The organism is Amycolatopsis sp. NPDC088138, assembly GCF_044741685.1.
In the GTDB taxonomy this organism is placed as follows: Bacteria; Actinomycetota; Actinomycetes; order Mycobacteriales; family Pseudonocardiaceae; genus Amycolatopsis.
The window spans coordinates 792,335-850,005 of the sequence record NZ_JBIUTB010000006.1; the positions used below are offsets into that span (position 1 = coordinate 792,335).

Genomic DNA, 57,671 nt, shown 5'->3' on the forward strand with positions numbered 1-57,671 from the left:
TCGTTGTTGTGGTGGTCGGATTGAGCTGGCGCTGTCGGTCGGGTGTGCGCCGCTTCGATTCACTCCGCGCGAGGGGGTGCTGGGTAGTTGTCGCGGCCGGGTGCGGTGAGCGAGTTGCTGTTCGAGTGCTGTTGCCGATCGCGGGTGCAGTCTGGGGTGCTCGCTCGTCGCCGCGGCGGTCGGATCGAGCTGGCGCTGTCGGTCGGGTGTGCGCCGCTTTCATTCACTCCGGGCGAAGGCGGCTGCCCGGGCGCTCGGTCGTTGACACGGTGCTGTGAGCGCCGACCCGGTTTTGTGCCCCTCAGGCACGCACGGCTTCGGCCCTCTCCGGGCGCGGGCGGCAGCGTTTGCGTGGCCGGGGCTGTGAGCGTCGACCCGGCCGCTGGTCAGGCGTGTACCTCTTCGAGGTGCTCCGGCTGCAGCCGGTTGAGGTCCGGGCGGGTCAGGCGGGGCCGGCCGCCCGCGTGCTCGGTGGTCGCCGCTGCTGCCGCTACCGCCAAGCGCGCCGCCGTCTCGAAGGGGCGCCTGCGGGTCAGGGCCGCGGTGAGGGTCGCGACCAGGGCGTCGCCGGCGCCGGTGGTGTCGACGACCTCGGTCGCCACGTTCGGGACGAACCAGGTGCCGTCCGGTCCGGCGAAGAGGTTGCCGCGGCCCGACACCTCGAGCACGACCAGGGACGGCCCGCGCCGGCGCAGGTCGGCTGCCGCGTCGGCGGCCGTTTCGATGTCCGCCACCGGCTGGCCGGCCAGCAGGTCGGCGCGGACGACGTCGGCGAGGGCGAGCAGCTCCGGGTCCTCCGGGGCGCCGTCCAGCACGACGCGGGTGCCCGCGGTGTGCGCCAGCCGCGCGGCCAGCAACACCGCCGGTGCGGGCTGCTGCAGCTGGACGATCAGGGAGCAGGCGGCCGAGATCGGCGCGGCGGCGGCGAAGACGTCGGTCTCGGTCACCAGCGTCGCCGCCGGGATGTGCTCTAGGTAGCGGCGGCGGCCGTGCTCGTCGACGACGTCGACGATCAGCGCCGTCTCGGCGCCGCGCCGGCGGACCACGTGCGTGGTGCCGATGCGGTCGGCCCGCGCCCGCGCTCGCAGGGCGTCGCCGACGAGGTCCTCGCCGACCACGCCGACCAGCGACACCGACGTGCCCAGCTGGCTCAGGGCCACCGCCTGGTTGCCGCCCTTCCCGCCGAGCACCTCCTGCCGCTGCTGCACTTCGGCCGACGCCCCCGCGTCGGGCGCGTCCGGGACTTCGACCACCAGGTCGCGTGCGACCTGGCCGACGACCACGACTTCGCTGGGCATGAACGGCCTCCTCGGCTCGGAGGTCGGCTACCCCGCGCCGCGAGCAAGGCAAACCGCACGTTCGGGTAGGTGAACCCCGGCTCAGCCGGCCTCGAGCAGCTTCACCGCGACGTCCCGTGCCTGGGCGTAGGGGTTCTCGAAGACGTGCATCCCGTCGCTGACGAGCGCGCCTTCGTGCAGCAGCATTAGGGCACGGGCGGTCGAGACGGAGCCGGCGGCGATCGTCGTGAACAGGTCGAGCATCCACGCCTTCTGCGCCACGATCACCCGGTAGGCGGGGTGTGCCGGGTCGCTGATCTCGGCGTGGGCGTTGATCATGCTGCAGCCCTTCCCGCTGTTCGCGGCGGACCACTGGGCCGAAGCCTCGAACACCGCGCGGAGCCGGGCGGCGGGGTCGTCACCCGCCGCGTCCAGCAGCGGGGCGAGGAACGCGCGCCACCGGGCGTCCCGCTCGCGGAGGTACTCGACGACGAGCCGCTCCTTCGAGCCGAACCGGTCGTAGAGGGTCTTCTTCGTGACGCCGGCGCGTTCGGCGATCAGGTCGACGCCGACCGCGTGGATGCCGCGCGCGTAGAAGAGCTCCTCCGCCGCCGCCAGCACCGCGCGTGCCTTGGGGGTCCACTCGATCACCGCGTCCATGCCGCCGACTATACCGATCGGTGTAGTCTCGGGCCAATGAGTAAACAGATCGGTATACCGTCGGCGACGCTCGGGCTGAGCGCCCTGTTCGTCCTGTGCTGGTCCTCCGGCTTCATCGGGGCGAAGCTCGGGGCCGCGGACGCGCCGGTCGCGACCGTCCTGATGTGGCGGTTCGTGCCGCTGGCGCTGCTGCTCCTGCCGGCGCTGCGCCGGGCGGGCACCGCCGGGCTCGGGCGGCAGATCGCGGTCGGGCTGCTCTCGCAGTCGGGGTACCTGCTGACCGTCTACTGGGCCATCGGCCTGGGGGTCAGCACCGGCACGACGGCGCTGGTCGACGGCATCCAGCCGCTCGTCGTCGCGGCGCTCGCCGGCCCGCTGCTGGGGGTCGCCGTCAGCGGACGGCAATGGCTCGGCCTGGGCCTCGGCCTGTCCGGCGTCGTGCTGGTGACCTGGTCGGACGCGACGTCCGGCCGCGACACCCCGCTGTGGGCCTACCTGGTGCCGTTCGCCGGGATGTGCTGCCTGGTCGCGGCGACCTTCCTCGACCGGCGCACCCGGGTTCGCCCGTCACCGTGGCAGGCCGTCGCGATCCACTGCGCCACGTCGGCCGTCGTCTTCACGGTCCTGGCGGTGGCCACCGGCGCCGCGCTCCCGCCGGCGTCCGGCCGGTTCTGGCTCGCGATGGCGTGGCTGATCGTCTTCTCCACCCTCGGCGGGTACGGGCTGTACTGGCTCCTCCTGGACCGCGCCGGAGTCACCGGCGTGAACACGCTGATGTTCCTGGTCCCGTCGGCCACCACGATCTGGGGTGCGCTGATGTTCGGGGAACCGTTCGGCCCCTGGACGGTCACCGGGCTCGCGCTGGCGCTCGCCGCCACCTGGCTCGTCGCCCGGACGCCGAAGCGGGCCGGCCTCAGGGACGTGACCACGCGGAGTTCGGGGGACGGGACCACCTCGACGGCGCCGGCGCGCTCCGGCGCGGCCGCCGTTTCGCCGCCGGTTCGGCGTAGCGGTCCAGCAGGGCGCTGAGCCGGTCGCCGTCACACTGGCGGCGGATGAGCCGCTCGCCGCGGTCCGCCAGGGCTTCGAGGGTGAAGTCCGCGACCGCGCGCGGCGACGGCCGGATCTCCCCGGCCAGCGTCGCGACCACGTGCAGGGACCCGGATCCGCCGCCGGCCGCGTTCAGCTGCCAGCCGTCGCGGCGGTCCCAGGTCAGGAGCAGGTGCTTCGCGGGACCGTCGGCCGGGCGGCCGGCGAAGCGGATCTGCCCGTACAGCGGGTCGGCGGGCTCGACGGCGGCGTCTTCGGCGAGCAGCCCGAGTTCGGTCGCGACGGCGCGCAGATACGGGATGAGGGCGTTTTCGTTCGGCGGTTCGGTGGTCACGGTTCACCTGCCTGGTTTTCGACGACGTCCCTCGGTTACCCGATTTTCGCGCGGTCACGCCTGATCCGGTCATTTCCCCCAAGTCCATGCCTCTGTTCGTGCGATTATCACGGTGGCGAGTGTGAAGGGCCGCGGGGCTGGGAAATCCATGACGTCCACTCGAACCTGGGGGTTGAGAACGTGATACTCGAAAGCTTCGAATTCGACGCGAGCCCGTTGAAGATCAGACAGGTGCGATCGTGGGCGCGCGAGCAGCTGGCCGCGGCCGGTGATTTGCCGGAAGAAGCGATCACGGACATCGTGCTGATCGTGAACGAACTGGCCACCAACGCCGTCCGGCACGCCGCGGGGCCGGTGCGGGCCCGCCTGGTGCGGTCCGACGCCACGATCTGGGTCGGCGTCGAAGACGCGGGCGGGGCCGCCTGGTTCGACCCGGCCGCACCCGTCTCCGCCCCGCTGGGCACCGGGCTGACGCTGGTCGCGGCGTGCTCCCGCCGCCGTGGCCACTTCCACCGGGGCGACGGCGGCCGGACGGTGTGGGCTGAGATCCCCGTCGGGACGCGCTGACCTAAAGGTAGGAACTCTGCGCTGTCAAGAGTGGCGACGAATCCTGTCTCACGATGGTCCTGTTTGACGTATCCACCCCGTTCAGGAGCCTGAACTGGGGGTGCTTCGGGTATCCCGCCGCGAGGTGGTCCGGGCTATATTCATCAGATGTCTGCCCGCTGACCCTGCCGGAGAACCCCGATGCGAATCGCCACCGTCGTCGCGCACCTGGTCACCGCCACCGCCGTTGTCGCGGCTGTCGGCGCCACCCCCGGAAGACCCCCGGACGTCCTGTACGCCGCCCCTTCCGGGCACGGCTCCGCCTGCAGCTCCTCCGCCCCCTGCGACCTGTCCACGGCCCGTGACCGGGTCCGCGGGCTCGTCGCGCACGCCCGCGGCGACGTCGTGGTCGAGCTGCGCGGCGGCACCTACTCGCTGACCACGCCGTTGCGCCTCGGCGTGCGGGACTCCGGCTCGCCGGGCCACCGCGTCGTCTACCGGGCGGCCCCCGGGCAGACCCCGGTCTTCAGCGGCGCGCGGAAGATCACCGGCTTCCGCAAGACGGACGCCGCCAAGAACATCTACCGCGCCCCGGTGCCGAAGGGGACCGCGAGCCGCGAGCTGTTCGTCGACGGCTTCCGCGCGCAACGGGCCCGCACCGCCCAGGACCCGGGCGGGTTCTCGGTGTCCGCCACCGGGTTCACCACCGCCGACGCGTCCTACACGTCCTGGACGAACGCGCCCGGCGTCGAGGTCGTGGCCAACAACGGCTGGAAGCAGCTGCGCTGCCCGCTGGCCTCGATCACGCCCGGCGCCTCGGGCGGGTCGGCGCTGACCGTCGACCCCGGGTGCTGGAACAACAACCACGACTCGGTCCCCAACCCGAGCTTTCCCTTCAACGGCGCGGGCCTGCCGTCGCTCGACCGCGTGACCTGGCTCGAGAACGCCTACCAGCTGCTCGGCACGCCCGGCCAGTTCTACCTCGACAGTGCGGCCGGCTACCTCTACTACGTGCCCCGGCCCGGCGAGGACCTGGCCAAGGCCGACGTCGAACTGCCCGTCGCGCCGGAGCTGCTCGACCTCGCCGGCACCCCCGGGCACCTCGCGCCGCTCAACGACACCGACTGGCGCGCGACCTACACCGGCACCTGGAACTACTCGAGCGGCCGGCACCTGGGTGACCTCGGCGCCGACGTGCACTACACCCAGAACAACGGGGACGCTTTCGGTTACACCTTCACCGGCACCGGAATCCAGGTGCTGACCGAAACGAACGCGGACGAAGGCGACATGGACGTCTACGTCGACGGCGTCAAAAAGCAGACGGTGTCGGCGAAGAGCACCGAACGGCTCGCGCAGCAGGCCGTCGTCTCGGTCACCGGGCTCACCAAGGGGAAGCACACGGTCCGCGTGGTCAAGGCCGGCGGCGACTACCTGCTGATCGACGCCTTCACCGTCATTCCCGACGTCGTCGCGCCGGTGCACGACATCGCCTTCGAGGGCATCACCTTCGCCTACACGACCTGGACCGCGCCGAGCACCGCCGGCTACATCGACAACCAGGCCGGGATCCTCTGGGACCCGGCCACCCGCACCCCGACCCGGATCCCGGCCGCCGTGCAGGTGCACCGCGGCGCGCGGATCGCCTTCACCGGCGTCACCGTGCAGCACACCGGGACCAGCGGCATCGACCTCGCCGACCAGACCCACGACGCCACCGTCTCCGGCAGCTCGATCACCGACATCGGCGGCAGCGGGGTCGCCGTGGGCGAGGTCGACGACTACTACCAGACCCAGCCCGCGCTGATGACCAGCGGCAACACCGTCTCCGGCAACGTCGTGCAGCGGCCGGGGCAGGAGTACCAGGACGCGGTCGGCGTCTGGGTGGGCCACAGCCGCGGGACCACGTTGTCCCACAACGACATCGGCTACACGCCGTACTCGGGTGTGTCGATCGGGTGGGGCTGGGGCTGGGCGTCGAGCTGCGCGCTGCAAGCCAAGCAGGGCCTCGACGACCCGTGCCTGCACGGCACGACCTACACCGGGGACAACCACGTCGTCGGCAACCACGTGCACAGCGTGATGGGCGTGCTCTTCGACGGCGGCCCGGTCTACACGCTCGGCGGCCAGGCGTCGCCGTCCGAGTTCGTCGGCAACGTGCTCGGCGAGTGCATCAACGGCTGCAACATGATCTACCACGACGAGGGCAGCTCGCTCTGGAACACCCACGACAACGTGGTGGAGTTCAGCAACGGCTCGCTGTGGCTGAACCTGTGGACACCGACCATCCACGACGACTCGATCCACGGGAACTTCACCGACACCGACCGCTACAACAACAGCGGCACGGACATCGACCTCACGCCGTCCACTGTGGTCACCGACGGCCGCTGGCCGCCCGCGGCCCAGGCGATCATCGACGCGGCCGGGCCGCACCTCCCGCCCGCCCGGGTGCTCGACGACGACGACCTGCGGATCTCCTACACCGGGAGCTGGTCCTCGAGCGGCTCGCGCACCTACGGCGACCTCGAAAACGGGGTGCACTACACCCAGCAGGACGGTGCCTCCGCGTCGATCACCTTCACCGGGACCGGGATCAGCCTCCTCACCGAGACGAATTCCGACGAAGGGGATATCGGCGTCACGCTCGACGGTGCCGACAAGGGAACCGTCAGCGCGAACACCGCCCAGCGGCAGGCCCAGTACCCCGTTTATGCGGTGACCGGGCTCGCCGCCGGGCGGCACACGCTGACCGTTTCCAAGAAGAGCGGAACCTATTTCCTGGTGGACGGCTTCCGCGTCAAATAGCGGTTCAGCGGTTCAGCAGCCGCAGGTCGACCGCGTCGGCCATGGCCTGCATGCCGGCTTCGTTCGGGTGGAGGTGATCCCCCGAGTCGAAGCCGGCTCGCAGGGCCGCCGGATCGGAGGGGTCTTGCAGCGCCTGGTCGAAGTCGGCGACGCCGTCGAACTGCCCGCCGGTGCGGATCCAGGCGTTCGCCGCCTGGCGGATCGCTTCGGCGGAATCGCTGTAGTAGCCGGCACCCTTGTCCGGCAACAGGGTTCCGCCGAGGATCCGCACCCCGGCGGCGTGCGCCTGGCGGATCAGCTCGCGGTAACCGTCGATCAGCTGCTGCGCGGTCAGCGGGACACCGCCGGGGCCGGCGTTGTTGCCGATGTCGTTGATGCCCTCCATGAGGATCACCGTCCGCACGCCGGGCTGCGCCAGCGCGTCGTGGGCGAACCGCTTGAGGGCGCTGACGCCCTGCCAGATGTTCGGCACGTCGGTCAGCACCCGGTTGCCGCCGATCCCGGCGTCGACCACGGCGCTCGGGTGCGGTCCGGCGAGCCGGCGGGCGAGGTCGTCGGGCCAGCGGTGGTACACACTCGCCGGGGTGTTGTAACCGTCGGTGATGGAGTCGCCGAACGCGACGACGGTGCCGCGGGCGGCGGGGGCGACGACGTCCAAACCGGACAGGTAGTACCAGGAAGTCGTGGCGGCGACGTAGTTCCCGTCTTCGGCGTCGGCAGTGTGGTCGCCCGGCTTCGACAGGTAGGAGACGTCGAACGCGTCGGAGTGCCAGGTCGCCGAACTGGTCGCCTGGGGCAGGTACAGGCTCACGAGCAGGTTCTGCTCGGCGCGCACGGACAGCGGCACCGGATCGCTGACGACCTCCTGGCCCGCCGGGATCGTAAGCGCTTTCTTGTGCGAGAACGTCACCGTGCGCTGGGAGCCGTCGGTAGCGGTCGCTCGGTCGGCCTGCAGCGCGACGCTCACCGCGCCGACGGCGAGGGGAGTGGTGCCGCGCAGGTTGGACAGGTGCACGCGTAGTCCGTCACCGCCGACGCTGGGGTGGGCGACCATCCGCAGCGTCTGGTCGGTGAAGTTCGGGCCGCCGATCGTCATGCTCGGCGACCAGGCGGAAACCCGCTGAGCTGCCGAGGAATCCGGTGCGGCAACAGCGGTGTTCGTGCTGCCCGAAATCAGGGAAACGATTGTCGCGGCGGCCAGCAATGCCTTTTGTGGAATCACGGGAATCACCTTCTTCGGTGGGGAGGAAAACAGTATTGCCTCAGGTTGCCGGAAATAGCCAGAGTGCGTTGGGCGGGACCGGTTCGTGCCCGGCTCGGCCGCGACGTAGAGTTCCGGGAGACGGCCGGGAACCGGCCCACGGTGCAGGGTGACGGAGGGCTCGTGGCCGGTTCCGACGACGACGCGTTCTTCGCCGACGGCGACGTCGGTGAAGACCTGGCCGCGGTCGACTGGGCGGCGACCCCGCTCGGGCCGCCGTCGGAGTGGCCGCAGAGCCTCCAGACCGCGGTGGACATCCTCGTGTCGTCCCGGTTCTCGATGTGGATGGCCTGGGGCCCGGAGCTGACGTTCTTCTGCAACGCCGCCTACCGCCGCGACACCCTGGGCCGCAAGTACCCGTGGGCCCTCGGGCGGCCGGCGAGCGAGGTGTGGGCCGAGATCTGGGACGACATCGGCCCGCGGATCGCCACCGTGCTCTCCACCGCGCGGGCGACCTGGGACGAAGGCCTGCTGCTCTACCTGGAGCGCTCCGGCTACCCGGAGGAGTCGTACCACACGTTCTCCTACAGCCCGCTGCGCGACGACGACGGCGTCGTCGTCGGGATGCTGTGCGTGGTCCGCGAGGACACCGACCGGGTCATCGCGGACCGCCGGATGACCACCCTGCGCGACCTGGGCTCGGACCCGACCGTCGTGCGCACCGAGCGGCAGATGCTGGCCTTCGCCGGCCGCCAGCTCGCCCGCAACCTGCGGGACCTGCCCTTCACGGTCACCTACCTCTTCGGCGAGGACGGGCTCGCCCGGCGGGCGGGGTCCACCGGGATCGCCGCCGGGCACCCGGCCGCCCCGGCCACGCTCGCCGCCGGTGACGCCGACGCGGTGTGGCCCGCGGCGGGACCGGCCGCCGGCGAGTCCGTGCTCGTCGACCTCGGCGGCGCGGCGTTCGCGGACCTGCCGGCCGGGGACTGGCCGGAGCCGCCGACCCAGGCGCTGCTGGTGCCGCTGGTGCAGCAGGGTGGCGCGCCCTACGGGTTCCTGGTGGCCGGGCTGAACCGCTACCGCACGCTGGACGAGGCCTACCGCGGGTTCGTGGACCTGGTCGCCGGGCACCTCGCGGCCGGGATCGGCGGGGCCCGCAGCTTCCACGCCCAGCAACGGCGCGCCGAGGAGCTGGCCGAGCTCGACCGCGCCAAGACGGCGTTCTTCTCCAACATCAGCCACGAGTTCCGCACCCCGCTGACCCTGATCATGGGACCGCTGGACGAGCTGCGTTCCCGCGTCGGGGCCGCCGACGAGCGCACCGGCCGGGAGCTGGAAGTCATCCACCGCAACGGGTTGCGGCTGGGCAAGCTGGTCAACACCCTGCTCGACGTCTCCCGCCTCGAGGCCGGGCGCATGCAGGCCCGGTTCGAGCCGGTGGACCTGGCCGAGGTCACCGCCGAGCTCGCCGGGGTGTTCCGCTCCGCCATCGACAAGGCCGGGCTGCGGCTCGACGTCGAGTGCCCGCCGCTGGGCGGGCCCGTGCACCTCGACCGGGGCCTGTGGGAGAAGGTGATCTTCAACCTGCTGTCCAACGCGCTGAAGTTCACCTTCGAGGGCGCCATCACCGTCACCACCCGGGCGGACGGCGACCAGGCGGCCGTCACCGTCGCGGACACCGGCATCGGCGTGCCCGAAGGGGAGCTGCCCCGGCTGTTCCAGCGGTTCCACCGCATCGAGAACGCCCGCGCCCGCTCCACCGAAGGCAGCGGCATCGGGCTGGCGCTGGCCCAGGAGATCGTCGACCTGCACGGCGGCACGATCACCGCGCACAGCGTCGAGGGTGAGGGCACCACCTTCACCATCCGGCTGCCCTTCGGCTCCGCCCACCTGCCCGCGGAGTCGCTGATCCCGGCCGGCGGCCACGCCACGGCCCCGGACGCCGCCGCCTACGTGCAGGAAGCCCTGCGCTGGCTGCCCAGCGCGCCGAGCACCCCCGGCGCCGGTCCCGAGCCGGCCCCCTCGGCGCCGACGCGCGTGCTCGTCGCCGACGACAACGCCGACATGCGCGAGTACCTGACCCGGCTGCTGAGCGACGCCGGCTACCAGGTCGACGCGGTCACCGACGGCCAGGAGGCACTGGAAGCCGCGCGGACGACGGCGTTCGACCTCGTCGTCAGCGACGTCATGATGCCCCGGCTGGGCGGGCTCGAGCTGGTCGCGGCGCTGCGCGAGGACCCGCGCACGGCGTCCGTGCCCGCCTTACTGCTGTCCGCGCGGGCCGGGGAGGAAGCCTCGATCGAGGGCCTGCGCGCCGGCGCCGACGACTACCTGATCAAGCCGTTCGCCGCGGCCGAGCTCCTCGCGCGGGTCCGGGCGAACGTCGAGCTGGCGCGGCTGCGCACGCACCAGGCCCGCTGGCGCAGCGCGCTGGTCGACTCGCTGCAGGAGGCGTTCTTCGTCTGCGACGCCGACGGCGCGGTCATCGAGATCAACGCCGCCTTCACCGACATCCTCGGCTACCGCACCGACGGGCTGCCGTACCACCCGGTCCACCCCTGGTGGCCGGACCCCGCCGCCGATCCCGAGGGCTACCGGGCGGTCGACGAGGCGTTCGCCACCCTGCTCGGGCGGAGCCACGGCACCTACACGATCCCCGTCACCCACCTCGACGGCCACCGGCTGTGGGTCCGGGCCGCCTTCAGCCAGGCCCAGGACCCGGACACCGGCAACGCCGTGATCGTCGGCACCTTCCGCGACGTGACCGCCGAGCACTACGCGATCCAGCGGGACGGCGCCCTGGCGTCGATGAGCACCCGGCTGGCCCAGGCGACCACGCTGACGGACGCGATGACCAGCGCGCTGAGCGAGCTGAAGGACCTCTGGCGGGCCGAAGCCGTCACCGCCGCGGTGTTCGGCACCGGCGACGAGCCCACGCGGACCTACGGCGACGCGCCCGTCACCGACGAGCAGCGCCGCGTCCTCGGCGAGCTGCGGCACGGACCGCTGCTGGCCCCGGTCTCCGGGCACACGTGGTCCGGGACCGTGCTCGAACACCCCCACGGGCGGCTGGCGCTGCTGATCACCCTCGGCGACCGGCGCCCGTTCACCGACGAGGACGGGCTGCTCCTGTCGCTGCTCGCCGGCCACATCGGGCCGAGCCTGAGCCGCGCCCACCAGATCGACCAGCAGCGCGAGACCGCCGTCGCCCTGCAGCGGGCCATCCTCGGCCCCGCCGACCTGCCCACCGGGTTCGCCGTCCGCTACGAGCCCGCCACCCGGCCCCTGGAGGTCGGCGGCGACTGGTACGACACCGTGACGCTGGCCGACGGGCGCATCGGCATCGTGGTCGGCGACTGCGTCGGCCGCGGCCTGAACGCGGCCGCCGTGATGGGGCAGCTGCGCAGTGCGTGCCGCGCGCTCCTGCTGCAGGACCCGCGCCCGGCCCAGACCCTGATGGCCCTCGACCGGTTCGCGGCCAAGCTCGACGGCGCGCTCTGCACCACCGTCTTCTGCGGTGTGCTCGACCCGGGGACCGGGCAGCTGACCTACAGCACCGCCGGGCACCCGCCGGGGATCCTGGCCCTCTCGGACGGGACGACGCTCCTGCTCGAAGGCGGCCGGTCGGTGCCGCTCGGCGTCCGCCCCGGGCGCCCGCGCCCCGAAGCGGAGCACACCATCCCCGCCCGCGCGACCCTGCTGCTGTACACCGACGGACTGGTCGAGCGCCGAAGACGCTCGCTGGACGAAGGCATCGAACGGGCCGGGCGCGTCCTGCACGACGGCCGGGTGGACCCGGTCGAAGACCTGGCGGGCCAGCTGATGAGCAGCCTGAGCCCGGCCGCGGGGTACGACGACGACGTCGCCCTGCTGCTCTACCGCCACCCCGGGCCGCTGGAGGTGAGCTTCCCGGCCGAGGCGGGCGAGCTCGGCCACGTCCGGCGGACGCTGCGCACCTGGCTCGGCCAGTGCCAGCTGGACGCCCAGCAGGCCCAGAACATCCTGGTCGCGGCGGGCGAGGCCTGCGCCAACGCCGTCGAGCACGGCCACCGCGACACCCCGGGCGACCTCGTCCGCCTCCGCGCCGAAGCCTTCGCCGACCGCCTGCGCCTCACGGTCGCGGACACCGGCCGGTGGAAGAACGCCGACGTGGTCCCGGATTCCCACCGCGGCCACGGGATCACGTTCATGCGGGCGATGATGCAGGAGGTCACCATCAACACCGGCGCCGCCGGGACCACCGTCGACATGCAGACCAGGATCGTGTGATGACCACTGCGCTTTCCCTTGTCCACCAGGAACGTCCCGACGGCACGAGGCTGCTGGCGGCGAGCGGTGAGATCGACATCAGCAACGCGGCCGACCTCGCGAAGGCGCTCCAGGGGGCCCTCGAAAGGACGACTGCCCGGCTCACGCTCGACCTGACGGCGGTCGAATACCTGGACAGCGCGGGCATCGCGGTGCTGTTCGACCACGCCGACCACCTCGAGCTGGTGGCGACGCCGTTGCTGATGCCGGTCCTGACGGTGTCCGGCCTCGGCGACCTGACGACGATCCGCGAAGGCGGCGCCTGAGCGACGGCCGGGCCGACCCCCACGTCCGGCCCGGCCGCGCGATCCTCAGTTGCGTAGCGTGCAGTTGATCTCGGGACGGTTGTTGGCCCGCCCGCAGGCCCGCCACGGACCGCCGTGCTGGTTCACCGTGCCGGTGTTCATCGACGTGGAGCCGGACGGGATGGTCCGGTAGCCCGTCACCGTGCCGGCCGCGCTGTCCAGCCAGACCGGATCGCCGGTGGCCCCGTTCGTGATCTGCTCGTGCCACCCGTCGTCGCACACCCAGAGGTGGATGACGCGGCCGTTCACCGAAACCGGGTCCGCCGCCGGCCGGCACGCCGCCGCGGTGGCCGGGCACTCGCGGTCGCCGCCGTCCCGAGCAGTCCGAGCACGGTCGGCATCCTCTTGACCTGCATGATGGTTCCACCCTTCCCCTGGCACCCGATACGTGCGGGGAATCCCCTTGCGGCACAAGCGTTCCCTACTGCCGCTCACTCCCGGACCCCCCGTGCCGGGGAGTCTGGCCGGAGTCGCGCCGGAGCGGGCCGGGCATGTCCGCGATCCTGCGAAGCCTGTCCCCGGTGATCCCGTAGTGGTCGAGGAACGCCTGCCTCAGGACCTCCGCGGAGCCGAACCCGCACCGCCGGGCGACCGCGGCCAGCGACAGCTCGCTGCCCCGCACCAGGTGGGCGGCGGCCTCGGTCCGCGCGGTGCGCACCGCCCGGGCCGGCGTCGTGCCGGTGTGGGTGGTGAACAGCCTGGTCAGGTGCCGCGTGCTGACCTGGGCCCGCGCCGCCAGCGCGGCCGGGCTCAGGTCCTCGCCGGGGTGGGCGGCGATGTACCCGAGCAGGTCGCGCACCAGCCGGTCACCCGGCGGCGACGGGGCCAGGAACATGCTGATCTGCGCCTGGTCGGCCGGGCGCTGCAGGTAGGTCACCAGCTCGCGGGCGACCTCGCGGGCCACCGTCGGACCGTGGTCGTCCTCGACGAGCGCCAGGGTCAGGTCCAAGGCGCTGGTGACCCCGGCCGAGGTGTAGACGTTGCCGTCGCGGACGTAGAGCGGCGCCAGATCCACCGTCACCGCCGGGAAGTGCTCGGCCAGCAGCGCGCCGTACGCCCAGTGCGTGGTGGCCCGCCGCCCGTCCAGCAGCCCGGCGGCGGCCAGCACGAACGCGCCGGTGCAGACCGACGCGATCCGCCTGCTGCGCCGGGCGAGCCGCCGCACCTGGGTCAGCATCCCCTCGTCGGCCATCGCGGCCCGGGTCCCGTGCCCGCCGACGACCAGCATCGTGTCGATCCGCCCGGTCACCGACGCCAGCCGCCGCGCCCCGGTGAGCGCGATCCCCGACGAGCTGCGCACGCCCAGGCCGGTCACCGTCGCCAGCTCGATCGTGTAAGGCGGCACCGCCCCGTGGCCGTTCGCGATCTCCAGGGCACCGCTCGGGCACGCGACGTCCAGGATCTGCGCGTCGTTGTAGGCGATGATGACCACCCGCCGAGCCGCCTCGACCCGCGTCACAACCGCCCCCGCCCGCCGTGCCCCCGCCCGATTCTGCCACCCGCGGGGGTGGTCGCGCGGTTGAGCGTGGCAGGTCCGGGAACCCCCGCCCCGTGACGGAGGGAGGCCACCGTGGCCGGAACAGCCGGGGTAGTGATCGTCGGCGGTGGACTGGCGGGCCTGAGTGCCGCGGCGCGGCTGCACCGGGCGGGGTTCGGCACCACCGTCCTGGAGGCGGGGGACGACGTCGGCGGCCGGGTCCGCACGGACGTCGTCGACGGGTTCCGCCTCGATCGCGGGTTCCAGGTCCTGCTGCCCGCGTACCCGGCGCTGCGGCGGCTGGTCGACGTCAAGGCGTTGAAGCCGCGGCCGTTCACGCGCGGCACGATCGCGGTGACCGCCACCGGCCGCCGCTGGCTGGCGGGTCCGTGGCACGGCCTGCCCGCAGTGGGCGGAGTCGCCGCGTTCGCGGCGGGCCATCCCGGCGACGCCGCGCGGATGGCGGCGCTGGCGGCCCGGGACCTGCTGGCACCGGACGCGGCCGTGCGCGCCGACCACGGGCGCGGCACGGCCGAGGAGCTGCGGCGCTGGGGGTTGAGCGCCGACACGATCGACCAGGTGCTGCGGCCGTTCCTCGCCGGGGTGTTCCTCGATCCGACGCTGGCGACCTCGGGGCGGCTGTTCCACCTGCTGTGGCGCAGTTTCCTGCGCGGCGGCGGCGTGCTGCCGGCCGAAGGCATGCAGGCGTTGCCGCGTCAGCTGGCCGACGGCCTGCCGCCCGGCACGATCCGCACCGGTGTCGAGGTCGCCGAGGTCACCGCCGACGGCGTGCGCACGGCCGGCGGCGAGGACCTGCCCGCGCGGGCGGTGATCGTCGCGACCGACGGGGACACCGCCGCGCGGCTCCTGCCCGGCGTCGAGGCGCCGGCCTGGCACGCGGTGACCACGTTCTACTACCGCGCCGCGACCAGCCCGCTGCGCTCGCCGACGCTGCTGGTCGACGGCCTCGACGAGCTGCTGCTCAACACTGCCGTGCTCAGCGAGGTCGCGCCGGGGTACGCGCCGAACGGGACGGCGCTGATCTCGGCGTCCGTGCCCGACCGGGCCGATCCGGGCCTGGAGCCGCAGGTGCGGCGCCGGCTGGCCCGGGTCTACGGCACCGACACCGGTGACTGGGACCTGCTGGCCACCTACGCGCTGCCCAAGGCGTTGCCGGTGTTCGGACCCGGCGCGCCGCTGCGCCGCCCGGTGCGGATCGCGCCCGGCCGGTACGTCTGCGGCGACCACCGGGACACGCCCTCGGTGCAGGGGGCACTGGTTTCGGGGCAGCGCGCGGCGGCCGCGGCGGTCGCCGACCTCACGCGGTGACGCTCAGCTGGGCGGCTCCGTCGTCCCGGCGTCCTTGTCGACGTCCTGGTTGCCGGGTTCTTCGCGCTCGGCCGCCGGTACCTCGATGTCCAGGTCGACGTCCGGGGTGCCGGGGGTGCGGGGCACGTCGGGGTTCAGGGGGCGGTCCTCGGTTTCGCTCATGATCGGGGTTACCCGGTTCGCGCGGGATTAGCCATCCACCAGGAGGCCCCGCAACGGTCCCTGGAGGCGCCCGGCCCGGCGGGAGACGCCCGGGAGCAGCACCAGCCGGTGCTCACCGTGGTTTCCCGGACGAGCTTTTCCTGTGCAAGGGGCCGCCGGAGCCCGTCGACGACGTCCGCGGGGTCGGCGTCCACTTCGGTCATCGGGCGGGATCAGCCATCCACCAGGAGGCCCCGCAACGGCCCCTGGAGCCGCCCGGCCCGGCGGGAGACGCCCGGGAGCAGCACCAGCCGGTGGGTCCGGCGTTCACCGCGGTTCTCCCGGTCGAGCTGTTCCTGCGCGAGGGGCCGCCAGAGCCCGTCGACGACGTCCGCGGGATCGGCGTCCACTTCGGTCATCGGGCGGCCGAGGTGCTCGGCCCACAGGCGCAGCCGGGTGGTGCGGACCAGCTCGCGGTCGTCGGTCGCGATGTTGACCTCGGTGTCGTTGAACAGCGAGTGCTCGTTGAGGTTCGCGGACCCGATGGTCAGCCACTCGTCGTCCACGATGCCGACCTTCGCGTGGACGTACACGGGGGAGGCGGTCTCCCCTTCGTGCGCGCTGACGGTCGCCGCGAGCAGCCGGCCGGCCCCGTCGTCGGCGTCGAGCAGCCGGCCGAGCTGGCCGCGGGTGGTGTCGGCGCCGTTGCTGGGCTTGCGGGGCAGCAGCAGGACGATCCGGAAACGGTCGTCCGGCGGGTTCCGCAGCTTGTCGAGCAGCACCTCGGCGATCTCGGGGGACCACAGGAACTGGTTCTCCAGGTAGATCAGCCGCCGCGCGGACCGCAGGGCCCGCAGGTAGCCGTCGAGGATGGTGAACTCGCCCTTCGGGGCGAAGTCGTACGTGCTGTCCGGCACGGTCCGCAGCAGCTGCACGCGGGTCTCGCCGGCCGGGCCGGACCGCTTCGGTTCCGGCAGGTCCTCGCCCGCGACCTCGGTCCACCGGTGCCGGAAGTGCTCGGCGACGTCGGCAACCACCGGCCCTTCGAGCCGCGTCACCAGGTCGTGCCAGCCCATGTCGCGCGGCGGGTGGTCGGGGCTGTCGTGCCGGTCGCCCTGGAGCGCGGTGAAGTCCACCCCGCCGACGAACGCGACCTCGTCGTCGACCACGACGATCTTTTCGTGGTGGCAGTGCATGGTCCGCTCGCGGGAGTCCAGGACGCACTGCACGCCGGTGCCCTCGGTGAGCTTGCGCTGTTGCTCCTTCGCCAGGCCCCGCGACGGCTGGAACGCCGGGACGGGCGGCCCCGCCCACATCAGGACCCGCACGCCGATCCCGCGCCCGGCGGTCTCGGCCAGCAGCTCCCGCAGCGTCGGCGCGCCGGGCTCGCGGGTCAGCCGGAAGTCGGCGCTCGCGTGCCAGTTGGCGATGTGGACGTGCGACTTCGCCCGCCGGATGGCGTCCGCGATGACCGGCAGCGACTCCTCGCCGTCGATCAGCACCTCGACCCGGTTGCCGTCCCGGACCGCGGCCCGCCCGCCGAACGGGTCGACCGCGCCACCGCGGCCGAGGACGTCACCCCAGCCGAGCCCGCGCAGCCGCCGCCGGTGGTGGGCGCACAGGACGTGCTCGAGCCCGTCACCCAGCCGCTCGTCCGCCTTGTCCAGGAAGGTGCGAAATGTGGTCACGCTCCCATGGCACTACAGATCGGCCCGCTCCGCCGCGTGGGGCCTTATCGTGGTGCTCAGGGCATCGGCGGTTGCGGGGGGAGTACATGACATCCGGAGCGGGCCACCGGCTCCTCGAGTTCCTCGGCGAGCTGCGGTCGACCACCAGGTGGACGGTGGCGGTCACCGACGAGATCGGCGCCCTGTCGCGGTGGCGGCTGAGCGGATCGACGTGGCAGGCCGTCGTGACCGTGGAGCCGGAGCGCTGGCTCGGACTGGAGTTCGAAGCGCGGGATCCGGTGACCGGCAAGCGCGCCGGTTACGACATCGACACCGACCTGTACGACATCGCGCGGGACGAGCAGCGCGAATTCGCCGAAGAGATCGAACGCGACATCATCGAATTCCTCGACAACTTGACGAGCGGAGTCGTGCTGCGGGGGAACGACGGGTCGAAGTTCGTTCTCGTCTTTTCCTTGAACGGTTCCCACGTCCGCGTCGTCCAGGGCCGTTTCCTGACCAGCGCGTCCACCCATACCGATCTCGCCGCGGCCCGGCGCGGCGGCGACTACGTACCGCTGGAATGACGGGGGAGCGCGGATGACCGAATGGGACGGCGAACGAATCCGGCTGCTGACGGCGGGTGCCGATGAGCTGGCCGGGATCGCGCTGGCGAACGTCGTGCGCGAATACCCGCACTACGAAGGCCATTGGCACGTCGAGGGCGTACCCATCACCACGCCGCGTGAGCTGCACCCCTGCTTCTACGGCAGTTTCGACTGGCATTCCTGCGTCGAGATGTTCTGGGTGCTGGCGCGGCTGCTGCGTCACCACAGCGATCTCGTCCCGGCCGCGGAGATCCGCCGCATCCTCGACGAGCACCTGACCACCGAGGCGCTGACCGCCGAAGCCGCCTACTTCGCCCGCGACGAACACCGCACCACACAGCGTCCCTACGGCTGGTCGGCCCTGCTGGAACTCACCGTCGAGCTCGCCACTTGGGACGATCCGGACGCCTCGCGCTGGTCGGCGGCTCTGCGTGAGCTGAGCGAGGTCTTCGTGGCCCGCTACCTCGACTGGCTGCCGCGGGCCACGTACCCGATCCGGGGCGGGATGCACGACAACGGCGCGTTCGGGCTTTCGCGCGCGCTGGCGTACGCCGACCACGCCGATCCGCGGCTGCGGCAGATCATCGCCGAGACGGCCTGGCGGTGGTTCGGAGCCGACCACGACTACCCCGGTTCCTGGGAACCCTCCGGGGCCGATTTCCTGTCCCCGGCGCTGGCCGAGGCCGAACTGATGTCCCACCTGCTGCCCGGGGGCGATTTCGCCGTCTGGCTGGACGGGTTCCTGCCCGGCATCGCCGACCGGACACCGGCGGCCTTGTTCACCCCGGCGACCGTCACCGACACCTCCGACGGCCTGATCGCCCACCTGCACGGGCTCAACCTGCACCGCGCCTGGTGCTGGCGCCGCCTCGCGGAGGCCCTCCCGGCCGGTGACGACCGGATCCCCGTCATGCTCGACGCCACCCGCGCCCACGCCCAGGCCTCGCTGCCCCAGGTCACCGGCGGCCCGTACGCCGTCGAACACTGGCTGGCCTACTACGCCCTTCTCCTGCTCGGGTGAGGACACGCCTCCTCACCGGCTCTTGCGGCCGGTGAGGAGGCGTGTCTTCCGCTCAGAAGTACGGGCTCCAGCCGGCCCCGTGGACGACGGCCGCGCCGAACTTGTTCGCGCCGAGGCCGTTCCACGTGTAGAGGGTGCCGCTGCCGATGCCGCCGAGGTCGGTGTGGCCGTCACCGTTGATGTCGCCCAGGTCCATCAGGCTGGCGGCGTACGGGCTCCAGCCCGGTCCGGTGACGACGTCGGCGGCGAAGTTGTTGCTGCCCTTGCCGTTCCAGATGTGCAGTTCGCCGTCGGCGACGGCCGCGATGTCGCCGATGCCGTCGCCGTTGAAGTCGCCGCCGACGGGCCGGGTGTACGGGCTCCAGCCGGCGCCGTGGACGACCGCCGCGCCGAACTTGTTGTTGCCGAGGCCGTTCCACGTGTACAGGGTGCCGTCGCTGACCGCGCCGATGTCGGTGTGACCGTCACCGTTGATGTCCCCGACGGTGAACAGCGTTGCCGCGTAGGGGCTCCAGCCGGGGCCGGTCACGACGTCGGCCGTGAAGTCGTTGTCACCGCGCCCGTTCCAGATGTGCAGCTGGCCGTTGCTGGTGGCGGCGAGGTCGCTAACGCCGTCGTCGTTGAAGTCACCGGAGATCGGCCTACTGTAGGCGTCCCAGCCGCGGCCGTAGGTCACCGCACCGTTGAAGTTGTTGCTGCCCTTGCCGTTCCAGATGGTGATGACGCCGGTGGCGGTCGAGAAGATGTCGCCGACGCCGTCGTCGTTGAAGTCCGCGCCGTCGGCGGCTCTGGTGGTCCACAGGGCGTTGACGATCTTCTGCGCGTCGCCGGCCTGGGGCTGGTAGCGGTCGGGGAACGCCGAGACCTGGACGGCCTGGCAGACGTCGCCGATCACCGCGGTCTTCCAGGAGTCGTTCGGGTACTCGCGGAGCATCTTGTCGAGGAACGCGTTCGTCGCCGTCCGGGGGTTGAGGCGCTGGGCGACCGTGCCCCAGCCGGCCCGCTGCTGGAACAGGCCGAGGCTGTCGTGGTCGACCTCCTCGTCGATGTTCTGCAGGCCCGTCTCCACGATCACGGTGGTGATCGCGATGACCGCGGCCCGGGAAGCGAGGCCGCGATCGCGGACGGCGTCGACGACCTCACGGGCGCACGAGACGCGGTACGCCGACATCGAGCCCTTCATCTTCGCCGACAGGCTGCTGTTGAGCTGGGTGGCCAGCGAGGCGTCCCGGCCGGTGGTGCCCGCGCTGTCGCACGCGGCGGTGGTGGCGGCCGCGACGAACTGCGGTCCGGAGTAGACGTTCGGGATCGAAGCGTACGCGGGCGAAGCCACGGTGAGGATCGCGGCGAACGTCGCGGCTGCCGTCGCGGCGCGACGGACGAAGGTGGTGGACACGATGGAAACACTCCCGGGGAGAAGGGGCCGGGGCGCCGGACGGCGCCCCGGCGGGGGTGATCAGAAGTAGGGGGACCAGCCGGCGCCGTGCACGACGGCCGCGGCGAACTTGTCGGCGCCCTGGCCGTTCCAGGTGTAGAGGACGCCGCCGCTGGTGGCGCCGAGGTCGCTGTGGCCGTCACCGTTGATGTCGCCCAGGTCCATCAGGGTGGTGGCGTACGGGCTCCAGCCGGGGCCGGTGACGATGTCGTCGGCGAAGTTGTTGCTGCCCTTGCCGTTCCAGATGTGGAGCTGACCGCCGGTGACGGCGGCGATGTCACCGATGCCGTCGGCGTTGAAGTCGCCGCCGATCGGGCGGCTGTAGGAGCTCCAGCCCGCGCCGTGGGCGACGGCCGCGGAGAACTTGTTGTTCCCCAGCCCGTTCCAGGTGTAGAGCGTGCCGCCGCTGATGGCGCCGATGTCGGTGTGGTTGTCCCCGTTGATGTCGCCGACGGTGAACAGCGTTGCGGCGTAGGGTGACCAGCCTGGCCCGGTGACGGTGTCGGCGGTGAAGTCGTTGTTGCCGCGGCCGTTCCAGATGTGCAGCTCACCGTTGCTGGTGGCGGCCAGGTCGCTGACGCCGTCGTCGTTGAAGTCGCCGGCGATGGGCCTGCTGTAGGCGTCCCAGCCGCGGCCGTAGGTCAGCGCGCCGTCGAAGTTGTTGCTGCCCTTGCCGTTCCAGATGGTGATGACACCGGTGGCGGTGGAGAAGATGTCGCCGTCGCCGTCACCGTTGAAGTCCGCGCCGTCGCCGGCGTTCGAGGCCCCGCCGGTGATCTTGTTGTAGCGGATGCCGCGGTAGCTCGACAGCTCGGACCAGTAGTCGATGTTGTGGTTGGTCTTCTGGCCGTAGGTGTTCTCCGAGTAGACCCAGGCGCCTTCGTGGTGGTCACTGGCGTCGACCCACTTTTCGAAAAGCTCGATGTGGCCGCTGCGCAGCAGCGCGTCGCCCGGCTGCAGGTCGTCCAGGCTCACCGAGGACTTGCCGGAGTAGTCGGCGAAGCCGTCGGTGTTGAGGTCCCAGCCGTCGGACTTCTTCGGCAGGTGCCAGGCCATCGCGACCAGGCCCGAGCAGTCCGGGCGGTAGGTGTGGCCGTCGCCGTCGGGTTTGGCGTCGCTCTGGTCCTGGCTGTACCAGGTGTCGCCCCGGTTGTACCAGTACTTGGCGCGGGCGATGACCTCGGCGCGGGAGATCGACCCGCCCACCGCGGACGCCGCGGCGGCCTCCGGCTGCTGCGCCACCGTGGTCTGCAGCGCGACCATGCCGGTGGTGAGGGCGACGACGGCCGCGAACGCGGAGACCAGCCGATGCGTCCGCGACTTCGGGAGCGCGGAACCGGATCTGTTCATGATGGCCTTTCCTGAGGATGATGTCCGTTGACCACACCGAGACTCCTGGGGACGGCTGTAGCCACGGTTCAGCGCCGGTTACAGCGAATCGGTGCGGTCCACGGACTTTCCGTGTCTGGGTGGAGGACGGATGAGGTTTTTCCTGCTCGGGCCGATGGAGACCACCGGTCCGTCCGGCGCGGTGGCGCTTCCGGGCATGAAGCCACGGGCGTTGCTGGCCGCGCTGCTGCTGGAGCACGGCCGGACGGTGCCCGCCGAACGGCTGATCGCAGTGGTCTGGGGGGAGGACCCGCCGCCCACCGCCCGCGCGGTGGTCCAGACCTACGTGGCGACGCTGCGCCGCGCGTTCGACGCCGCGGGCCTGCCGGCGGTCATCACGTCCGATCGCCACGGCTACCGCGCCGACGTCCCGGCGGACGCCCTGGACGTGCGCGAATTCGAAAACCTGGTGGATCAAGGGCGGCAAGCCGCGCGGGCCGGCGACCACCCCGGCGCGGCCCGGCTCCTCCGGGCCGCGCTGACCCTGTGGCGCGGCCCGGCGTTCGGCGGGATCGGGGAGTCGTTCCTGCGGGCCGAAGCCGTCCGGCTCGACGAGCTGCGGCTGACCGTCCTGGAAGAACGGATCGACGCCGACCTCGCGGCCGGCCAGGGCGCGCAGCTGCTCGCCGAGCTCACCGGGCTGGTCACCGAACACCCCACCCGGGAGCGGCTGCGCGCAGGACTGATGGTCGCGTTGTACCGCGCGGGAAGGCAGACCGACGCGCTGGAGGCGTACGAGCGCGGGCGGCTGGTGCTGCTCGACGAACTGGGCATCGACCCCGGCCCGGAACTGCGCCGGGTGCAGGCGTCGATCCTGCGCTGCGACCCGGAGCTGCTCCCGGCGAGCACGTCCCGGACGCCGCGGCAGCTCCCGTCACCGCCGTCGGACTTCACCGGCCGCGAGACCGAGCTGGCCGCGCTGGCCACCGTGCTGCTGTGGCCCGAGGCGATGCCGGTCGGCGTGGTCTCCGGCGCGGGCGGCACCGGCAAGTCCACGCTGGCGCAACGGGTCGCGCACGACGTCGCGGCGCACTTCCCCGGCGGGCAGTACCACCTGGAGCTGCACGGCTCGACGGCGAACCCGGCGACACCCGAAGAAGTGCTGGGCCGCGTCCTGCGCGACTTCGACGCCACCGCGGCCGTTCCGGGTTCGCTGGAGGAACGGGTCGCGCGGTACCGGACGGCGCTCGCCGGCACCCGCACCCTCATCGTGCTCGACGACGCGGTGAACGAGGCCCAGGTGCGTCCGCTGCTCCCCGGCAGCGCGGGGTGCGCGGTGCTCGTGACCTCGCGCAACCGGCTGCCCGCACTCGCCGGCGCGGGGTTCGTCGAGCTCGGCGTGCTGCCCCCGGCCGCCGCGGAGCTGCTGCTCACCCGGATCGTCGGGGCCGAGCGGGGCGGGTCCGAACCGGCGGCCGTCACCGAGATCGCCCGGCTGTGCGGGCAGCTGCCGCTGGCCATCCGCGTCGCCGGCGCCCGGCTCGTCTCACGACGGCAGTGGACGCTCTCGCGGCTGGCCGACCGGCTGGCGCGCGAGCAGCACCGGCTCGACGAGCTGGCGGTCGGCGACCAGCAGGTGCGGGCCAGCATCAACCTCAGCTACGAGCTCCTCCCGGAGCTCGCCAAGAAGGCCCTGCGAAGACTCGGGCTGCTCGGCCTCCCGCACTTCCCGGCCTGGATCGCCGCCGCGGCCCTGGAAATCGAGCCCGACGACGCCGAAGGCATCCTCGAAGCACTGGTCGACGTGTCCCTGGTGGAACCCGACGGCACGGACCCGCTCGGGCTGATGCGGTACCGGCTGCACGACCTGGTGCGCCTGTTCGCGCTGGAACGGGCGTCGGCCGAGGAGACCGCCGAAGCGCGCGCGGCCGTCGTCGAACGCGTGCTCGGCAGCTGGATCTGGCTGGTGGAGCGGATCGACGAGACCGCGCCGCCGTTCCTGCCCTCGGTCCCGGCCGGTTTCCGCAAGGGACGCCCCGTCGACCCGGAGATCACCCGGCGGGTGGTCGCCCGGCCGTACGACTTCTTCCGCGCCGAAGAGCCGACGCTGACGGCCGCGGTCGAGCTGGCCGCCGCGATGGACCTCGACGCCATCGCGATCGAGCTGGCCACCGCCCTGTCCGGCACCGCGTTCGGCGGGCACCACCGCGTCTTCGACGACCCGTTCGGGGCCTGGCAGCGCACCCACGACGTCGCGCTCGCCGCGGCCCGCCGCAACGACAACGTCCTGGGCGAGGCGACCCTGCTGGCCGGGCTCGGCCAGCTGCACTACGAGCTCGACGACTTCCCGCGGTCCCGGGCCCACCTGGGCCAGGCGCTGCCGATGTTCCGGGCGGCCGGCGACGTCCGCGGCGAGGCCACCACCCTCGCCGCGCTCGGCGCGGCCTGCCGGGACCAGGGTTACCTGCCCGAGGCGCTGCACTTCGTCGACCAGGCCCGCAAGATCTGGGAAGGGCTGCCGGAGGCCGGCGGGATGGGCAACGTCCGCCGCCTGGCCGGCTCGGTGTACGTCGAGATGGGCGACTACCCGGAGGCGTACGCCGCGCTGACCGAGGCGCGGGCGCTGTTCAGCGAGGCCAGCTCCCTGCGCGGGGAAGGACTGACGCTGCGCAGCCTCTCGCTGTACCACCGGGCGCGCGGCGACTGGGCCGAAGCGGAGGCGTTCGCGCGGGAGGCACTCGCGATCTTCGAGCGGACCGAGGACCGGATGCTGGTGGCCTACTGCGAGCGCGCGCTGGCGAAGACGCTGCTGCGGCGCGGGGACTCCGCCGCGGCGCGGCAGCTCGCGGAGAGCGCGCTGGCCGTCAGCCAGGCGCTCGCCGACCGCTTCGGCCAGGCGTGCACGCTGCGCGTGCTGGGGGAGATCCACCTCGCCGACGGCCGGCTCTACCAGGCCGAGCAGTGCCTGGAGGACGCGCTGGGCCGGTGGACGGACCTGCGCGTCGAGCTGCTCCGGGCCCGGACCCTGTGCACGCTGGCCGAGGTGAACTCGGCGCTGGGGAACGCGGACGCCGCGAGCCGGATGACCACCGAGGCGCTGGCGACGTTCCGCGCGTGCGGCGCCCGCGACTACGCCGAGCTGGCTGGAACTCCGCTGTAACTCCGGCTACAGCGTTCCTGCAGCGCGGCGGGGAAGGGTGGGCGGGGATCGCCGCACCCAGTCCCGTCCCGGAGGAACGAGCACCCATGCCGCCGTTCGTGTTGCTGTCGGACCCCCGCGTCGCCGCCGTGCCGATCCGGGAGACCGGTGAACGCCTGGTGGACCTGAAGGACACCGGCGCCATCCGGCTGGACGACCGGATGGCCGACGAGCTGAGGGCGTACGCGCACGTGCGGGTCAGCGTCGCCGACCGGCTGGTGGCGGCGCAGTGCCGCCTCCCGCGCGAGCTGCGCCTGCTCGTGGTCGAGGGGTTCCGCCTCCGGGCGATCCAGGAGCGCGACTTCGCGAGCAGCCGCTCCCGGATCGCGCGTGCCCACCCGGATTGGCCGTCCTCCCGGGTGTGGACGGAGGCGGCGACGTTCGTCTCACCTCCGGAAGTGGCCCCCCACGTCTCCGGCGGCGCGGTGGACCTCACCCTGTGCACTGTGGACGGTCAGGAGCTCCCGATGGGCACGGAGGTCAACGAAACCCCGCCGGAGTACGGCCCGGAGTGCTTCACGGCGTCCACGGCCGTCGACGACGAGGCCCGGGCGAACCGGAAGACCCTGATCGAGGCGATGTCGGCGAGCGGCTTCGTGAACTACCCGAGCGAGTGGTGGCACTGGTCCTACGGTGACCGGTACTGGGCGTTGGTGACGGAGACGGCGCACGCGCCCTACGGCCCGGCCACCCTCACCGCGTACCGGTGAGCCGCGTGGTGCAGCTCATCGCCGGCTCCGGCGCGGCGCCGGCACGAGTGCGTCGAAGATGCCCCTCGCCCCACACCCGGACTTCTTCGACGACGGGCAGGAGAGTGGTCCCGTACGGCGTGAGCCGGTAGATGACGCGCGCCGGGACCGGCCCCGTCACCACGCGTTCGACGAGTCCGTCGGCTTCGAGCTCGCGCAGCTGCTCGGCCAGCACCTTGGGCGTGATCGGCGTGCCCCGGCGGCGGAGGCCCGCGAAGTGGGACTCGCCGTGGGCGAGCCAGTAGAGCAGGGTCAGCTTCCACTTCCCGCCGATGGCCGCGAACGCCGCGGCCATCGGGCACCCGGGCAGGGGGTTGGGGCGGGCGAGGTTACCTGCAGGTGCCTTCTTGTCCATCGCGGCGCTCCACTCGGATAGTCGGACCATGACCGTCCCATACAGAAGACTCCTGATCGCCGGCCTTTCGGCCCTCACCCTGATTGCGACAGCAGCGTCGGGCATCGCCTCGACACCGCCGCCCGCCGGCGGCCAGCAAGACTTCGACTGGGAAATCGGCACGTGGCGCAGCACCGTGCGAGTCCTCGCCGAGCCTCTCTCGGATTCACCGGACCAATGGCTCCAGTTCGCGGGCACGAGCACGGTGAAGCCACTGCTCGACCGCCGGGCGAACACCGTCGAACTCGAGGTCTCGGGTGCGAACGGCAGCATCGACGCCCTCAACCTGCGCCTCTACGAGCCGCAGGCCAAGCGCTGGAGCCTGACGTTCGTGAACATCCGCGACGGCCTGCTGACTCCGGCGGTCTACGGAGGCTTCCACAACGGCGCAGGCGAGTTCTTCGGCGACGACCAGCTGGGCGGCCACCCGATCAAGGTCCGGTTCCTGATCTCCCGCCCCAGCCCGGACGAGGCGAGGTTCGAGCAGGCCTTCTCACCCGACGGCGGAACGACGTGGGAAACGAACTGGCTGGCGGTGGATCGCCGAACCCGCCGATGAACGGAACGCCGGGTGAGCTCAGCGCGGACGCTTGCCCGTGACCAGGAAGCGGACCACTCCCGTCAGCCCTTGAAGCTCCACATGCACCAGCAGCGGCCGGAGCTCGCTGTCCGATCGGACCCTGAACTCTGGTCGTCGCGCCACCCGGTGAGCGTGTGCCGGCGTTGGTGGTGCAGTGGCTCGCGGCGAAGGCCCGGGGCGAGGACTACCGGACGAGTTCGTGGAAGTCGCCTGCCGGCCGGTGCGGGAGACAGGCGGCGAACGCTTCGGCGGTTGAGCGGGCCGACTGATCCCGGGGTCCGAAGTGATCGGCGAGCGCGAGGGCGTCCGCGGCCACCTCGTCCGTGCCGAACTCCCCGTCGAGGTCGCCTGGCGCCCCCGGGTCGTCGGACTGTCCATTGAGGTCTTTTCAAGGTTCCTTCTTCCGTATTGCCACCAACGTGGAATCTGCACGGCGGGAAATGACGATCGCATTCGGGAAGAGGCCTGATCCGCTCGTGCTGTGCATGATGGTTGGAGGGAACAGACCATGAGGCACAAGGATGTGCCGTGCGTGTTCCTAGCAGATGGCCCCAGGACTTTCTGTTCACATCCCACAAGGAGCACAGCATGGCCCACCGTTTCCACGTGACAACAGGACCGTCCGATGTCCTGGCACGTCACGGGGACAACCTGCGCAGGGCGATCGCGGTGGCCGGGCAGAGCCGCCTGCCTTCCGTCGGCTTCCAGCCGGAGTTCGCGCTGCCCGAGCCGTCGCCGCGGCTGCGCGACTTCTTCTCGGTCGTGGACCTGCCGTTCCACCGGCTCGGCCGGGTGGGCGGCAAGGATCTCGTGCTCTTCGACCTGATGGGCAATCCCGGTACGCGGACGGGGAAGACGCTGGCTTCCACGGTGATCGTGGCGCGCGCAATCCGGCACATCGACCGCACGGGTGAACCGATCGTCATCCTCACGCCGTCCTCGGCGAACAAGGCGACGGCCCTGCGCGACGCCGTGCTGCGTGCCTACAAGGCCGGTCTCGCGGATCCGGAAAGCCTGCGGATCGTGACCCTGGTGCCCGACGCAGCGCGGCCGAAACTGTGGTCGTCCGAGCTGACCGACGATCCCGCCCTCGCGGCCCTCAATCCCATGTGCGTGCTGCCTCCCGGCCACCCCGACCACGTGAAGACCGTGGCGATGCAGGCACTCGAGCTGTACTCCGCCGAGGTCTACGAGCGCACCGGGGCCCGCCTCTGGCACACCCTCGACCTGGCCAACTACCGCTGCGCCGACGCCGTGCGAGCGTTCGTCGAGCAGGCCGACCTGCCGCTGGAAGCCGGCCGGACGCGGCTGCACGCCCACTCCGTGTCGAGTGCGTTCGGCCTGCTGGGCCACCACTTCGGCACGACGCTGGTGCCCGACCCGCCGCGGTCGGGCTACTTCCTGGTGCAGCACCTGGACACGCCGGACATGGTGCAGAGCCTGCACGGCATCTCCGCGCCCGAGTACCGCCTCGACCAGGCGACCGGCCTGCACCACCAGGACGAGCAACCCCGCTACCCCGCGACCACGTTCGACCCGGCGGAAAACCTGGAAACCACCTTCTACACCCGCAAGCCCGCGACGTCGCCGGCGATGAACCAGATCATCGAGGCCCAGGGCGGCGGCGGCATCGTCGTGTCGCTGCACGAGTGCCTTGCCCACTACGGCCGCATCAGGGTGCTGCTCGGGGACTCCGGGATCACGCTGCCCGCGGATCCCCGCTCGTTGCGCGAGTGGTCGCTGGTGATGGTGCTGACCGGCGTGCTCAACGGCATCGACCGCGGACTGGTCGACGCCGACGAGGTCGTCGTGCACGCTTCCGGTTCCTACGGCACTTCGGACTACACGCCGATTCCGGCCCGGTCACTGCATCCGGTCGGAGGGGCCGCCGAGCTGCGGCCGGCGCTGCTGGCCACGGCCGGCTTGCGATCGCCACGGCGGGCGGCGTGACCGTCTCGGCGCGGGCCCGATATCAATGGACGACGGGCGGCGGAGCATGGGCGAGCCTGCACCAGAAGTCGTCCGGTCTGCCCGGACGGGCCATGGTCGACCAGCGCCTCGCCGCCGAGGACGGCGGTTTGTCCCTTCGCTACCAGGGGTTTCCCGAAGGTCTCAAGTACATCGTGCCCTATCCTGGCGAACAGGGTGGCCTGGTGGCGGAGCCGGCGCGACGCACCGGCTGGCGGGCGATCCGCGACGGCGTCGCCGAGCCGGGGGCGGACCTGCTCCTCGTGGGCTGTTCGGCACGGCGGGCCCGGCGGCTGCCGGCACCGCGATCCCTCGTGCTGCCGTTCCGGGTCAACCTGCTGCTCGACGTCACTGCCGACATCGACACGATGTACCGGCGGGTGTCACGCAGGCAACGACGCGAGTTCGCCGCATCGCGCCGCAAGCACGAGTGGACCGCCGAAATCTCCCACGACGAGGGCGATCTCGATTTCTTCTACGAGCGGATGCACCTGCCGGCCATGTCCGTCCGGCACGGTGGGAAGACCCGGAGCACCGACCGGGACATCGCGCTGCACTGCCTGCTCCACAAGGGTTTCCTCTTGTTCGTCACCGAGGGCGGGAAGCGGGTCACCGGCGTGCTGTGCCGGCTCGACGACCACGGGCGGACCCTGCGGATGCGCCTTCTCGGCGTGCTGGACGGCGACGAGACGCACTACCGCAGTGGCGCGGTGAAGGCCGTCTACTACCTGACGATGGAATGGGCCGCGGCCCACGGCGTCACGCGGATCGACTTCGCGGGCGCCGATCCCTTCCCCGGCCGGGGTGTCTACCAGTTCAAGTCGCGTTTCCACCCGGTCACGGCGTTGCCCGCCGACCACCACCGGGACCGCCGGGTCTACGTGCGCATCAACGCGGACACCCCGCGGGTGCGGGACTTCCTGGTGGCCACCCCGATGATCGCGGTGGACGATTCCGGCCGGCTCGTCGCCACCTACTTCCGCGATGCGGTGCGCCACGAGCGCACCGACATCGTGGCCGAGGGGCCCGGCGTGCACGCCACCCGAGTGATCGACCTTGACGAGTTCCTCGTCGGCGCGCAGCGGACGCCGACTCGCCGCTGAGAAGGAGACAGCTATGCGTACCGAAGGGCCAGCGTTGGCCGAAGGACTGGCCGACGAACTCCTGGCAGCCGGGTTCGGGCCGTTCCTGAGCACCCCGTGCGGAATCCTCGCCAGGTTGCAGGACGCGATCGCCAACCGGGCGGAACTGATGACGGTCGCGAGGGAGGACAACGCGGTCGGTATCGCGGCGGGCGCGGACCTGGCCGGGCGGTTCCCCGTGGTGATGATGCAGAACTCCGGGCTCGCGCAGTCGGTCAACGCGATCGCCTCCCTCGTCACGCCCTACCGGCTGGCCATGCTGCTCGTCGTCAGCCTGCGCGGCGTCGATCCCGACCCCACCGAGGAGAACCTGGTGATGGGACAGCTGACGGTGCCGTTGCTGGACGGCCTCGGTGTCGAGTCGCGGGTCCTGGACCGGGACCTCGAGGACAAGGTGTCCTGGGCGCACAAGGTCGTCGCCGAGCAGCGGCGGACGGCCGCGCTGCTGGTGCCCCCGACGGCCTTCGGGTGGCGGCCGTGAACAAGACCGCAGCCGTCAACGCCGTGCTCGACGTGGTCCGGACCGAGCCGATCGTCTTCACCACCGGATACGCCTGCCGCATCGCCAAGGGCATCGCCGACCGCCCCAACCACTTCTACATGACCGGTTCGATGGGGCTCGCCTCGTCCATCGCCATCGGTATCGGCCAGCAGACGAAGCGGCCGACGGTCGTCGTCGACGGCGACGGCAGCCTGCTGATGAACCCCGTGGGCCTGTTGACCGCGGGCTCGATGCGCGAGCTGCCGCTGGTGCACGTCGTGCTCGACGACGGCAGGTACGCCTCGACCGGAGGCCAGGCCGTGGCGCCCGCCGGTGCCGACTTCGCCGCACTGGCCGCCGCCTGCGGCTACCGCGACGTCCGGCGGGTCACGGACGTGGCCGAGCTCGGCGCGATCCTGCGCGAGGAGATGCGCGCCTGCGCGTCGCCGATCTTCGTCCACTGCGTACTGTCCGATGTGGATGATCGGGTATCCGCTCGCGTGGATCTGAACCTGCACGAATACACCAAGCGGCTGCGCGGTCACATCCGCGAACTGCTCGCGGCCTGAGGAGATCTGATGTGCGGCTTTGTCGGGTGGCTTGACTTCGACCGGGACCTGCGCACCCAGCGGGCGGTGCTCGACAGGATGACCGACACCATGCGCGACCGGGGCCCGGACGCGCGGGGCACCTGGGTCGGCACGCACGCCGCGCTCGGTCACCGCCGGCTGGCCGTCATCGACATCGACGGTGGCGCGCAGCCGATGGCGGCCGAGCACGGCCCGGACCGCCTGCCCGTGGTGCTGACGTACTCCGGGGAGATCTACAACTTCCGGGAGCTGCGCGCCGAACTGACGCACCTGGGCCACCGGTTCACGAGCAGGTCGGACACCGAGGTGCTGTTGCGGTCCTACCTGCAGTGGGGCGCGAGCTGCGTGGACCGGCTCAACGGGATGTTCGCGTTCGGCATCTGGGACTCGGTGCGTGAGGAGCTGGTGCTGGGCCGGGACCGGCTCGGTATCAAACCGCTCTACTACGCCCCGCTCGCGCACGGCGTGCTGTTCGCGTCGGAACCCAAGGGGCTGATGGCGAACCCGCACTTCACCCCGGCGCTCGACGCCGACGCGCTGCCGATCCTCCTCAACCCGAGACTGGCCATGCCCGGCGAGACGCCACTGCGTGGCATGCGGGAGGTCAAGCCGGGGCACGTGGTCCGGGTCGATCGGCGCGGCTGCCACGAGTACCCGTACTGGCGGCTCGTCAGCCGGGAGCACACGCAGAGCCTGACCGAGACCGTCGCCACGGTCCGGGAACTGCTCACCGACACCGTGCGCCGCCAGCTGGTCGCGGACGTGCCGCGCGCCGCGCTGCTGTCCGGCGGCCTGGACTCCACCGTGATGGCCGCCTTGGCCGCGCGTGAGCTCGCGATGGCCGAGGACGGCCCCCTGCTGACCTACTCCGTCCAGTTCACCGGCGACGAGAACGACTTCCGGCCGACCGCGCTGCGCCCGGAACGCGACGCGCCGTACGCCGCGCTGGCCGCCAAGCACCTGGGTACCGAGCACGTCGAGGTGACGCTCGACGCGTCCGATGTCGCCGACGTGGTGCCCGCCACCCGCCGCGCGCGGGACCTGCCGAGCCTCGGCCAGTTCGACACGTCGATGTACCTGATGTTCGCCGCCCTGCGGGAACGCTCGACCGTCGCGCTGTCCGGTGAGGCCGCCGACGAGGTGTTCGGCGGGTATCCGTGGTTCCACGACCCGGCGACGGTCTGGCGCGACACGTTCCCGTGGCTGGGCAACGCGCCGCGGCTGGCCGACTGCCTGAACCCGGACCTGCGCCGGGCCCTGCGCCCCGCCGAGCTGGAGGCCGACCGCTACGCCACGCTGCGCGGGCAGGTACCCCGGCTGCCCGGAGAGGACAAGCTGAACGCCCGCATGCGGGAGGTGCTGTACTTCAGCCTGCACGGCCCGCTGGCCGTGCTGCTCGACCGCAAGGACCGGATGAGCATGGCCGTCGGCCTCGAGGTGCGGGTCCCGTTCTGCGACCACCGGCTGCTGGAGTACGTGTGGAACGTGCCCTGGGACATGAAGGTCGCCGACGGCAAGGAGAAGAGCCTGCTGCGGATGGCTTTCGCCGACCTGGTCCCGGACGAGATCCTCACCCGGCCCAAGAGCGCGTACCCGGCCATGCACAATCCGGCGTACGACCGGATGGTGCACGAAAAGGTGCAGGCGCTGCTGGCCGACCCGTCGTCACCGCTGGCGCCGGCACTGGACCGGCAGCGGGTCACCGACCTGGCGGATCAGGGGCCGACCATGACCCACGCCAGCACGGCCCACCTGCTGATCCCGTTCATCGAGGTCGACGTCTGGATGCGCGAGCACGGCCTCACGCTGGCGTGACGAAGGACTCGCGCACGGCGCCGACGGCCCGTTCGAAGGCGTCCTGATCGCCCCGGAACACGCCGTGTGCGCGCGGCCACGCCAGCACGACGTCGGTGAACCCCAGCTCGGCGCAGCGGCCGACCAGGTCCACCAGCCGCTGCGCCGAGGAGTACGGATCCTCGGCCACCCGGCTCAGGTTGACCAGCCTGGCCAGGCCGGCCGGGGCCCGGCCGGCCTCGGCGCACAGGCCGTCCAGCCGGTCGAGCTGCCCGCGCAGCCGGTCGAACGCCGCCTGCTCGGGCAGCCCGCCGGGGGTGCCGGTGGCGCCGATCGTCACCCAGGTGTCGGCGAACTCGACGGCGACCCGCATTCCCTTCGGGCCCGCGGCCGCCACCGCGAACGGCGTTCTCGGCCGCTGCAGGCAACCGGGTGCGAGGTGCACGTCGACCGCCGAATACCACGGGCCGGTGACGGTGCAGGGCCGTTCCCGCAGGACCCGGTCGACGACGGCGACGAACTCGGCGAACCGCTCTGCCCGGTGTGCCGGGGACAGGGTGTCGCCACCCAGCGCGTTGGCGTCCGGGCCGGCCGCACCGGCGCCGACACCGAGCACGAACCGGCCGCCGCTGGCGTGGTCCAGCGCCATGGCCTGGGCGGCGGTGAGCACCGGATGCCGGAAGTTGGGCGAAGCGACCAGTGTGCCCAGCCGCAGGGTGCTGGTCGCGGCCGCCGCGGTGGTGAGCGTGGTCATGGCGTCGAACCACGGGGCACCACGCAGTGTCCGCCAGGACAGGTGATCCAGCGTCCAGGCGTGGTCGAACCCGAGTTGTTCGACCTGGCGCCACCGGGCGGCCGCCCGCGGCCCGGCCTGTTCGGGCAGGACCAGCGCACCGAGCCGTACTGACATCAGCATGCCTTCCGTTACGAGGCAGGCACTTCGATCCTGCCGTCGGACGATCCCGGGTCCGGGTCGAGGATCCAGCGCCGGGTGATCCTTGCGCGGTAGAGCCGGAACGACGCCGGTGCCATGAGCTGCTCCGGCGTCATCGAGCGGACGCCGGGAAAACGCGGGCTGAAGGCGACGCGGACCGCGTCCGGCAGGTCCGCGTCCGGCACCTGCTCGGCACGGGCGCGCGCGTACACCGCCTGCGCGGTCCCGATGGCCGCCTGCGAGTCGAAGATGACGATGCTCACCTCGGCCCGCCGGCCGATGTTGCGGGAGTGCGCCGCGTCGGGCGAGGAGATCCAGTAGAAGTCGGCGTACCCGTCGGGCGTGTAGTACAGCGGGGTGAGCCACGGCGTACCGTCCGGATCGGACGTGCCGAGGGTCAGGTAGCGGTTGGCGTCGACGATCGCGTTGGCGATACCGGTGTTGTCCGGCTCCGTCACGATGACCTCTTTCGGTGGGGGCGAACGGGCCGGCTTCAACCGGCCAGTGGCAGGGACAGCGGCGGCCCGAGCATTCCATTGATCCGCCCGGCGAGCCATGCGACGTGCTCGCCGAGGATCGACCAGTGGTCGCCGGGCGAGGCCACGACCGTCGTCGTGCCGCGGTAGAGCGGGGCGACCTTGTGCCGCAACGCTTCGGCCTCACCGGCGCGCCGGACGGTCTTGAACACCACGATGTCGCACGGCACCGGCCGCGGCCGGTAGCGCAGCATGGCCGCGAGGTTCGCGTTGAACACCCGGGCGAAGTCGACGCCCGGCACGTCCCGGACCAGGTCGCCGACCCCGGGCGGGCCGGACAGCCGGTTGCTCACCATCGACCGCACGGTCCCGGCCAGGAAGCCGGGCCGCCGGTGCAGGGCCCGGCCCGCGGTGCCGAACACGCAGGCGTCGATGGCGACCAGTCCGGTCACGGTCTCGCCGGCCTCGGTGAGCAGCCTGGTCATCTCGTGGGCCACCATGGCACCGACCGACCAGCCGCCGAGCAGGTACGGCCCCTTCGGCCGGACGCGGCGGATCAGCTCGACGTGGTGCGCGGCGATGTCCTCGAACCGGCGCAGGGGCGTGGCACCGTCGTGCAGACCGGGGCTTTCCAGCCCGTAACAAGGCAGTTCCGGATCGAGCAGGTCGACCAGCTTCCGGTACACCAGCGAACTGCCCGCGGCCGGTGCCGCGAGGAACAGCGGCGGCCGTGCGCCGGTCGCGCGCAGGGTGAGCAGGTTCGCCGGCGCGGCCGGCGTCTCGGGTCGCGCCTGTCGCGCCAGCTCGACCAGCCGGCCGAAGACGGGCCGCTCGCTGAACGTGGTGAGCGGCACGGTGATGTCCAGCGTGTCCCGGATCCGGCCGAGCAGGTTGATCGACATGATGGACTCGCCGCCCAGCCGGTAGAAGTCGTCCTCATCGGACACTTCGGTCACCCCGAGCACCGAACACCAGATGTCGGCCAGCCGCTCCGGAAGCGGACCGTCCGGCCGGCCGGTGACGCTCACCTTCTCGACGAGCCGTGGCCGCACGGCCGTCGAGCAGTCGGTCGGCTCGAACGGGTAGGTCGGCAGGGCGCAGCGCTGCCCGGCCGGTTCGCCGGCCGGCACGTCGATGTCGAACCCCTGCTCCCACAGGCCCGCGAGCGCGGTGAGCAGGGCGTGCTCCTCGTTCTCGTCCTTGGCCCCGTCGACGGTGATCGCCCGGAACTCCGGCCGCCAGTGCGGGTGCCCGGTGAGTGATCGGGTCATCGACCGGCCGGGACCGAGCTCGAGGAACACCTGGGACCCGCCCGCGAGGAGCGTGTCCGTGTTCGCGGCCAGTTGCACGGTGCCGACGAGGTGATCGACCCAGTAGGACGCCTGCGTCACGCGGTCCGCGTCCGCGAGCCGGCCGGTGAGGTTCGACAGGAACGGCAACGTGGGCCTGGCCGAGGGCGTGGCCGCGACCACGGCACCGAGCGCCTCGGCCGCCGGGCGGACCAACGGGCTGTGGAAGGCGCGATCGGTGTCCAGCAACCGGTCGGCGAGCCCGTCCGCGCGCAACGCCTCGATCGCGCCGGCCGGCCCGGCGAGCACCGAGTGGCGCGATCCGGCGACAGCGAGGGTCAGGTCGGGGCGCGAGACGAGCAGCTCACGCACTTCCTCGGCGGGCACGGTCACCACGGCCATCCCGCCGGGTGGCGTGTCCCGCATGGCCCGGCCGCGCTCGTGGATGAGGGAGAGCGCGTCCAGCGGGCTCCACAGCCCGGCGACCGTGGCCGCGACGTACTCGCCGATGCTGTGACCGAGCATGGCGGACGGTGTCACGCCGAACGCCATGAACTGCCGGGCGAACGCGTAGCCGATGGCGAACAGGCCGAGTTGCTGGTGCACGGTGTCGCGCAGCCAGGCGGGGTCGGTGGCCGGATCGAGTGCGGCGCCCAGCTCGACGTCGAAACGTTCGCGCGCCGCCGTCTCCAGTTCGTCGAAGGTCGCCCGGAACACCGGCAGCAGCCGGTGCGCGGAGCGGCCGAAACCCGAGCGCAGCGAGCCCTGGCCAGGGAACAGGAAGGCGACCCCGGCCTCGGTCGACGCGGTGACCGCGGGTTTCGCCGTCCGCAGGGCCGCTGCGAGTCCGGCCGGATCGGAGGCCACCACGGCGCCGCGGAAGGCGAACCGGCGCCGTCCGTCGGCCAGCGTCCGTGCGACGTCGGCGGTCTCGACGCTGTCCACTGTGGAATCGACGTGGTCCGCGAGCTCGTCGCGCATCCGCCGCAGGGCCGCCGGTGTGTGCGCGGACAGGCGGAACACCCTGGGCCGGCGCGCGAAAACGGGGCGGGTCCGGTCGGGTGCCGACTCCAGCACGGCGTGCACGTTCGTGCCGCCCATGCCGAACGAGCTCACACCGGCCAGCAACGGGCCGTCGCCCCGCCACGGCTCGTGCCGGTCGGCCACCACGAACGGGCTGCTCTCCAGTTCCAGTTCCGGGTTGGGCCGCCGGTAGTGCAGGGTGGGCACGAACTCGCGGTGCCGCACCATCAACGCGGCCTTGATGAGCCCGGCGGCACCCGCCGCGGGTCCCGTGTGGCCGATGTTGCCCTTCACCGAGCCGAGCCGGCAGTACCCGACGCGATCGGTCCCCTCCCGGAACGCCTGCGTGAGCGCCGCGATCTCGATGGGGTCCCCGACCCTGGTCCCGGTGCCGTGCGCCTCGACGTAGCCGACGTCACCGGGATCGACGCCGGCCCGCGCGAGCGCGAGCTGGATGACCGCACGCTGGCCGGTCACGGACGGCGCGATGTAGCCGACCTTCTCGGCGCCGTCGTTGTTCACCGCCGAACCACGCAGGACCGCGATGATCGGGTCGCCCTCGGCGAGCGCGTCCGCCAGCCGGCGTACGACCACCGCCGCCACGCCGTTGCCGCCGACCGTCCCGGTGGCGTCCGCGTCGAACGCGCGGCAGTGGCCGTCCACCGAGTTGATGCTGCCCGGCTGGTACAGGTGGCCGACGACCTGCGGCATCCACAGCGACGCGCCGCCCGCGATGGCGGCGTCGCACTCGTAGCTCAGCAGGCTCTGCGCCGCGTAGTGGATCGCGACCAGCGCCGTCGAGCAGGCCGTCTGCAGGGTGAGCGCGGGACCGCGCAGGCCGAGCTTGTACGCGACCTTGGTGGCGAGGAAGTCCTTCTCGTAACCGAGCAACCGGGCGACCTCGTCGGCGTCCGCCGCCGGCAGGTCGGGGTTGACCATGTTGCTGCCCGCGAAAACCCCGATCCAGCCGGGAAAGCGTTGCGGATCGATGGCCGCGGCGTCCAGCGCGGCCGCCGAGGTCTCCAGGAACACCCGGTGTTGCGGGTCGAATCCGGCCGCCTCGGCCGGGCTGTAGCCGAACAGCCCGTGGTCGAAGCACCCGCCACCTTCGACGACACCCCGCGCCGGCACGTAGTCCGGCCGGCGCGCCAGATCCGGGTCGAGGCCCGCCGCGACGAGCTGGTCGACCGTGAAGCGGCTGATGCTCTCCACCCCGTGGCTCAGGTTGTGCCAGAACCGCTCCGGCGTGTTCGCGCCGGGCAGGCGGCAGGCCATGCCGGTGATGGCGATCGCGGCGTCGTCGGTCATCGACTGGTCTCCTCACGTCACCGGGCGGGTCTTGCCCGGCGGGCCCATGCCTGCCGCGCCTTGCGAGCCCGGTCCGCTGCCGACTCCTTGGCCTCGGCACGCGGTGCCGACGCGTCGGGCGCGGCCAGTGCGTTCGCGAGCGTGTACACGGTGGGGTACTCGAAGAGCTGCCGGATGGGGAGTTTCGCGGACAGGGCTTCCTGCAACCGGGCGTGCAGGGTGGCCAGCAGCAGCGAGTTGCCGCCCAGGTCGAAGAAGTTGTCGTGCGCACCGACCGTCTCGACGCCGAGCACGTCCGACCACACCGCCGCGATACGCCGCTCCAGCTCCGTTCGCGGCGCACTGAACTCCGCGATTCCCGCCACGTCGGCGCGGCTCGGCTTCGGCAAAGCGCCGACGTCGACCTTGCCACGGGAGTTCAACGGCAGCTCGGGCAGCCACACCAGCGCGCTGGGCACCATGAACTCGGGCAGCATCAGCTTGAGCCGGGCCAGCACCGAGTGGGTGTCCGCCTGGTCGGGCGTGTGCGCGACCAGGTACGCGACCAGTGGCGCCGGATCGTCCGGGAACGTGTGCACGACGGCCTGGTGCACCAGCGGATCGTTGCGCAGCTGCGCCTCGATCTCCTGCGGTTCGATCCGGTAGCCCCGCACCTTGAGCTGACGGTCCAGCCTGCCGAGGTACTCCAGGGTGCCGTCGGGCAACCAGCGCCCCCGGTCCCCGGTGCGGTACACCGGACCGGGATTACCGTCGGGATCGAGGGCGGCGAAGCGTTCCCGGGTGAGGTCGGGCTTGCGCCAGTAGCCCTTCGCGACGGACGTGCCGCCGATGTGGATCTCGCCGGGCATGCCGACGGCGCAGCGCCTGCCCGCCTCGTCGAGGACGTGCACGCGGGCGCCCGCGTTCGGCCTGCCGATGCAGTTGAGCACGGTCGCGGTCGCCGGATCGACCTCGTGCAGCGTGGTGTTGTACGTCTCGGTCGGCCCGTACGAGTCGCAGATCCGGTAGCTCGTGTCCGACGGCGGCAGCACGGTCAGGGCCGAACCGCCGAAAACGAGCCAGCGCACGGAGGGCAGTTCCGCGCCGGCGGCCCACAGGGCCTCGGCCAGGGGCGTCGGCGTGAAGAACAGGGTCACCCGCTGCTCGGTGAGCCAGTCGGCCAGTTCGGGCGCGATCACCTGCCGTTCGTAGACCAGCAGCTCCGCGCCCGCGCTCAGCGTCTGCCACACCTCCCACTGGGTCATGTCGAACGCGACGCTGTGCAGCCAGCTCGCCCGGTCCCGCCGCGTCACTTCGAAGGCGTCGATGTGCCATTGCGTCGCGATGGCGAGACTGCGATGGCTGTACTCGACGCCCTTCGGCGTGCCGGTGGTGCCGGACGTGTACAGCACGTACGCGGTGGCGTCCGGGTGCGGCAGTGCGCTCGGCGCGCCCGTCGCCGCGGGAATGGGCGCGGTCACGTCGATCACCGGCACGGCGTCGCCGGGTACCTCGGCCAACCGCGCCGGATCGTCGGTGAGGACGGCGCAGGCGTCGAGATCACCGAGGACGTAGCCGATCCGGCCCGGCGGATAACCCGGTTCCAGCGGGCAGAACAGGAATCCGGCCTTCCACGAAGCGAGCATGGCGATCGCCATGTCCTCGCCCCGGGGCAGCAGCAGCGCCAGGGCAGGCTGTTCGCCCTTGGCCAGTGGCCGCAGTACGGCGGCGAGCGCCTCGGCCCGCTCGTCGAGGCCGCGGTAACTGAGCACGCCGCGGGCAGACCGGATGGCGGGTGCGTCCGGGAAGTCGGCGCACCACCGGCTCACGAGCTCGGCCACCGACCGGACGTCTGCCGGTGCCGCGCCCTGCTCCATTCGCGCCAGTTCGGTGTGCTCCTCGGCGCCGACCAGGTCGAGGGTGTCCAGCGGCTGGTCGAGGACGTCGGCGAAGGAGCCGACCAGGGTGCCCAGCCACCGCGCGATCGCCTGCGCCTGGCCGGCGGTGAACCGGTCGCCCCGGAACATCAGGCTGCCCGCGAGCGCGCCGTCGACGTCGTCGAAGCCCACGGTGAGACCGAACTTCCCCGCGTAGCCGGCGCCGTTGTGGTCCAGCTCGAGCGGCCGCAGCTCGATGTCCTCGGCCAGCACCAGCTGCTCCGTGCCGTCCGTCGTGACCGCGAGCAGCACCTCGATGTAGGGCGTCCAGCCCGGCCGCCGGGCCGGCTTGAGCCGGTCGACCACCGCGTCGAACGGCACGTCCTGGTGGTCGAACGCGTCCAGCACCGTGTCCCGCACGCGCGCCAGCAGATCCGCGACGGTCGCCCGCTCCGGCAGCTGCGACCGCAGCACGATGGTGTTGAGGCACGGCCCGAGCACGTCGGCGAAGTCGTCGCGGTTGGCCACCGGAGCGCCGAAGGTCACGTCGTCCTCGCCCGTCCACCGGTGCAGCAGCGCGGCGACCGCGGTCGCCGCCACGATGAACCACGACACGCCGTGCTCGGCCTGGACGGCACGCAGCCTGGTCAGCGCGTCCGGACGCAGCGGGATCGGCACCGCGCCCGCCGGTTCGGCGACCAGTGGCGGGACGACCGCCGGATAGGCGGGCGCGCCGGAAAGGACGCCGGCCCAGTGCTCGACACCGGCCGCGTCGTCCCGGTTGCCCTCCGTGGCGAGCACGAAGTCCCGGAACTGGGGCCCGGTCGCAGGCAGCAGTTCGGTCATCGGCGTGCTCGCCGACTCCGACACGGTGTCCAGCAGCGCGCCCAGCCAGTCGGCCATCCGCCGTACGGTCGCCGCCGGGTAGCGGTCACCCCGGTAGGACATGACGGCGCCGATCGCGCCGCCGTCGTCGATGAACGTGACGGTGATGCCGAACTTCCGGTCGTGCTGCCAGCGGTCGAACGGGACGGACACCATCTTCGCCGTGCCGAACTCCGTCTCGTCGGCGGAGTTGACCATTACGGCGAGGGACACGTCGACGTACGGGATGCGGCCGTTGGCCCGCGGGGGATCGAGACGGTCCAGCACGGCAGGCAACGGAACGGCCTGGTATTCGAAGGCGTCCAGAAAGGACTCCCGGACCCCGTCGAGCAGATCGGCGAAGGTGTCCTGCCGACCCGTACGGGATCTCAGCACGACCGTGTTCAGGCAGGGACCGAGGACGTCGGCGTGGCGTTCGTCCTCCCGGTTCGCCATCGGCAGCCCCATGGTCACGTCGTCGGTGCCGGACCACCGGTGCAGCAGGGCCGCGACCGCGGACGCCGCCACCATGTACCACGACGTACGGTGCTCGGTGCACAGGTCGGCGCACCGCTGCGCGAACTCGGGTGAGAACGGCACCGTGAAGGAACCGTGCGGTCCCGGCCGGGACGGCGCGGGGCCGAGGTCGAGCGTGACCGGCGCACCGGCGAGGCAGTCCGACCAGAACTCGAGGCCGTCGGCGCCCTCCTCGCCGGCCAGCCACGCCGTCTGGTCGGCGACGACTTCGCGGAACTGCACCGGTTCCGCCAGCGGCGCCACGGGCGTACCGAGTGCCTCCGCGTAGAGGGCGGCCAGGTCCGCGGTGAACACCGGGATCGATCCGCCGTCGAAAACCAGGTGGTGCAGGCACACCAGCAGCACGTGCTCGTCGGCGAAACGCACGAGCCGGACCCGCAGGGGACGACCGGCCGAGAGGTCGAACGGGGTGTCCGCCTCCTGGTCGACGAACGCGTCCACGCGCGCCTTCCGGTCGGCGACGCCGACGTCCCGCAGGTCGTGGACGACCACCTCGGGCTGCCACGGCTCCCGGACCACCTGCCGGGGCGTCCCGTTGTGGTCGACGAACGCGGTGCGCAGGATCTCGTGCCGGGCGGTCAGCGCGCCGAACGCAGCACCCACTGCGGTCGCGTCCACCTCTCCGGCGAGCCGCCACACCAGCGGCACGTTGTACGCCGAACCGGTGGGATCGAGCAGTTCGGCCAGCCACATCTGTTCCTGGATGCCGGAGACCGGCGACCCGTCCCCGCCGGACGCCGCCATTTGACCGCGCCGGTCGACCCGGTCCAGGTCGATGCGGTCGGCCAGCTCCTGCACCCGGGGATGGTCCAGCAGGTCGCGCAGGGACAGCCGGACCCCGGTCACCGCGGCGATCTCGCCGACCATCCGGGCCGCCAGCAGCGAATGCCCGCCCAGGTCGAAGAACGAGTCGTCGGCGCCGGGCTCCGGCACGTCGAGGACCCGCGCGAACACCTCGGCGACGACCCGGCCGGTCGCCGTCGCCGGCGCCCGCCCGGTGCTGTCGGGCAACGGCTCGGCGTGCCGGCGCAGCGCCGCGAAGTCGGTCTTCCCGTTGACGTTCAGGGGAATAGCCGGCACGGCGAAGTAACCGGACGGAACCATGTAGCCGGGCAGTGTCGCGCCGACGTGGGTCCGCAGGTCGGCCGGTCGCGGCGGCTCGCCCGCACAGCACAGGTAGGCGACGAGCTTGCCCGTGCTGCCACCCTCCAAGGCGACGAGGACGTCGGTGATCGCCGGGTGTTCCCGCAACCGGGACTCGATCTCACCCGGCTCGATCCGGTAGCCACGCAGCTTGATCTGGGTGTCGCTGCGGCCGTGGAACTCGATGGCGCCGTCGGTGCGGTGCCGGACCAGGTCCCCGGTCCGGTACATGCGCTGACCGGGTTCGCCGAACGGGCAGGCGACGAACCGTTCCGCGGTCAGCTCGGGCCGGTTGAGGTAGCCGCGGGCGACCTGCTTGCCGGCCAGGTACAGCTCGCCGACGACACCGGGTGGTACCGGGCGCAGCCGGTCGTCCAGCACGTAGGCCCGCATGTTCGACACGGGCCGGCCGATGGCGACGGAACCGGGCGGCAGCGGTGCTCCGGGGTCGAACAGCTCCGCGACACAGCCGACGGTGGTTTCCGTCGGCCCGTACTCGTTGGTCACCCGCACCGTCGGGTTGGCCGCGCGCCACGCGGCCAGCGCTTCCCTGGGCAGGGCTTCGCCGCCGACGATCAGGTCGGCCGAGGGTGCGACCTCGGTGTCGACCATGGGCAGGTGGCCGGGTGTGCACTTCAGGAACGGGACCTTGGCCGCCCGCGCACCCGGCTCGTCGACCGCGGCGAGCCGGACGAGGCCGCCGGAGACGAGCGGGCAGTAGAACCCCGTGATGCTCAGGTCGAAGGACAGCGGCGACGGCATGAGCGCCTCGTCGCGCAGAACGGGATAGGTGCGCAGGGCGTAGTCCACATAGGAATGGACGTGACGGTGCTCCGCGACGATGCCCTTGGGGCGGCCGGTCGAGCCGGACGTGTACACGATGTAGGCGGTGGACGCGGGAGTCAGCGGCGCGTGCCGGTCGGTGTCGGCGAGGTCGGTGTGGTCGGGGCCGTCGCCCGCCGCCAGGTCCGACTCGTCCAAGGTGAGAACCGTGGCGTCGGCCGGGAGCCGTCCGGTCGTTTCGCCGGTCGCCAGGATCAGGATCGGTTTCGCGTCGGCGATCATGTACGCCATCCGGTCCACCGGGATCTCGAGGTCCAGCGGCAGGTAGCCGGCACCCGACTTGAGCACGGCGAGCACGGCGACCGCGAGCGTGACACCGCGCGGCAGGGCGATGCCGACGAGCGCATCCGGCCGCGCGTCCACCCGGACCAGCCGTCTCGCCAGCCGGTTCGCGGCCGCGTTGAGCTGCCGGTAGGTCAACGCGGCGTCGCCGTGGACCACCGCGATCCGGTCCGGTGTCCTGGCCGCCTGCCGCTCGAACAGCGAGTTCAGCGTGGCGGGTTCGAGCGGGTACGCGTTCTCGTTCCACGTGGTCAGGACCAGCTCGCGTTCGGCGTCGCCGATCAGCGGCAGGTCGGCGACGAGCGCGTCCGGATCCGCGGCGCATCCGTTCAGCAGCCGCACGAAACGATGGGTGATCGCGGCCGCGGTCTGCTCGTCGAACAGCGCCGGCCGGTAGCGGAGGCCGACGCCCGTGCTGCCGACTTCGAACACGAGATCGCCGGAGGCCGGGTCCGGACGGCGCACCACCGGTTTGCCGTCGAGATCGACCTCGAACGAGACCTGGAACGGCGGATGTGGTTCGTCGGCGACGGCGGCGAGCAGCGTGGCACCGTGTTCGTCGATGTCGGCCAATGCACCATCGACCTGGTCCACCAGCGCCGCGAAACTCGGCTGACCGGCGACCGCGACGCGCACCGCGACCGTGCCGGCGAACCTGCCCAGCAGGGAAGCCACCTCGGGCCGTTCGCGCCCGTCGGCCGACACGCCGAACACGACGTCCGTGGCGTTCTCGGTCAACCGGGCCAGCAACGCGGCGCCCGCGGCGATCAGGACCGTCCTCGGCGTCACCGACCGAGCACGGGCCGCTGCGGCGATCCGGTCGGCCAAGCCGTCCGGGAAGTCGACGCTCACCCGGGCGCCGGCGGAGTCCACAACGGTCGGACGCGGCCGGTCCGTCGGCGGCAGGGTGATCGGTGGCGCGCCGGCCAGCCGGTCCCGCCGGCGAGCGATCTCGTCCGCGGCCGCGCCCGAGGCCAGCCGGTCGCGCTGCCAGACCGCGAAGTCCGCGTACTGCACGGGCAACGAGGGCAACTGTGCGTCCCGGCCCTCCTGCGCGGCCCGGCACAGCTCGGTCAGCTCCTCGGCGAGCAGGCCGAACGACCGGTCGTCGAACACGGTCTCGTCCGCCGTGAAGAACAGCGACAGCCCGGATTCGTGCCGGACCAGCCTGGCGTGCCACAACGGCGCCGAGGACGGGCCGAACACCCCGGGTCCGGCGGCCGACGCGGGGACGCGGGCACTCTCGAAATCGTCCACAGTGGACCCGAGGTGGACCGGCTGGTCGGCCACGACGACCTGCACCACCTGGCCGCCGTCGCGTCGCAGCCGGGTGCGGAGGCTCTCGTGCCGGCCGACCACCGCGGCCAGCGCGGCACGAGCCTGCTCCTCCGTCGTCCCGTCCGGCAACCGGATCGCCCGCGACGCGGTGGGTGCGGACGAGCCGTGGTTCGCCGCCGCCCACAGTCTTTCCTGGGCGAGCGACGCTGGAAAAACCCACTCGGTCACTGGGGCCCTCCCGGACGCGGTAGCTTCGGAATACTCGCCTCGCCGGCCGGCTCGGACGGCCGGATCGGCCGGTCGCCGGGCGAGGGCTCGGGCAGCAGCGCGGGCTGCCGGTACGCCGCCCGCAGTTCGCGCAGGAAGATCGGCAACGACGCGGCATCGGAGACGAGGTGGTGCAGGCCGAGGAACAGCACTTGACGATCGCCGTCCAGTTCCGCGAGGCCGAGGCGCAGCAAGCGGTTCGTGCCGATGTCGAACGTCTTCCTGGCCTGCTCGGACAACCAGCCGGCCAGCAGGTGCCGAGCGCTGGGCAGGCCCCGCAGGTTCACCGTGGCGACCGTGGGGGTCCACGGCTCGTCGACCCGCTGGTACAGCCGCCCGTCGTGCTCGACGAACGTGGTGCGCAGGATCTCGTGCCGCTCGATCACGGTCGCGACCGCGTCGGCGAGCGCCGCCGGCGACAGCCTGCCCTGCACTTCCCAGGCGTACGGCACGTTGTATCGGCCCAGACCCGGTTCCAGTCGCTCAGCCAGCCACATCCGTTCCTGGACGTTGGCGGCGGGCAGCAGGCCGCCGGGGACGGTTCTGGTCATCGGCCCGCCTCCTTGATCGCGGTGAGCGCTCGGGCGAAGCCCTGGGCGGTGGGGTGGTCGAACAGGGTGCGCACGGTGACCCGCACCCCGGTGCGCCGCCGCAGGCGGCTCACCGCGCGCGTGGCCAGCAGCGAGTCGCCACCGAGGTGGAAGAAGTTGTCGGTGACGCCGATCCCGGGACGCCCGAGCACGGCCTCCCACTCGGCGCACACGATCGCCTCGGTCTCGTCGCGTGGCCCGACCACGGTGGCCGCCGTCGTCAGCTCGACACCGGCCAGCTTGACCCGGTCGACCTTTCCGTTGGCGGTCAACGGGAAGCTGTCGAGGAGCGCGAGTCCGGTCGGCACCATGTAGGTGGGCAACGTCGCCGCCGCCGCGGCCTGGACGTCGGTCACCGACGGGCGATCGTCCGGGTCGACGAGCACGTAACCGGTCAGCCGCGGCCCGTCGGGCTCCTGCCGGACCGCGACCACCGCGGACCGCACGCCGGGGCAGCCGGCCAGCACCGTCTCGATCTCGCCGAGCTCGATCCGGTAGCCACGGATCTTGACCTGGTCGTCGCGCCGGCCGAGGAACTCCAGCACGCCGTCCGCACGCCACCGCACGAGGTCTCCCGTGCGGTAGAGGACGTCGTCCCCGTTGCCGTAGGGATCACGCGGGAAACGTTCGGCGGTGAGCTCGGGAGCACCGGTGTAGCCGAGCGCCACGCCCAGCCCGGCCACGCACAGCTCACCGGGCGCACCCGGGGGGACCAGCCGCAGCCGGTCGTCGAGCACGTAGCACCGCGTGCCGTTGATCGGCCTGCCGATCGGCACCGACGTGGCGTCCGGCGGTAGGTCGGTGATCAGGTGGGTGGTGGTGAACGTCGTGTTCTCGGTGGGGCCGTAACCGTTGCGCAGGACCGCGGGCGGATGCCGGAGCACGGCCCGCACGGTCGCCACGTCCAACGCCTCCCCGCCGACGATCACGGTGCCGACCGTCGCCACCGCGTCCGGTACCGCCCGGATCGTGTGGTTGAACAGGGACGAGGTCATCCACAGCACGGTGATCCCCTGCTCCCGCAGGTACGCGACCAGCCGGTCCGGCTCGACCACGACGTCCTGCGGCACGATCACCAGCTGCGCGCCGGTCAGCAGCGCGCCCCAGATCTCGAAGGTGGCCGCGTCGAAGGAAAGGCTGCTGGCGTGGGCGATCCGGTCACCCGGCCCGAACCGCACGTAGTCGGTGTCGTGCACCAGCCGGACCACGCCACGCTGCGGCACGCGGATTCCCTTGGGGCGCCCGGTCGAGCCGGACGTGTACATGACGTACGCCAGGTCCTCCGGCGTCACCGGCACCGGCGGCGTCTCTCCGGTCCCGTCGTCCGAGTCGACCAGCACCCGTGGTCCGGTCCACCCGGGAATCCGGTCGGCGAGCGCGCCGCGCGTCACCATCAGGCCGGCGTCCGCGTTGGCGAGCATGTAGTCCAGGCGGTCGGCGGGGTAACCCGGATCGAGCGGCAGGTAGTGCCCGCCGGCCCGCAGCACCGCGAGCAGCGCCACGATCAGCTCGGCGGAGCGGTCGAGGCACACGCCGACACACCCCGGCCGGCCGCCCGTCGCCGTGGTCAGCCGCGCCGCCAGCCGGCCGGCCCGGTCGGCCAGTTCCCGGTAGCTGAGCACCCGGTCGCCGTCCCGCACGGCCGGCAAGTCGGGATGCCGCTCGACCTGAGCGTCGAACGCGTCGAGCACGCTCAGCTCCGCCGGTGCCACCGGACCGTCCGCGTTGCCCCACGCCAGCAGCTGGGCGTGTTCCTTCGCGTCCATCAACGACAGCGCGGACACGGGCACCGTGGGATCGGCCCCGGCCGAAGCACACAGCCGCTCCAGGTGGACCAGCATGCGCCGGATCGTCTCCGCGTCGAACAGGTCGGTGCGGTAGTCGACCTCGACCCGCAGGCCGCCGTCGACCTCCGTCACGTAGACGTCGAGTTCGAACTTCACCACCCCGGGATCGAAGCGGAACGGCGAACACGTCGTGCCCGCGAGCCGCAGGCGGTCGCCGGGCGTGTTCAGGTACGACAGCACGACGCCGATCAACGGCGGCCTGCTCGGGTCGCGGCCGGCGCCCAGCGCGTCCACCAGCCGCTCCAGCGGGAGGTCCTGGTGTTCCTGCGCGGTCATGGTGGTGTCACGCACCGAGTCGACCAGCTCGGCGAAACTCGGCTGCTCCGACAGGTCGGTCCGGAGCACGACGGTGTTGACGAAGAAGCCGACGAGCGTCTCCAGCTCCGGGCGTCCCCGGTCGGCGACGGCGGCGCCGATCGCGACGTCGGACTGCCCGGTGTAGCGGTGCAGCAAGGTGGTCAGCGCCGCGGCCACGACGGCGAACATCGACGCACTCCGGCGCTCGGCCAGCCGGCGCAGCGGCCGCACGATCGAGGCGGGCAGGTGGTGCTCGACCCGGGCACCCGACCAGCCCGTCGTGGCCGGCCGCGGCCGATCGGTGCGCACGTCCAGCACGGGCATCCCGGCCAGCCGCTCCCGCCAGTGCGCCACCTGCCCGGCGAGCACGCCGGGGGTGCACCGGCGCCGTTGCCACGCCGCGAAGTCCGCGTACTGCAAGGGCGGCTCGGGCAGCAGCGGGGGGATCGCGAGCAGGAACGACGTGTACAGCTCGGCCAGCTCGTGGCTGAGCACCCCCAGCGTCCACTGGTCGGCGACGATGTGGTGCACGCAGAGCACCAGGACGTGGTCGTCGGCGTCGATCCGGAACAGCTCGGCGTCCAGCAGCGGACCGCGGCGCAGGTCGAACGGCGTTCGCACGCGCTCGCGGGCGAGTTCGGCCGTCCTGCTCAGCCGAGCGTCGACGGTGTCACCGTCCACTTCGGTCGTGCGAAGGGCGAACGGTCCGGGTGCGCGCACCACGGCCACCGGCCGGCCGGTGCCGTCCTCGTCCACTGTGGACCGGAGCACCTCGTGCCGGCGCACGATCTCCGTGAGCGCGGCGCGAAGGCAGCCGACGTCGACCGGGCCACGCAGGCGGTGCGCGAACGGGATGTTGTACGCGGCGCTGCCGGGGTCGAGCTCGTGCAGGAACCACATGCGTTCCTGGACGAAGGACAGTTCGGCCGGACCCGAGCCGTCCGGCCGGGGCGTGAGGGGGTCGGCGGGCGCGGCCCCGGTCAGCCGCCGCAGCACGGCGGCCCGGGTCGGCTCGCCGATCAGGCCGTCCGTGGTCACGCCACCTCCTGATGGGCACACAGGTCCGTCTCGATCGCGTCGGCCACCCGGATCGCGATCGCCGCGACGGTCGGTTCGGCGAGCAGCTCGCGGACCCGGACCTGGACCCCGAACCGTCCCGCGATGCGGGCGGTGAGCTGGGCCATGGTCAGCGAATGCGCGCCGAACGTCCGGATGTCGTCGTCGAGGCCGATCTCGGGATAACCGAGCACGTCGACGACCAGGGGGTGCACCGCGGCCTCCGCGGGTGTTCTCGGTTCTGCCGGGCCCCCGGTCGCCAGCCACGACGGTGGTGGCAGCGCCGCGCGGTCGACCTTGCCGACCGGCGTCAGGGGCAGCCGGTCGAGCACGAGGATCAGGTCCGGCATCTCGTGCGGCACGAAGCGCCGTGCCAGCTTCGCCCGCAACTCCGTCCGCAGCGCCCGATCGATCGACGGCCGGCCGGGCTGGTTGGCCCGTGCAGACGCGGGCTCGCCGGACGGTTCCGGCCACACCACGGCGATCGGTGCCGATTCACGCACCCACGCGGCGTCGACCGAGCCGTCCTCGCGCCCGGCCCGCCAGCTCAGCCTGGTGCGGTACGGCGTGCCGGCGGCGACGCCGAACAGGTCGAGGGGCGTCGGCGCCTCCGGTGCGCCCGGCTCGGCGTCCTGCCGGAGGTCGCCGACCGTGGCGAAGGAGGCCCAGTCCGCCGGCGCCGCTGCCGCCATCGGGATGCCACGCACCGCGACCACCGGCCGCTGGTCGTCCTGCAGCAGGGTGCGGATCGCCCTGAGGTCCATCCCCGCCGACCAGTCCAGCCACGCGGCCTCGCCGCGACCGGCCGGCGGCCCGACGTGCACCACCACGTCGAACGTGGGCGCGCCGGGCCGGCGGTGCGTCGGGGTCAGGTCGACCGCGGCGACCCGGGGGGCCGTGTCCAACGCGGCGAACGCACTCGGGTGCACCGCCAGGCCGGTGTCCGCGCGCACCCGGGCGCGCACCCGCCAACGCAGCTCCTCGATGGTCGTCTCGTCCGGAGCGCCCGCCAGTTCCCGGTGCGCGTGTCCCGCGGCCAGCAGCGGGAGGGACCGCACGCCGGTCGCGATGACGAGGCCGCCGTCCCTGGTCGCACGAACCGCCTCGCCGATCGCGTCGAAAAGCGTGTCGACAGAGCGATACGCGCCGGGCCGGCAGTCGAGCACGGTCGCGTCGAACTCCTCTTCCGCCGCCACGTCCGCGACGGTGCCGACCCGGACGTGCCGGGCCGCGACCCGGTCGATCCCGGCGAGACCGCCGCCGATCTCGAGAATCGAGCCCGCCTCGGTCAGCTGCGCGAGCGTCACCTCGGTGGCCCTCGCCGTGCTTGGGGGAACCGGCGCCTCGTCCAGGTCGCCGTCGGGCCGCCACGCCGGATCCGCGGCCACGTACGCGACCAGCTGGGCCGGCTCGCCGGGTGGCCGGATCGCGACCACGGCGGCCTGTGCGGCGCCCGGGTGGTCGAGCAGCGTCCGTTCGATCTCCTCCGGTTCGATGCGGTGCCCGCGCACCTTCACCTGCCGGTCGAGCCGGCCGAGAAACTCGAAACCGCCGTCGGCGCGACGACGGGCCAGGTCACCGGTGTGGTAGCGGGTCGCGCCGGGAGCGTCCGGATCCGGCCGGAACCGTTGCGCCGTCAGGTCCGGCCGGCCGAGGTAGCCGCGGGCGACGCCGGGACCGGACACCACGATCTCGCCGGGCTCGCCCTCCGGTACCGGCCGCTCGTCCTTGTCCAGCAGGTGCACGCCGATGCCCGCCATCGGGTGGCCGATCGGGATGGGGCCGCTGCCGGTGGCGTCGTCGTCGACCACGGTGGACGTGACGTAGACCGTGGTCTCGGTCGGGCCGTAGATGTTGATCAGGCGGAACGGCAGCCCGGGCTTCGGCCGCCTGCGCAGCGCCTCGCCTCCGGTCACCAGGTAGCGCAAGGGCAACTCGGCGAGTCCGGGCTGGACGAGGAGGAGCTCGGCGAGCGCGGTGGTCAGGAAGCACACCGTCACGTCGGCGGCCCGCAGCGCCGCCACCAGCCGGGGTGGCTCGGCGCGGTCGTCGTCGGCGATGGCGACGACCCGCGCGCCGACGACCAGCATCGGCCACAGGTCGAGAATCGCGGCGTCGAAGCTCAGGGGCGCGGCAAGCGATCCGCGATCCGCGCTCGTCAGGCCCAGCGCCTCGATGTGCGCGGCGCACAGGTGGGCGATGCCGCCGTGGGTCAGCCGCACACCCTTGGGCTGCCCGGTCGAAGCGGACGTGTACATCACGTAGGCGACGTCGTCCGCCCGCACGTCCTCCGGTGGTGGCGTGGCCGGGTAGCCGGCCACGAGCTCGGCGTCCCGGTCGAGCCGGATCGTCACCGTGCCCTCGAGCGTTTCCAGGCCGCCGCTCGTGACGAGCACGCCCGCACCGCTGTCGGAGAGCAGGTAACGCAGCCGCTCGATCGGGTAGGTGGTGTCCAAGGGCAGCACCGTGCCGCCCGCCTTCAGCACGGCGAGCAGCGCGACGTAGTGCTCGAGGCCGCGATCCAGGTGCAGCGCGACCACCGAACCTCGGGCCACGTCCAGTGCCCGCAGGTGATGGGCGAACTGGTTGGCCCGTTCGTCGAGCTCGCGATAGCTCAGAGTGGCGCCGGCGCAGGAGATCGCGGGCATGTCCGGTGTTTCGGCGGCCCAGCGGGAGACGGCGTGGTGCACCGGGCCGGGACACCAGTCGGAGTGGGCTGCAAGCACCGGCTCACTATCTCCGCGGCGGTCGCGGCGCTGCATCTCCTCCGGTGCGGTCCGCAGCTGCCGCCGGGAGCCCGGCGATACCCGCACGCCGGGAGACGCACGGGCCGCCGGCGGATGACAGGCTCGATCACCAAACTGGCTACTGGAGAGTTGGACGCCGATGGCCTCGAGCCGAGCTATCCGGGCGGGACAGGCGCCACCGGGACTCCTGCGGCGGGGGCCGACGGCTCCGATCGTCGCGGGCACGCTGATCCTGTGCGTCGGCAAGGGCGCCTGGTTCACCTGCTACGCCTTGTTCTTCACGCGATCGATCGGCCTGTCGACGGCACAGTTCGGGTTCGGCGTCACGCTGGCCGGGCTCGTGGGCATGATCATCGGTGGTCCGCTCGGCTATCTCGCGGACCGGCTCGGCGCCCGCGAGGTGCTCATCTGGATCACGGTGGTGCAGGGCTTCGCCGTGATGTCCTTCGGCGTGATACACCAGTTCTGGGTGATCATCCTGGTGACCTGCGTGACGATCGCCTGCGAGCGTTCGGTTCCCGGCATTCGCACCGCCCTCATCGCCGGCCTGGTGAGCGGCCCCGACCGGATCAGGTCGATCGCCGCGACGAACGCGATGGCCCAGGCCGGCATGGTCGTCGGTGCCGTGATCGGCGCGGTCGTGCTGTCGGTCGACAGCCACGCCGGTTACGTGGCGCTGATCCTCGCCTACGGAACCGTCAACCTCCTCTTCGCGGCGTCGCTGATCAAGCTGCCGCACGTGAGTTCGCTGAAGGACCGCAGGGAGAAGCGCGCCGTCCTGGTGCTGCGTGACCGCCCGTTCCTGACGATCACGATCCTGAACGGCGTCCTGGCACTGAACTGGGGCATGCTCGACATCGGCGTGCCGTTGTGGATCGCGACGCACACCCAGGCCCAGCCCTGGGTCATCGGCGTGCTCATGGGCGGCAACGCGGCCGTCCTCGCGGTGATGATGCGCCGGATCGCCAGGACCGGCGCCACCGTGGCCGGGGCGAGCAGGCTCGGCGTGTGGTCCGGGCTGGCGCTCGCGTGCTCGTGCCTGGTCTACGCGACCAGCTATCACGAATCGAGCCCGATGGTCTACGTCATCCTGATCGCGGGAGGCGTGATCGCCGTCGTCGGGGAACTGCTGTTCATCGGCAGCGGGGTCGGCCTCTCGGTCGGCCTCACGCCCCACGAGGCACACGGCGAATACCAGGGCGTTTTCTCGACCGGTCAGCTGGCGGCCACGATGCTCGCGCCCGCCGTGATGACCACCCTGCTCGTCGCACTGGGTCCGGCCGGCTGGCTCGTGCTGGGCGCCGTCTTCCTGCTGGCCGGGATCGGCCTGCCGGTGGCCGCGCGCTGGGCGGTGACCAGCGCACGGCGGCGGACGTTGGTGGGCGCCGCGCCCGTACCGGGAAACTGAGCGGAGTACAGGTGAACTTGCTCATGTCGGCCCGCGCCGAACTTTCGACGCTGGCGAAGGAGTTCTGGGACTGGCGGCTGGCGACCCAGCCCGACTCCTACGACGACATCACGAGGGTCGAGCGGCCACCCGGCTGGACACCCGACTGGTCACCCGCCGCGATCGCGGCACGACGCGCGGCGTTGTCCGGGTTCGCCGGACGGCACCGCGCGATCGATGTGTCCACAGAGGACATCCCGGTCCAGGTCGACCACCGCCTGCTCGGTTCGGCGGTGGCCCGCGTGCACTGGGAACTGGACCTGTTGCGCGGTTGGCAGCGCAACCCCGGCTTCTACGTGGACCAGGCCCTCGTCCCGGTCTACAACCTGTTGCTCGCACCGGCGCCGTTCGGCACCGAACGCGCGCACACGCTCGTGGCATTGCTGCGCCAGGTCCCGTCGACGCTGAGCCAGGCCACGGCGAACCTCGGCGGCGAGACGGTCGAGTCGTTCGCCGAGCACGCACTGGGCCTCCTCGCGCACGCCGACCAGGACGTCGTGACCGCCATGTCCGCACTGGCGCCGCACCTGCCGGAGGGGTGCCACGCCGACCTGTCCGCGGCGGCCGAAACGGCCAGGACGGCCGTGGTCGCCTACCGCGACTGGCTCCGCCGGCACCGTGACGAGTTCCGGGGCGCGGCGTCGATCGGCCCCGGCGCGTTCGGCTACTTCCTGCACCGGGTCGCGTTGCTGCCGTACCCGGCGACGCGGTTGCTGGCCATGGGCCGGCAGGAGTGGCAGCGGGCGGTCGCTGCCGAAACCCTGCTGCGCAACCGGTACCGGCACAGCCGGCCGCCGGAGCTGCCCGACCTGCCTGCGCTCGTCGCCCGCGAGGACGCGGCCGAACAGGCCGTTCGCCGGTTCCTCGTCGGCGAAGGGATTCTCGGGCAGCCCGCCGGCCTGCGCCGGTACCGGTTCGCGCCCATGCCGGACTACCTGGCGCCCCTGACGTGGCTCGGCGTCCCGCACCACGCGTCGGGCCAGAGCCGACCGGGCGAGGACGCGCTGCGTTACGTGACCGATCCCGGCCCGGACCTGCCGTACTTCCCCCTCGCCGACGCCCGTGATCCCCGCTGCGGCATCATCCACGAAGGCGTGCACGCGCAGCAGCTCGCGTTGTCCTGGCGGCATCCCGACCCGATCCGCCGCCACTACTACGACTCCACGCCCAACGAGGGCGTCGCGTTCTACAACGAGGAGCTGATGCTCCAGTCCGGGTTGCTGGACGACGAACCCACCAGCGCCCTGTTCGTGGCCAACGCGATGCGCCTGCGCGCGCTGCGGGTCGAGGTGGACGTCGGCCTCGCCGTCGGTGAGCTCACCCTCGCGCAGGCCGCGGACCAGCTGGCCGAGCGGGTGCCGATGGACCGCGCGACCGCCGTGGCCGAAGCCGCGTTCTTCGCGGGCAACCCCGGTCAGGGCCTGAGCTACCAGATCGGCAAGCTCCAGATCCTGGAGTTGCTCAACGACTGCGTGCGAGAGCAGGGGAGTGCCTTCGACCTGATGGCGTTCCACGACCGGCTCTGGCTGGAGGGCAACGTACCCCTTGCCTTGCAACGCTGGGAGCTGCTCGGCCTGCGCGACCAGGTCGACGCCGCCGACCGGCTCGCGTCGTAGGCTCACGCCGCCTCCGGCAGCTCCTCCGTCTTGACGGCAGGCGGGTACAGGCGAGCCAGCCGGCGTGAGGTCCACTGCGCCGCCGGTCCGATGAGGACAGCGGCACCCAGGAACAGGCCGCCGAGCGCACTCCAGCCGAACAGGCCGAACGTGAGCACCAGCCACGTGGCGAACGCGGGTCCGAGGATGGACTGCGCGGCCAGGCTCATCTCCAGCCCGGCGAGGTACTCGCCCTGCGCCTGCTTCGGCGCGAGTTCGTAGAACAAGCCCCAGGCCGCGCCGGACTGCACCATTTCGCCCACGGTCAGCAGCACGACCGAGACGGCGATCAGCAGCACGCCGGGGACCATGGGGAGGTCCTTGGACAGACCGGCGATCACACACCCGGCCACCAGCACCGCGGCCGCCCACCGGGCGAGCCGGATGCTGCCGGCCAAGGACTCGGACCCCCGGCTCAGCCGGACCTGGAACACCACGACCAGCACGGTGTTGACCATCAGCAACACGCTGATCAGAGGCGCCGGCGCGCCCATCGGCCCGAGGATCCACAGCGGTACCACGACGTTGATCAGTGTCGTGTGTATGGTCAGCATCGCGTTGAGCGCCGTGGTCAGCAGGAACGGCACGTTCCGCAGGGCCGTGAACGACCGGCGGGCCGTCGCCGCGACGACGGCCCTGATCTCCGGCAGGCCACGGATCACCAGCAGCTCCAGCAGCACGAACGCCGCGTCGCCGATCGGCAGGGCGTAGTACGCGGGCATCGTGTCGATCGCGAGCGCCAGCCCGGCGAACGCGGCACCCACGGTGAAGCCGAGGTTGCTGAGCGAACGCACCTGCGCCCGCAACCGGATCCGGCGCTCCGCGGTGGTGATCGTCGAGACGAGGGCGGAGCTGGCCGGCCCCTTGCCGAACCCGGTGGCCGACGCCAGGCAGGCCGCGACGGTGAACGCCGCGAACGAACCGGCCAGCGTGTAGGAGAGCAGCGCGAGCGCGTCCACCAGGCACAGCACCATCATGACGCGCCGCGGGCCGAACCGGTCGGCGACCCGGCCCAGCGTGCTGGCGCCGAGGAAGCCCGCGATCCCCGCCGCGGACAGCGCCAAGCCGACCTGCTGCGGTGACAGGCCGACCACGCGCAACGCGAACACCGTCGTCCCGGTGATGAACAGCCCGTCGCCGATCGAGTCGAGGAAGATCGCCAGTGCGTACCGGCGCTCGTTGCCCCTCGCGGGGACCAAGTCCTCGCGCATGCGCCGCAAGGCGCTCCTGAACACCATCGTGGTTCCCCTAGTCCTTCGCGGTACGTTTCAGCTCCGCGTCGACGACCGGGCCGATTTCGGCCAGCGGCCCCTTACTCATCATTTCCCCGTGATGACAGTCGATCGGGAGTTCCGTGAGGCTTCCGGCCAGCGGCCGCCAATCGTCCACAGGGGACGAACCGGTTTCCCGGTCGCGCTGCGCGGTCAGGTAGAGCACGTGCCCGTCGAACCTCTTCGGACGCGTCGCCGTCACGAGCCGCTGCACCTGCAGCGCCGCGTCGACCAAGGTTCCGGCGTCGACGTCGACCACGTCCGCCAGGTCGACGCCGAGATCCTGGGTGATCGTGTCGGTGATCTCCGCTCGCCCGGCCGTCCCGCCGAGATCCACGTACGAGTCGAGCAGGACCAGCGTGCCGACGGTTTCCCCGAGGTCGCGCAGGCGTACGGCGACTGCGTGCGCCACGTTGCCACCGGCCGACCAGCCGAGCAGGTGGTACGGCCCGCTCGGGCGCACCCGCCGGATCTCGCCGACGTAGTCGTCCACCAGTTCGGCCAGTGCGGTGGGCAGCCGGGCGGGCTCACGGATGCCCCGCACCTGGAGGCCGTGGACGGGCCGGTCCGGCAGGTAGCGGCGCAGTCCGGCGTAACACCAGCTCAACCCGGCCAGCGGTGGCAGGCAGAACAGCGGCTCTCCGGCCCCTTCCGCCCGGATCGGCAGGAGGACGTCGAAGGCACCGCCGGTGCTGCCGGGGGCGTGCAACCACGAGGCCAGCCCGGCGGGCGTGGGCAGTTCGAAGAGGGTCCGCACGGTCGGCGCCACGCCGAACTCGGCCCGCAGGCGGGCGATCAACCGGGTGGCGAGCAGCGAATGCCCGCCCAGCTCGAAGAAGTTGTCGTCGGCACCGACGTCCTCGACCTCGAGCACCTCGGCGAACACGTCGGTGATCACGCGCTCGGCCGGCGTGCCCGGCGCCCGGCGCGTCACCGAGGCGAACGCGGGCGCGGGCAACGCCGACCGATCCAGCTTTCCGCTGGTGTTGCAGGGAATCCGGTCGATCACGGTGATCGCGGCGGGCACCATGTAGGAGGGCAGTGAACGCGCGGCGACGGCGCGCAGGCCGGCCACGTCGAGCGTCGCGCCCGGCCGGGCCACCACGTACCCGGCGAGCTGCAGGTCACCCGGCCGGTCCTCCCGGTCGACGGTCACCGCCGCCGCGACATCCGGGTGCGCGGCCAGCACCGCGTCGATCTCACCCAGTTCGATGCGGAACCCGCGGATCTTCACCTGCTGGTCGTTGCGGCCGAGGTACTGGAGGGTGCCGCCGGGCTGCCAGCGCACGAGGTCCCCGGTCGCGTACATCCGGTCACCCGCCGGGCCGAACGCGTCCGGCAGGAACCGTTGCGCGGTCAGTTCGGGCCGGCGGAAGTAGCCCCTCGCCACGCTCGCACCGGCCAGGTACAGCTCGCCGGCGACGCCGGGCGGCACGGGCCGGAGGCCGGGGCCGAGCACGTAGGCGCGGGTGTTGGCGACGGGTGTGCCGAGGGTGACCGCCCGGCCGGCCACGATCCGCGCGGACACCGTGTCGACCGTGCATTCCGTCGGCCCGTAGTAGTTGTACGCGGCGGTGCGCGGTGCGGCGGCGAGCTCGTCCCACAGCTGCTGGTCGATCGCCTCGCCGCCGACCATGACCATGGCCGGCGGACGGCGGGCCGGGTCGAGCAGCCCGGCCGCGATGAGCGGCTTGGCGTAGGACGGCGTCAGGTCGAGGAAATCGATCTCGTGGGCCACGACGTACTCGACCAGCGCAGCCGGGTCGGCCCGCACGTCCGCGTCGATCACGTGCAGCTCGTGCCCGGCGATCATCCAGAGGACCTCGTCCCACGACGTGTCGAACGAGAACGACGCCGTGACGGCGACGCTGATCGGGCCTGCCGCGCGGGAGAACAGGGTCCGCCGGTGTTCGGCGAACAGGTTGGCCAGGTTGCGGTGCTCGACGACGACTGCCTTGGGGACGCCGGTCGAGCCGGACGTGTAGATGAGGTACGCGGCATGAGACGGGTCGATCGCCGTACCGAGATCGGCCGCGTCCGTCCCCCTCAGGCGCTCGGCGGTCGCCGGATCGTCCAGGACGACGCACCGGACGTCGCCGAGCTCGCCGGCCAGGGCGAGGTTCGTGATCACCAGCGCCGGCTCGGCGTCGGCGAGCATGTGCGCGATCCGGTCGTCCGGCAGATCCGGGTCGACCGGCAGGTAGGCCGCACCGGCCTTGAGGATCGCGAGGATCGACACCACGATGTCGGCCGTGCGGGGCAGTACGA

At 72.2% G+C, this 57,671-nt stretch carries 38 protein-coding genes (1 of these 38 cut by a window edge); 18 read left to right on the plus strand and 20 right to left on the minus strand.

Annotated features, from left to right (window positions below; translation table 11 throughout):
• Positions 1-386: 386 nt before the first annotated feature.
• Together ACIOD2_RS35690 and ACIOD2_RS35695 are read right to left on the minus strand one after the other, a co-directional pair.
• Entirely contained in the window at positions 387-1,298 is a 912-nt protein-coding gene (locus tag ACIOD2_RS35690; protein ID WP_400548381.1) for a PfkB family carbohydrate kinase, read from the minus strand.
• Between the two features lie 81 nt (positions 1,299-1,379).
• Positions 1,380-1,937, minus strand: a complete 558-nt coding sequence (locus tag ACIOD2_RS35695; protein ID WP_400548384.1) for a TetR/AcrR family transcriptional regulator — start codon at positions 1,935-1,937, stop codon at positions 1,380-1,382.
• 36 nt (positions 1,938-1,973) lie between these two features.
• On the opposite strand from ACIOD2_RS35695, the gene ACIOD2_RS35700 reads away from it, so the two are divergent.
• A complete protein-coding gene (locus tag ACIOD2_RS35700; protein WP_400548387.1) occupies positions 1,974-2,966 on the plus strand; it encodes a DMT family transporter in 993 nt (330 codons plus the stop codon).
• Here ACIOD2_RS35700 and ACIOD2_RS35705 read toward each other — a convergent pair.
• The gene (locus tag ACIOD2_RS35705) at positions 2,851-3,321 is read right to left on the minus strand and encodes a DUF6292 family protein (RefSeq protein ID WP_400548390.1); all 471 of its coding nucleotides are present in this window, start codon (positions 3,319-3,321) and stop codon (positions 2,851-2,853) included. The genes ACIOD2_RS35700 and ACIOD2_RS35705 overlap by 116 nt on opposite strands.
• A 180-nt stretch (positions 3,322-3,501) precedes the next feature.
• Between ACIOD2_RS35705 and ACIOD2_RS35710 the strand changes: the two genes are divergently transcribed.
• Together ACIOD2_RS35710 and ACIOD2_RS35715 are read left to right on the plus strand one after the other, a co-directional pair.
• On the plus strand, positions 3,502-3,888 hold the full coding sequence (locus ACIOD2_RS35710) for an ATP-binding protein (RefSeq protein WP_400548393.1): 387 nt from the start codon (positions 3,502-3,504) through the stop codon (positions 3,886-3,888).
• A 180-nt stretch (positions 3,889-4,068) separates the two neighbouring features.
• A complete protein-coding gene (locus ACIOD2_RS35715; protein ID WP_400548396.1) occupies positions 4,069-6,675 on the plus strand; it encodes a hypothetical protein in 2,607 nt (868 codons plus the stop codon).
• Positions 6,676-6,679: 4 nt separating this feature from the next.
• Here ACIOD2_RS35715 and ACIOD2_RS35720 read toward each other — a convergent pair whose 3' ends face one another.
• Complete coding sequence (locus ACIOD2_RS35720) at positions 6,680-7,897, minus strand: SGNH/GDSL hydrolase family protein (protein WP_400548399.1); 1,218 nt, start codon at positions 7,895-7,897, stop codon at positions 6,680-6,682.
• A gap of 162 nt (positions 7,898-8,059) precedes the next feature.
• On the opposite strand from ACIOD2_RS35720, the gene ACIOD2_RS35725 reads away from it, so the two are divergent.
• Complete coding sequence (locus tag ACIOD2_RS35725; protein WP_400548402.1) at positions 8,060-12,145, plus strand: SpoIIE family protein phosphatase; 4,086 nt, start codon at positions 8,060-8,062, stop codon at positions 12,143-12,145.
• Complete coding sequence (locus tag ACIOD2_RS35730) at positions 12,145-12,450, plus strand: STAS domain-containing protein (RefSeq protein ID WP_400548405.1); 306 nt, start codon at positions 12,145-12,147, stop codon at positions 12,448-12,450. Before ACIOD2_RS35725 ends, ACIOD2_RS35730 begins: the two co-directional genes overlap by 1 nt.
• A gap of 45 nt (positions 12,451-12,495) precedes the next feature.
• Here ACIOD2_RS35730 and ACIOD2_RS35735 read toward each other — a convergent pair whose 3' ends face one another.
• Positions 12,496-12,738 (minus strand): hypothetical protein, encoded by a 243-nt coding sequence (locus ACIOD2_RS35735; protein WP_400548408.1) that lies wholly within the window; start codon positions 12,736-12,738, stop codon positions 12,496-12,498.
• 172 nt (positions 12,739-12,910) lie between these two features.
• Complete coding sequence (locus ACIOD2_RS35740; protein ID WP_400548929.1) at positions 12,911-13,921, minus strand: GlxA family transcriptional regulator; 1,011 nt, start codon at positions 13,919-13,921, stop codon at positions 12,911-12,913.
• A gap of 138 nt (positions 13,922-14,059) precedes the next feature.
• On the opposite strand from ACIOD2_RS35740, the gene ACIOD2_RS35745 reads away from it, so the two are divergent.
• Complete coding sequence (locus ACIOD2_RS35745) at positions 14,060-15,295, plus strand: NAD(P)/FAD-dependent oxidoreductase (protein WP_400548411.1); 1,236 nt, start codon at positions 14,060-14,062, stop codon at positions 15,293-15,295.
• 3 nt (positions 15,296-15,298) lie between these two features.
• On the opposite strand, the gene ACIOD2_RS35750 is transcribed toward ACIOD2_RS35745, so the two are convergent.
• Both ACIOD2_RS35750 and ACIOD2_RS35755 read right to left on the minus strand, forming a co-directional pair.
• Complete coding sequence (locus ACIOD2_RS35750; protein ID WP_400548414.1) at positions 15,299-15,457, minus strand: hypothetical protein; 159 nt, start codon at positions 15,455-15,457, stop codon at positions 15,299-15,301.
• 212 nt (positions 15,458-15,669) lie between these two features.
• Positions 15,670-17,124: a phosphatidylserine/phosphatidylglycerophosphate/cardiolipin synthase family protein gene (locus ACIOD2_RS35755; RefSeq protein ID WP_400548417.1), complete on the minus strand. Its 1,455-nt coding sequence runs from the start codon at positions 17,122-17,124 to the stop codon at positions 15,670-15,672.
• An 86-nt stretch (positions 17,125-17,210) separates the two neighbouring features.
• Between ACIOD2_RS35755 and ACIOD2_RS35760 the strand changes: the two genes are divergently transcribed.
• Complete coding sequence (locus ACIOD2_RS35760; RefSeq protein WP_400548420.1) at positions 17,211-17,690, plus strand: hypothetical protein; 480 nt, start codon at positions 17,211-17,213, stop codon at positions 17,688-17,690.
• A gap of 13 nt (positions 17,691-17,703) precedes the next feature.
• Positions 17,704-18,732 carry a DUF2891 domain-containing protein gene (locus tag ACIOD2_RS35765; RefSeq protein WP_400548423.1) on the plus strand — a complete coding sequence of 343 codons (1,029 nt, stop codon included), beginning with the start codon at positions 17,704-17,706 and terminating at the stop codon, positions 18,730-18,732.
• Between the two features lie 52 nt (positions 18,733-18,784).
• On the opposite strand, the gene ACIOD2_RS35770 is transcribed toward ACIOD2_RS35765, so the two are convergent.
• The gene (locus ACIOD2_RS35770) at positions 18,785-20,128 is read right to left on the minus strand and encodes an FG-GAP repeat domain-containing protein (protein WP_400548426.1); all 1,344 of its coding nucleotides are present in this window, start codon (positions 20,126-20,128) and stop codon (positions 18,785-18,787) included.
• A gap of 60 nt (positions 20,129-20,188) precedes the next feature.
• On the minus strand, positions 20,189-21,517 hold the full coding sequence (locus ACIOD2_RS35775) for an FG-GAP repeat domain-containing protein (RefSeq protein ID WP_400548429.1): 1,329 nt from the start codon (positions 21,515-21,517) through the stop codon (positions 20,189-20,191).
• Positions 21,518-21,647: 130 nt separating this feature from the next.
• Here ACIOD2_RS35775 and ACIOD2_RS35780 point away from each other — a divergent pair, with 130 nt between their 5' ends.
• Both ACIOD2_RS35780 and ACIOD2_RS35785 read left to right on the plus strand, forming a co-directional pair.
• Positions 21,648-24,656: a BTAD domain-containing putative transcriptional regulator gene (locus ACIOD2_RS35780; protein ID WP_400548432.1), complete on the plus strand. Its 3,009-nt coding sequence runs from the start codon at positions 21,648-21,650 to the stop codon at positions 24,654-24,656.
• A gap of 86 nt (positions 24,657-24,742) precedes the next feature.
• Entirely contained in the window at positions 24,743-25,405 is a 663-nt protein-coding gene (locus ACIOD2_RS35785; RefSeq protein ID WP_400548435.1) for a M15 family metallopeptidase, read from the plus strand.
• On the opposite strand, the gene ACIOD2_RS35790 is transcribed toward ACIOD2_RS35785, so the two are convergent.
• On the minus strand, positions 25,389-25,799 hold the full coding sequence (locus ACIOD2_RS35790; RefSeq protein WP_400548438.1) for a winged helix-turn-helix transcriptional regulator: 411 nt from the start codon (positions 25,797-25,799) through the stop codon (positions 25,389-25,391). The genes ACIOD2_RS35785 and ACIOD2_RS35790 overlap by 17 nt on opposite strands.
• Here ACIOD2_RS35790 and ACIOD2_RS35795 point away from each other — a divergent pair.
• The 6 genes from ACIOD2_RS35795 (at position 25,792) to asnB (ending at position 32,414) form a co-directional block, all read left to right on the plus strand.
• The gene (locus ACIOD2_RS35795) at positions 25,792-26,397 is read left to right on the plus strand and encodes a hypothetical protein (RefSeq protein ID WP_400548441.1); all 606 of its coding nucleotides are present in this window, start codon (positions 25,792-25,794) and stop codon (positions 26,395-26,397) included. The genes ACIOD2_RS35790 and ACIOD2_RS35795 overlap by 8 nt on opposite strands.
• 609 nt (positions 26,398-27,006) lie before the next feature.
• On the plus strand, positions 27,007-28,368 hold the full coding sequence (locus ACIOD2_RS35800; RefSeq protein WP_400548444.1) for a DUF6002 family protein: 1,362 nt from the start codon (positions 27,007-27,009) through the stop codon (positions 28,366-28,368).
• Positions 28,365-29,489 carry a GNAT family N-acetyltransferase gene (locus ACIOD2_RS35805; protein WP_400548447.1) on the plus strand — a complete coding sequence of 375 codons (1,125 nt, stop codon included), beginning with the start codon at positions 28,365-28,367 and terminating at the stop codon, positions 29,487-29,489. Before ACIOD2_RS35800 ends, ACIOD2_RS35805 begins: the two co-directional genes overlap by 4 nt.
• Before the next feature lie 13 nt (positions 29,490-29,502).
• The gene (locus tag ACIOD2_RS35810) at positions 29,503-30,009 is read left to right on the plus strand and encodes a hypothetical protein (protein ID WP_400548450.1); all 507 of its coding nucleotides are present in this window, start codon (positions 29,503-29,505) and stop codon (positions 30,007-30,009) included.
• On the plus strand, positions 30,006-30,578 hold the full coding sequence (locus tag ACIOD2_RS35815) for a thiamine pyrophosphate-dependent enzyme (protein ID WP_400548453.1): 573 nt from the start codon (positions 30,006-30,008) through the stop codon (positions 30,576-30,578). The genes ACIOD2_RS35810 and ACIOD2_RS35815 overlap by 4 nt, the downstream gene beginning before the upstream one ends.
• Positions 30,579-30,587: 9 nt before the next feature.
• On the plus strand, positions 30,588-32,414 hold the full coding sequence (asnB, locus tag ACIOD2_RS35820) for an asparagine synthase (glutamine-hydrolyzing) (protein ID WP_400548456.1): 1,827 nt from the start codon (positions 30,588-30,590) through the stop codon (positions 32,412-32,414).
• Here the strand turns inward: asnB and ACIOD2_RS35825 are convergent.
• The 7 genes from ACIOD2_RS35825 to ACIOD2_RS35855 are packed head-to-tail and all read right to left on the minus strand — an operon-like array spanning position 32,401 to position 51,009.
• Complete coding sequence (locus ACIOD2_RS35825) at positions 32,401-33,303, minus strand: LLM class flavin-dependent oxidoreductase (protein WP_400548459.1); 903 nt, start codon at positions 33,301-33,303, stop codon at positions 32,401-32,403. The genes asnB and ACIOD2_RS35825 overlap by 14 nt on opposite strands.
• Positions 33,304-33,317: 14 nt before the next feature.
• Positions 33,318-33,785 (minus strand): pyridoxamine 5'-phosphate oxidase family protein, encoded by a 468-nt coding sequence (locus tag ACIOD2_RS35830; RefSeq protein ID WP_400548462.1) that lies wholly within the window; start codon positions 33,783-33,785, stop codon positions 33,318-33,320.
• Positions 33,786-33,820: 35 nt separating this feature from the next.
• The gene (locus tag ACIOD2_RS35835) at positions 33,821-37,423 is read right to left on the minus strand and encodes a type I polyketide synthase (RefSeq protein WP_400548465.1); all 3,603 of its coding nucleotides are present in this window, start codon (positions 37,421-37,423) and stop codon (positions 33,821-33,823) included.
• Between the two features lie 17 nt (positions 37,424-37,440).
• Positions 37,441-44,454, minus strand: coding sequence for an amino acid adenylation domain-containing protein (locus ACIOD2_RS35840; RefSeq protein WP_400548468.1), 7,014 nt, complete (start codon positions 44,452-44,454; stop codon positions 37,441-37,443).
• A complete protein-coding gene (locus tag ACIOD2_RS35845) occupies positions 44,451-45,044 on the minus strand; it encodes a condensation domain-containing protein (protein WP_400548471.1) in 594 nt (197 codons plus the stop codon). Before ACIOD2_RS35845 ends, ACIOD2_RS35840 begins: the two co-directional genes overlap by 4 nt.
• Positions 45,041-48,265: an amino acid adenylation domain-containing protein gene (locus ACIOD2_RS35850; protein WP_400548474.1), complete on the minus strand. Its 3,225-nt coding sequence runs from the start codon at positions 48,263-48,265 to the stop codon at positions 45,041-45,043. Before ACIOD2_RS35850 ends, ACIOD2_RS35845 begins: the two co-directional genes overlap by 4 nt.
• Positions 48,262-51,009 carry an amino acid adenylation domain-containing protein gene (locus ACIOD2_RS35855; protein WP_400548477.1) on the minus strand — a complete coding sequence of 916 codons (2,748 nt, stop codon included), beginning with the start codon at positions 51,007-51,009 and terminating at the stop codon, positions 48,262-48,264. The genes ACIOD2_RS35850 and ACIOD2_RS35855 overlap by 4 nt, the downstream gene beginning before the upstream one ends.
• 160 nt (positions 51,010-51,169) lie before the next feature.
• On the opposite strand from ACIOD2_RS35855, the gene ACIOD2_RS35860 reads away from it, so the two are divergent.
• Together ACIOD2_RS35860 and ACIOD2_RS35865 are read left to right on the plus strand one after the other, a co-directional pair.
• The gene (locus ACIOD2_RS35860; RefSeq protein WP_400548480.1) at positions 51,170-52,438 is read left to right on the plus strand and encodes an MFS transporter; all 1,269 of its coding nucleotides are present in this window, start codon (positions 51,170-51,172) and stop codon (positions 52,436-52,438) included.
• A gap of 11 nt (positions 52,439-52,449) precedes the next feature.
• On the plus strand, positions 52,450-54,093 hold the full coding sequence (locus ACIOD2_RS35865) for a DUF885 family protein (protein ID WP_400548483.1): 1,644 nt from the start codon (positions 52,450-52,452) through the stop codon (positions 54,091-54,093).
• Positions 54,094-54,095: 2 nt separating this feature from the next.
• Here ACIOD2_RS35865 and ACIOD2_RS35870 read toward each other — a convergent pair whose 3' ends face one another.
• Together ACIOD2_RS35870 and ACIOD2_RS35875 are read right to left on the minus strand one after the other, a co-directional pair.
• On the minus strand, positions 54,096-55,343 hold the full coding sequence (locus ACIOD2_RS35870; protein WP_400548486.1) for an MFS transporter: 1,248 nt from the start codon (positions 55,341-55,343) through the stop codon (positions 54,096-54,098).
• Positions 55,344-55,380: 37 nt separating this feature from the next.
• Positions 55,381-57,671 carry the final stretch of an amino acid adenylation domain-containing protein gene (locus tag ACIOD2_RS35875; RefSeq protein WP_400548489.1) on the minus strand. It continues 4,864 nt past the right edge of the window, so 2,291 of the gene's 7,155 nt are visible here — the last part of the coding sequence; its start codon lies off the right edge, out of view; its stop codon occupies positions 55,381-55,383.

Coding starts and splice junctions, on each gene's coding strand:
- ACIOD2_RS35690 (WP_400548381.1), bottom strand. CDS start 1,298: ATGCCCAGCGAAGTCGTGGTCGTCGGCCAGGTCGCACGCGACCTGGTG.
- ACIOD2_RS35695 (WP_400548384.1), bottom strand. CDS start 1,937: ATGGACGCGGTGATCGAGTGGACCCCCAAGGCACGCGCGGTGCTGGCG.
- ACIOD2_RS35700 (WP_400548387.1), top strand. CDS start 1,974: ATGAGTAAACAGATCGGTATACCGTCGGCGACGCTCGGGCTGAGCGCC.
- ACIOD2_RS35715 (WP_400548396.1), top strand. CDS start 4,069: ATGCGAATCGCCACCGTCGTCGCGCACCTGGTCACCGCCACCGCCGTT.
- ACIOD2_RS35730 (WP_400548405.1), top strand. CDS start 12,145: ATGACCACTGCGCTTTCCCTTGTCCACCAGGAACGTCCCGACGGCACG.
- ACIOD2_RS35750 (WP_400548414.1), bottom strand. CDS start 15,457: ATGAGCGAAACCGAGGACCGCCCCCTGAACCCCGACGTGCCCCGCACC.
- ACIOD2_RS35760 (WP_400548420.1), top strand. CDS start 17,211: ATGACATCCGGAGCGGGCCACCGGCTCCTCGAGTTCCTCGGCGAGCTG.
- ACIOD2_RS35765 (WP_400548423.1), top strand. CDS start 17,704: ATGACCGAATGGGACGGCGAACGAATCCGGCTGCTGACGGCGGGTGCC.
- ACIOD2_RS35775 (WP_400548429.1), bottom strand. CDS start 21,517: ATGAACAGATCCGGTTCCGCGCTCCCGAAGTCGCGGACGCATCGGCTG.
- ACIOD2_RS35780 (WP_400548432.1), top strand. CDS start 21,648: ATGAGGTTTTTCCTGCTCGGGCCGATGGAGACCACCGGTCCGTCCGGC.
- ACIOD2_RS35785 (WP_400548435.1), top strand. CDS start 24,743: ATGCCGCCGTTCGTGTTGCTGTCGGACCCCCGCGTCGCCGCCGTGCCG.
- ACIOD2_RS35790 (WP_400548438.1), bottom strand. CDS start 25,799: ATGGACAAGAAGGCACCTGCAGGTAACCTCGCCCGCCCCAACCCCCTG.
- ACIOD2_RS35800 (WP_400548444.1), top strand. CDS start 27,007: ATGGCCCACCGTTTCCACGTGACAACAGGACCGTCCGATGTCCTGGCA.
- ACIOD2_RS35810 (WP_400548450.1), top strand. CDS start 29,503: ATGCGTACCGAAGGGCCAGCGTTGGCCGAAGGACTGGCCGACGAACTC.
- asnB (WP_400548456.1), top strand. CDS start 30,588: ATGTGCGGCTTTGTCGGGTGGCTTGACTTCGACCGGGACCTGCGCACC.
- ACIOD2_RS35825 (WP_400548459.1), bottom strand. CDS start 33,303: ATGTCAGTACGGCTCGGTGCGCTGGTCCTGCCCGAACAGGCCGGGCCG.
- ACIOD2_RS35835 (WP_400548465.1), bottom strand. CDS start 37,423: ATGACCGACGACGCCGCGATCGCCATCACCGGCATGGCCTGCCGCCTG.
- ACIOD2_RS35845 (WP_400548471.1), bottom strand. CDS start 45,044: ATGACCAGAACCGTCCCCGGCGGCCTGCTGCCCGCCGCCAACGTCCAG.
- ACIOD2_RS35860 (WP_400548480.1), top strand. CDS start 51,170: ATGGCCTCGAGCCGAGCTATCCGGGCGGGACAGGCGCCACCGGGACTC.
- ACIOD2_RS35870 (WP_400548486.1), bottom strand. CDS start 55,343: ATGCGCGAGGACTTGGTCCCCGCGAGGGGCAACGAGCGCCGGTACGCA.